The sequence below is a fragment of the Pantoea sp. Cy-640 genome (assembly GCF_011752635.1).
Classification (GTDB): domain Bacteria; phylum Pseudomonadota; class Gammaproteobacteria; order Enterobacterales; family Enterobacteriaceae; genus Pantoea; species Pantoea dispersa.
Genome location: NZ_VWXB01000009.1, coordinates 115,343 through 168,477, shown reverse-complemented (window position 1 = coordinate 168,477; position 53,135 = coordinate 115,343). Strand labels below are relative to the sequence as shown.

At 57.1% G+C, this 53,135-nt stretch carries 67 protein-coding genes and 2 pseudogenes (1 of these 69 cut by a window edge); 57 read left to right on the top strand and 12 right to left on the bottom strand.

Annotated elements, in window-relative coordinates; all coding sequences use genetic code 11:
* Positions 1-85 precede the first annotated feature (85 nt).
* Positions 86-325, top strand: coding sequence for a hypothetical protein (locus F3J36_RS19975; RefSeq protein WP_166720388.1), 240 nt, complete (start codon positions 86-88; stop codon positions 323-325).
* Between the two features lie 296 nt (positions 326-621).
* On the opposite strand, the gene F3J36_RS19970 is transcribed toward F3J36_RS19975, so the two are convergent.
* From F3J36_RS19970 to umuD, 3 genes are all read right to left on the bottom strand, one after another.
* Positions 622-969, bottom strand: a complete 348-nt coding sequence (locus tag F3J36_RS19970; protein WP_166720387.1) for an SH3 domain-containing protein — start codon at positions 967-969, stop codon at positions 622-624.
* 135 nt (positions 970-1,104) lie between these two features.
* Positions 1,105-2,379 carry a translesion error-prone DNA polymerase V subunit UmuC gene (umuC, locus tag F3J36_RS19965; RefSeq protein WP_166720445.1) on the bottom strand — a complete coding sequence of 425 codons (1,275 nt, stop codon included), beginning with the start codon at positions 2,377-2,379 and terminating at the stop codon, positions 1,105-1,107.
* An 8-nt stretch (positions 2,380-2,387) separates the two neighbouring features.
* Positions 2,388-2,837: a translesion error-prone DNA polymerase V autoproteolytic subunit gene (gene umuD, locus F3J36_RS19960; protein WP_021507970.1), complete on the bottom strand. Its 450-nt coding sequence runs from the start codon at positions 2,835-2,837 to the stop codon at positions 2,388-2,390.
* A gap of 540 nt (positions 2,838-3,377) precedes the next feature.
* On the opposite strand from umuD, the gene F3J36_RS19955 reads away from it, so the two are divergent.
* Positions 3,378-3,650 carry an XRE family transcriptional regulator gene (locus tag F3J36_RS19955; protein ID WP_166720386.1) on the top strand — a complete coding sequence of 91 codons (273 nt, stop codon included), beginning with the start codon at positions 3,378-3,380 and terminating at the stop codon, positions 3,648-3,650.
* Between the two features lie 104 nt (positions 3,651-3,754).
* Here the strand turns inward: F3J36_RS19955 and F3J36_RS19950 are convergent, their stop codons facing one another.
* Complete coding sequence (locus F3J36_RS19950) at positions 3,755-4,429, bottom strand: SOS response-associated peptidase family protein (protein ID WP_166720385.1); 675 nt, start codon at positions 4,427-4,429, stop codon at positions 3,755-3,757.
* 54 nt (positions 4,430-4,483) lie between these two features.
* Between F3J36_RS19950 and F3J36_RS19945 the strand changes: the two are divergent.
* A pseudogene (locus tag F3J36_RS19945) lies at positions 4,484-4,624 on the top strand (DNA polymerase III subunit theta); the annotation flags it as partial.
* Positions 4,625-4,758: 134 nt separating this feature from the next.
* Here the strand turns inward: F3J36_RS19945 and F3J36_RS19940 are convergent.
* On the bottom strand, positions 4,759-5,556 hold the full coding sequence (locus F3J36_RS19940; RefSeq protein WP_166720384.1) for a malate dehydrogenase: 798 nt from the start codon (positions 5,554-5,556) through the stop codon (positions 4,759-4,761).
* 89 nt (positions 5,557-5,645) lie between these two features.
* Entirely contained in the window at positions 5,646-6,182 is a 537-nt protein-coding gene (locus tag F3J36_RS19935) for a peptidase M14 (protein ID WP_166720383.1), read from the bottom strand.
* A gap of 627 nt (positions 6,183-6,809) precedes the next feature.
* Between F3J36_RS19935 and F3J36_RS19930 the strand changes: the two genes are divergently transcribed.
* Positions 6,810-7,079: a hypothetical protein gene (locus F3J36_RS19930; protein ID WP_166720382.1), complete on the top strand. Its 270-nt coding sequence runs from the start codon at positions 6,810-6,812 to the stop codon at positions 7,077-7,079.
* A gap of 14 nt (positions 7,080-7,093) precedes the next feature.
* Entirely contained in the window at positions 7,094-7,432 is a 339-nt protein-coding gene (locus F3J36_RS19925; RefSeq protein ID WP_166720381.1) for a type II toxin-antitoxin system RelE/ParE family toxin, read from the top strand.
* A 108-nt stretch (positions 7,433-7,540) separates the two neighbouring features.
* Here F3J36_RS19925 and F3J36_RS19920 read toward each other — a convergent pair whose 3' ends face one another.
* Positions 7,541-8,188, bottom strand: a complete 648-nt coding sequence (locus F3J36_RS19920) for a hypothetical protein (RefSeq protein WP_166720380.1) — start codon at positions 8,186-8,188, stop codon at positions 7,541-7,543.
* Positions 8,185-8,670, bottom strand: coding sequence for a hypothetical protein (locus F3J36_RS19915; RefSeq protein ID WP_166720379.1), 486 nt, complete (start codon positions 8,668-8,670; stop codon positions 8,185-8,187). The genes F3J36_RS19920 and F3J36_RS19915 overlap by 4 nt, the downstream gene beginning before the upstream one ends.
* 155 nt (positions 8,671-8,825) lie before the next feature.
* Here F3J36_RS19915 and F3J36_RS19910 point away from each other — a divergent pair, with 155 nt between their 5' ends.
* From F3J36_RS19910 to F3J36_RS19885, 6 genes are all read left to right on the top strand, one after another.
* The gene (locus F3J36_RS19910) at positions 8,826-9,071 is read left to right on the top strand and encodes a hypothetical protein (protein WP_166720378.1); all 246 of its coding nucleotides are present in this window, start codon (positions 8,826-8,828) and stop codon (positions 9,069-9,071) included.
* Between the two features lie 145 nt (positions 9,072-9,216).
* Complete coding sequence (locus tag F3J36_RS19905; protein ID WP_166720377.1) at positions 9,217-9,465, top strand: hypothetical protein; 249 nt, start codon at positions 9,217-9,219, stop codon at positions 9,463-9,465.
* Entirely contained in the window at positions 9,462-9,797 is a 336-nt protein-coding gene (locus F3J36_RS19900; protein ID WP_166720376.1) for a hypothetical protein, read from the top strand. Before F3J36_RS19905 ends, F3J36_RS19900 begins: the two co-directional genes overlap by 4 nt.
* Before the next feature lie 267 nt (positions 9,798-10,064).
* Positions 10,065-11,612 (top strand): methyl-accepting chemotaxis protein, encoded by a 1,548-nt coding sequence (locus tag F3J36_RS19895; protein ID WP_166720375.1) that lies wholly within the window; start codon positions 10,065-10,067, stop codon positions 11,610-11,612.
* 131 nt (positions 11,613-11,743) lie between these two features.
* Positions 11,744-12,022 (top strand): hypothetical protein, encoded by a 279-nt coding sequence (locus tag F3J36_RS19890; RefSeq protein ID WP_166720268.1) that lies wholly within the window; start codon positions 11,744-11,746, stop codon positions 12,020-12,022.
* Between the two features lie 236 nt (positions 12,023-12,258).
* Entirely contained in the window at positions 12,259-12,492 is a 234-nt protein-coding gene (locus F3J36_RS19885; RefSeq protein WP_166720374.1) for a hypothetical protein, read from the top strand.
* A gap of 426 nt (positions 12,493-12,918) precedes the next feature.
* On the opposite strand, the gene F3J36_RS19880 is transcribed toward F3J36_RS19885, so the two are convergent.
* On the bottom strand, positions 12,919-13,893 hold the full coding sequence (locus tag F3J36_RS19880; protein ID WP_166720373.1) for an IS110 family transposase: 975 nt from the start codon (positions 13,891-13,893) through the stop codon (positions 12,919-12,921).
* A gap of 342 nt (positions 13,894-14,235) precedes the next feature.
* On the opposite strand from F3J36_RS19880, the pseudogene F3J36_RS19875 reads away from it, so the two are divergent.
* The 8 genes and pseudogenes from F3J36_RS19875 to F3J36_RS19840 all read left to right on the top strand — a co-directional run bounded on the left by F3J36_RS19875 (position 14,236) and on the right by F3J36_RS19840 (position 19,106).
* Positions 14,236-14,880 (top strand): annotated as a pseudogene (locus F3J36_RS19875) (DNA methyltransferase).
* Between the two features lie 20 nt (positions 14,881-14,900).
* Positions 14,901-15,122, top strand: coding sequence for a hypothetical protein (locus tag F3J36_RS19870; protein ID WP_021507962.1), 222 nt, complete (start codon positions 14,901-14,903; stop codon positions 15,120-15,122).
* Between the two features lie 450 nt (positions 15,123-15,572).
* On the top strand, positions 15,573-16,010 hold the full coding sequence (locus F3J36_RS19865) for an antirestriction protein (RefSeq protein ID WP_127835222.1): 438 nt from the start codon (positions 15,573-15,575) through the stop codon (positions 16,008-16,010).
* 244 nt (positions 16,011-16,254) lie between these two features.
* Complete coding sequence (locus F3J36_RS19860) at positions 16,255-16,455, top strand: hypothetical protein (RefSeq protein WP_127835221.1); 201 nt, start codon at positions 16,255-16,257, stop codon at positions 16,453-16,455.
* An 897-nt stretch (positions 16,456-17,352) separates the two neighbouring features.
* A complete protein-coding gene (locus tag F3J36_RS19855; RefSeq protein WP_059012508.1) occupies positions 17,353-17,715 on the top strand; it encodes a hypothetical protein in 363 nt (120 codons plus the stop codon).
* Positions 17,716-17,798: 83 nt separating this feature from the next.
* Positions 17,799-17,948 (top strand): succinate dehydrogenase flavoprotein subunit, encoded by a 150-nt coding sequence (locus F3J36_RS19850; RefSeq protein ID WP_088518130.1) that lies wholly within the window; start codon positions 17,799-17,801, stop codon positions 17,946-17,948.
* Positions 17,945-18,514: a hypothetical protein gene (locus tag F3J36_RS19845; RefSeq protein ID WP_166720372.1), complete on the top strand. Its 570-nt coding sequence runs from the start codon at positions 17,945-17,947 to the stop codon at positions 18,512-18,514. Before F3J36_RS19850 ends, F3J36_RS19845 begins: the two co-directional genes overlap by 4 nt.
* A gap of 199 nt (positions 18,515-18,713) precedes the next feature.
* Positions 18,714-19,106 (top strand): hypothetical protein, encoded by a 393-nt coding sequence (locus F3J36_RS19840; protein WP_166720371.1) that lies wholly within the window; start codon positions 18,714-18,716, stop codon positions 19,104-19,106.
* A gap of 251 nt (positions 19,107-19,357) precedes the next feature.
* On the opposite strand, the gene ltrA is transcribed toward F3J36_RS19840, so the two are convergent.
* Positions 19,358-21,025 (bottom strand): group II intron reverse transcriptase/maturase, encoded by a 1,668-nt coding sequence (gene ltrA, locus F3J36_RS19835; RefSeq protein ID WP_166720370.1) that lies wholly within the window; start codon positions 21,023-21,025, stop codon positions 19,358-19,360.
* A gap of 1,057 nt (positions 21,026-22,082) precedes the next feature.
* Between ltrA and F3J36_RS19830 the strand changes: the two genes are divergently transcribed.
* On the top strand, positions 22,083-22,397 hold the full coding sequence (locus F3J36_RS19830; RefSeq protein WP_166720369.1) for a hypothetical protein: 315 nt from the start codon (positions 22,083-22,085) through the stop codon (positions 22,395-22,397).
* Positions 22,398-22,453: 56 nt separating this feature from the next.
* A complete protein-coding gene (locus F3J36_RS19825; RefSeq protein ID WP_059012503.1) occupies positions 22,454-23,275 on the top strand; it encodes a DUF932 domain-containing protein in 822 nt (273 codons plus the stop codon).
* A 23-nt stretch (positions 23,276-23,298) separates the two neighbouring features.
* Here the strand turns inward: F3J36_RS19825 and F3J36_RS19820 are convergent, their stop codons facing one another.
* A complete protein-coding gene (locus tag F3J36_RS19820; protein ID WP_150059784.1) occupies positions 23,299-23,832 on the bottom strand; it encodes a lytic transglycosylase domain-containing protein in 534 nt (177 codons plus the stop codon).
* 615 nt (positions 23,833-24,447) lie between these two features.
* Here F3J36_RS19820 and F3J36_RS19815 point away from each other — a divergent pair.
* The gene (locus F3J36_RS19815) at positions 24,448-24,858 is read left to right on the top strand and encodes a relaxosome protein TraM (protein WP_059012500.1); all 411 of its coding nucleotides are present in this window, start codon (positions 24,448-24,450) and stop codon (positions 24,856-24,858) included.
* A gap of 565 nt (positions 24,859-25,423) precedes the next feature.
* Here the strand turns inward: F3J36_RS19815 and F3J36_RS19810 are convergent.
* Complete coding sequence (locus F3J36_RS19810; protein ID WP_166720368.1) at positions 25,424-26,029, bottom strand: hypothetical protein; 606 nt, start codon at positions 26,027-26,029, stop codon at positions 25,424-25,426.
* Positions 26,030-26,239: 210 nt separating this feature from the next.
* On the opposite strand from F3J36_RS19810, the gene F3J36_RS19805 reads away from it, so the two are divergent.
* From F3J36_RS19805 to traD, 35 genes are all read left to right on the top strand, one after another.
* Positions 26,240-26,644, top strand: coding sequence for a conjugal transfer protein TraA (locus tag F3J36_RS19805; RefSeq protein ID WP_141496853.1), 405 nt, complete (start codon positions 26,240-26,242; stop codon positions 26,642-26,644).
* 6 nt (positions 26,645-26,650) lie between these two features.
* Positions 26,651-26,953: a type IV conjugative transfer system protein TraL gene (gene traL / locus F3J36_RS19800; RefSeq protein WP_127835212.1), complete on the top strand. Its 303-nt coding sequence runs from the start codon at positions 26,651-26,653 to the stop codon at positions 26,951-26,953.
* Between the two features lie 44 nt (positions 26,954-26,997).
* Entirely contained in the window at positions 26,998-27,597 is a 600-nt protein-coding gene (locus F3J36_RS19795) for a TraE/TraK family type IV conjugative transfer system protein (protein ID WP_141496854.1), read from the top strand.
* A gap of 4 nt (positions 27,598-27,601) precedes the next feature.
* On the top strand, positions 27,602-28,336 hold the full coding sequence (traK, locus tag F3J36_RS19790) for an F-type conjugal transfer protein TraK (protein WP_166720367.1): 735 nt from the start codon (positions 27,602-27,604) through the stop codon (positions 28,334-28,336).
* Positions 28,333-29,712, top strand: coding sequence for an F-type conjugal transfer pilus assembly protein TraB (gene traB / locus F3J36_RS19785; protein ID WP_166720366.1), 1,380 nt, complete (start codon positions 28,333-28,335; stop codon positions 29,710-29,712). The genes traK and traB overlap by 4 nt, the downstream gene beginning before the upstream one ends.
* Positions 29,713-29,724: 12 nt before the next feature.
* Positions 29,725-30,237: a transcription/translation regulatory transformer protein RfaH gene (gene rfaH, locus F3J36_RS19780; RefSeq protein ID WP_166720365.1), complete on the top strand. Its 513-nt coding sequence runs from the start codon at positions 29,725-29,727 to the stop codon at positions 30,235-30,237.
* Entirely contained in the window at positions 30,234-30,728 is a 495-nt protein-coding gene (locus F3J36_RS19775; RefSeq protein WP_166720364.1) for a hypothetical protein, read from the top strand. The genes rfaH and F3J36_RS19775 overlap by 4 nt, the downstream gene beginning before the upstream one ends.
* Positions 30,721-30,900: a hypothetical protein gene (locus F3J36_RS19770; protein ID WP_166720363.1), complete on the top strand. Its 180-nt coding sequence runs from the start codon at positions 30,721-30,723 to the stop codon at positions 30,898-30,900. The genes F3J36_RS19775 and F3J36_RS19770 overlap by 8 nt, the downstream gene beginning before the upstream one ends.
* 114 nt (positions 30,901-31,014) lie before the next feature.
* A complete protein-coding gene (locus F3J36_RS19765; protein WP_166720362.1) occupies positions 31,015-31,386 on the top strand; it encodes a hypothetical protein in 372 nt (123 codons plus the stop codon).
* A 106-nt stretch (positions 31,387-31,492) separates the two neighbouring features.
* On the top strand, positions 31,493-32,029 hold the full coding sequence (traV, locus tag F3J36_RS19760) for a type IV conjugative transfer system lipoprotein TraV (protein ID WP_166720361.1): 537 nt from the start codon (positions 31,493-31,495) through the stop codon (positions 32,027-32,029).
* Positions 32,029-32,259, top strand: a complete 231-nt coding sequence (locus F3J36_RS19755; protein WP_166720360.1) for a hypothetical protein — start codon at positions 32,029-32,031, stop codon at positions 32,257-32,259. Before traV ends, F3J36_RS19755 begins: the two co-directional genes overlap by 1 nt.
* Positions 32,249-34,894 carry a type IV secretion system protein TraC gene (gene traC, locus F3J36_RS19750; protein WP_127835203.1) on the top strand — a complete coding sequence of 882 codons (2,646 nt, stop codon included), beginning with the start codon at positions 32,249-32,251 and terminating at the stop codon, positions 34,892-34,894. Before F3J36_RS19755 ends, traC begins: the two co-directional genes overlap by 11 nt.
* Positions 34,895-34,909: 15 nt before the next feature.
* Positions 34,910-35,356: a type-F conjugative transfer system protein TrbI gene (gene trbI, locus F3J36_RS19745; RefSeq protein WP_166720359.1), complete on the top strand. Its 447-nt coding sequence runs from the start codon at positions 34,910-34,912 to the stop codon at positions 35,354-35,356.
* Positions 35,353-35,976: a type-F conjugative transfer system protein TraW gene (traW, locus tag F3J36_RS19740; protein WP_127835201.1), complete on the top strand. Its 624-nt coding sequence runs from the start codon at positions 35,353-35,355 to the stop codon at positions 35,974-35,976. The genes trbI and traW overlap by 4 nt, the downstream gene beginning before the upstream one ends.
* A complete protein-coding gene (locus F3J36_RS19735; protein WP_127835200.1) occupies positions 35,973-36,257 on the top strand; it encodes a hypothetical protein in 285 nt (94 codons plus the stop codon). Before traW ends, F3J36_RS19735 begins: the two co-directional genes overlap by 4 nt.
* 49 nt (positions 36,258-36,306) lie before the next feature.
* Positions 36,307-36,945, top strand: a complete 639-nt coding sequence (locus tag F3J36_RS19730) for a hypothetical protein (protein ID WP_166720358.1) — start codon at positions 36,307-36,309, stop codon at positions 36,943-36,945.
* Positions 36,946-36,955: 10 nt separating this feature from the next.
* A complete protein-coding gene (locus F3J36_RS19725) occupies positions 36,956-37,639 on the top strand; it encodes a hypothetical protein (RefSeq protein ID WP_127835198.1) in 684 nt (227 codons plus the stop codon).
* Positions 37,640-37,679: 40 nt separating this feature from the next.
* On the top strand, positions 37,680-37,967 hold the full coding sequence (locus F3J36_RS19720; RefSeq protein ID WP_166720357.1) for a hypothetical protein: 288 nt from the start codon (positions 37,680-37,682) through the stop codon (positions 37,965-37,967).
* 146 nt (positions 37,968-38,113) lie between these two features.
* Positions 38,114-38,455 (top strand): hypothetical protein, encoded by a 342-nt coding sequence (locus F3J36_RS19715; RefSeq protein WP_166720356.1) that lies wholly within the window; start codon positions 38,114-38,116, stop codon positions 38,453-38,455.
* Positions 38,452-39,444 (top strand): conjugal transfer pilus assembly protein TraU, encoded by a 993-nt coding sequence (traU, locus tag F3J36_RS19710; RefSeq protein ID WP_088518085.1) that lies wholly within the window; start codon positions 38,452-38,454, stop codon positions 39,442-39,444. The genes F3J36_RS19715 and traU overlap by 4 nt, the downstream gene beginning before the upstream one ends.
* Positions 39,445-39,454: 10 nt before the next feature.
* A complete protein-coding gene (gene trbC, locus F3J36_RS19705) occupies positions 39,455-40,081 on the top strand; it encodes a type-F conjugative transfer system pilin assembly protein TrbC (RefSeq protein ID WP_127835195.1) in 627 nt (208 codons plus the stop codon).
* The gene (traN, locus tag F3J36_RS19700; RefSeq protein WP_166720355.1) at positions 40,078-41,946 is read left to right on the top strand and encodes a type-F conjugative transfer system mating-pair stabilization protein TraN; all 1,869 of its coding nucleotides are present in this window, start codon (positions 40,078-40,080) and stop codon (positions 41,944-41,946) included. The genes trbC and traN overlap by 4 nt, the downstream gene beginning before the upstream one ends.
* Positions 41,943-42,740, top strand: coding sequence for a type-F conjugative transfer system pilin assembly protein TraF (gene traF / locus F3J36_RS19695; RefSeq protein WP_127835194.1), 798 nt, complete (start codon positions 41,943-41,945; stop codon positions 42,738-42,740). Before traN ends, traF begins: the two co-directional genes overlap by 4 nt.
* A 7-nt stretch (positions 42,741-42,747) precedes the next feature.
* Complete coding sequence (locus F3J36_RS19690) at positions 42,748-43,167, top strand: hypothetical protein (RefSeq protein WP_247653214.1); 420 nt, start codon at positions 42,748-42,750, stop codon at positions 43,165-43,167.
* Positions 43,168-43,216: 49 nt separating this feature from the next.
* Complete coding sequence (locus F3J36_RS19685; RefSeq protein ID WP_166720354.1) at positions 43,217-43,429, top strand: hypothetical protein; 213 nt, start codon at positions 43,217-43,219, stop codon at positions 43,427-43,429.
* Positions 43,419-44,042, top strand: a complete 624-nt coding sequence (trbB, locus tag F3J36_RS19680) for an F-type conjugal transfer protein TrbB (RefSeq protein WP_166720353.1) — start codon at positions 43,419-43,421, stop codon at positions 44,040-44,042. Before F3J36_RS19685 ends, trbB begins: the two co-directional genes overlap by 11 nt.
* A 32-nt stretch (positions 44,043-44,074) precedes the next feature.
* The gene (locus F3J36_RS19675; protein WP_104189783.1) at positions 44,075-44,374 is read left to right on the top strand and encodes a hypothetical protein; all 300 of its coding nucleotides are present in this window, start codon (positions 44,075-44,077) and stop codon (positions 44,372-44,374) included.
* An 11-nt stretch (positions 44,375-44,385) separates the two neighbouring features.
* Complete coding sequence (locus F3J36_RS19670; RefSeq protein WP_166720352.1) at positions 44,386-44,901, top strand: ATP-binding protein; 516 nt, start codon at positions 44,386-44,388, stop codon at positions 44,899-44,901.
* Positions 44,902-44,966: 65 nt separating this feature from the next.
* Entirely contained in the window at positions 44,967-46,334 is a 1,368-nt protein-coding gene (traH, locus tag F3J36_RS19665) for a conjugal transfer pilus assembly protein TraH (protein ID WP_166720351.1), read from the top strand.
* A 62-nt stretch (positions 46,335-46,396) separates the two neighbouring features.
* Complete coding sequence (traG, locus tag F3J36_RS19660; RefSeq protein WP_166720350.1) at positions 46,397-49,438, top strand: conjugal transfer mating-pair stabilization protein TraG; 3,042 nt, start codon at positions 46,397-46,399, stop codon at positions 49,436-49,438.
* A 21-nt stretch (positions 49,439-49,459) separates the two neighbouring features.
* Positions 49,460-50,029 carry a hypothetical protein gene (locus F3J36_RS19655; RefSeq protein WP_166720349.1) on the top strand — a complete coding sequence of 190 codons (570 nt, stop codon included), beginning with the start codon at positions 49,460-49,462 and terminating at the stop codon, positions 50,027-50,029.
* Between the two features lie 127 nt (positions 50,030-50,156).
* Complete coding sequence (gene traT / locus F3J36_RS19650) at positions 50,157-50,888, top strand: complement resistance protein TraT (RefSeq protein WP_127835187.1); 732 nt, start codon at positions 50,157-50,159, stop codon at positions 50,886-50,888.
* 30 nt (positions 50,889-50,918) lie between these two features.
* The gene (locus F3J36_RS19645; protein ID WP_166720348.1) at positions 50,919-51,218 is read left to right on the top strand and encodes a hypothetical protein; all 300 of its coding nucleotides are present in this window, start codon (positions 50,919-50,921) and stop codon (positions 51,216-51,218) included.
* 348 nt (positions 51,219-51,566) lie between these two features.
* Positions 51,567-51,926 (top strand): hypothetical protein, encoded by a 360-nt coding sequence (locus F3J36_RS19640; protein WP_166720347.1) that lies wholly within the window; start codon positions 51,567-51,569, stop codon positions 51,924-51,926.
* Positions 51,927-52,026: 100 nt separating this feature from the next.
* Positions 52,027-53,135, top strand: partial view of a type IV conjugative transfer system coupling protein TraD gene (traD, locus tag F3J36_RS19635; RefSeq protein ID WP_166720346.1) — the 5' end (the start) only. Its footprint extends 1,426 nt past the window's final position; only the first 1,109 of its 2,535 coding nucleotides appear in the window; it begins with the start codon at positions 52,027-52,029; its stop codon lies beyond the right edge, outside the window.

Sequence of the window (53,135 nt, the reverse complement as noted above, 5' to 3'; positions counted from 1 at the left end):
CACCGTATTGATTTCGTATTAATATTAAAATGGATTTATTTTAATTTCTTATTGATATTCTTTTACTGTTTATTCAGAGGGCGGGATGAAAAAAATTAAACGTCTATTTGCAGGTTTTATCGGGCTTACAAAACTCAGTGGTCCCGAGCGTAAAAGCGCCGCTGAATGGGGCTTTCTCCTGAGTGCCCTGTTCATCGTGCCGCTCTTTTTCTTGCCGCAGGCCAGCGAGCTGATCAAAATTGGCCTTCAGCTGCTGTGGGGGGCCTGCGTTTCGCGCGCGGCATTTATGGCCAACGACAGCTGGAAGCAAAACAAATCTCGCTGAGCGATTGCAGCGTGATGGAGAGTCAATAATGTTAATGCATGAACTGTTTAAGCAGGTCCGTGGGCAGGGAAGGGTAATGACTACAATCACCCAGTCTGCAGATATGTTTAAAGGCAACGTTCGCCGGCGGCGTCCCGCGTTTGATGAGTGGGTCCGGAAGCTGCATCCTGGCGACAGACTGCCCCGGGGGCGTTACTTCAGGGACAAAAAACCGGGGCTTCCTTTCTTACTCATGGATGAATTCTGGCTTTATAAGGGCCTTCCCTGATCATGGTGGGTTATTCAGAACGCCATGTTTAACCCGCCATACTTACGTATTCCTCTGGCAACCAGCCAGATTCACCAGAGTTATTCAGCGCCCAGTACCAGCCATTAAGAGACTTCATGACAGTAATCATCTCACCGGCCCTGACTGATAATTCATGCGCTGTGTAGTCTTCGAGGCAAACGACTTCATTAGGGCCCCGGGGAGTAAGTATTTGTTGTGGGGCCCATCCGGCTTTACCGGAGGCAGCCTTTATCCATACCCATCCAGGATAGTCAAGATCACAATGGCTGATAACGGCAGTGCTCGCTTTCTTTATGACGATGGGGTCAGGATAAGTAGAGATGTAATCTCTGATGACAACAGCGACGTTATTCATGTGAGCTCCTCCTGATGTTCGTGCATAGCAAAAATCCCACAACAGCCACCACAACAGGGGAAGACCCCTTTATAACCAGTAAGGTAAGCAGCTCACTGACCGATACCCTGAAACGTCCGGAACATCCGTGGTATCTCAGACCACCCGTGCAAGGGGAATATCGCTCCAGCGCGTTGTCCACGCAGGGGATAACATCTCCCGTTTCATTTTCCATTCTGTATTCACGCCCTGACCCGCAAACCACAGGCTGCCGAGCCCGGACTGGTTGATGCCGTCAAGTACTTTCATCAGCTCCGCGCTGTTGGCCCGCGGCTTATCCTCATCGAACAGGTTCAGCTGACTGACGCCGTCTGGCGTGAAGTCATCGAGCATGATGCCGGCCTTCATGTAGCGTCGCCCTTCAAGCCAGATGCGGTCGAGCGATCGCATGGCCACCTCAATCACGTCGCGCGTATCCTGCGTGGGTAGGGTGAGATTCTCGCCGGCGCTGTTGCCGTAGAAGACTTCTCCCTGCGCGTGCGGCGAGGTCCGGATAAAAACGCTGATGCGCCGGCAGAACTGGCGCTCTTTTCTCAGCTTCTCCGCCGCACGGGTGGCGTACTGACACAGCGCTTCCTGCATGGCCACTTTTGTCGTGATGCGCTCACCAAAAGAGCGGCTGCAGACGATCTGCTGTTTCGCCGGCGCAAACTCCTCGAGGGGAATGCACGATTCCCCGTTTAGCTCGCGCACGGTGCGTTCGAGCACCACGCTGAAGTTTTTACGGATGAGGGCAGGGTGCGCACGCGCCAGCTGCAGGGCGTTTTCAATGCCCATCAGGTTGAGTTTTTTGCCGATGCGCCGGCCAACGCCCCATATCTCCTCAACGGGCTGGTTTTCCAGCAGCGTTGCGGTGCGCTTCGGATTGCCCGGCGTCAGTGCAAGCACCCCGCGGAACTGCGGCCATTCCTTGCTGGCCCACTGCGCCGATTTTGCCAGGGTTTTTGTCGGCCCCATGCCCACGCCGACGGTCAGGCCGGTCGTGGCCAGCACGTGGGCGCGCAGGCGCTGGCCGAAGTGCTCAAAGTCCTCGCAGCCATCAATGCCGGTTAAATCGAGGAACATCTCGTCAATGGAGTACTGCTCGACCTTCGGCGTCATTTCCTCCAGAGCCATCATGATCCTGTTCGACAACGAGTGGTACAGGGCGTAATTTGAGCTAAATACATGAATATTATCAGGATATCCCTCATTTTTGATCTGAAACCACGGGGCGCCCATTTTTATGCCGAGTTTTTTGGCACCGGCGCTGCGCGCGATCACGCAGCCGTCGTTATTACTCAGCACGACTACCGGCCTGCCGCGCAGGTCAGGGCGGAACAGCGCCTCACAGCTGGCGTAAAAGGAGTTGACGTCGGCCAGACCAAACATGGGCATGATCACCTCCGGCGGGCACGGGTGCTGTTAAAGAACCAGGTCACGACGCCGAGCAGCTGCAGCTCCTCCGGGTAGATCACCGGGTAGGCCGGGTTCATGGGCAGCAGCGCGAGCCTGGGCTGCAGCTGCAGGCGCTTGACCGTAAACTCGCCGTTGACCTCGGCAATCACGATATCGCCGTGAGCGGCCTCCTCGGCCCGGTCAACCACCATGACGTCGCCGTCGCAGAGGCCCAGGTCACGCATGCTGTTGCCGCTGGCGCGCACGAAGAAGGTTGAGGCGCGCCGGCGGATGCACAATTCATTCAGATCGAGCTCTTTCTCGACGTAATCCTGTGCAGGGGAGGGGAAGCCGGCGGCGCACGGATCGGCATAAAGCGGTACCCTGACCCTCGGCGTAAAAATGGGTGGCCAGAGCAGCGTCAGGCCGGCGGTATAGCTACCCGGGTTCATGATCTGCTGCCCCGGCCATGCTGCAGTGCGACTGCGAAAGAGCTGAGTAAATCGCGCATAAAATTCCTCCTGTTATATTACTGTTTATGCATACAGTATTATTGAGGCGGAATTATCTGGCAAGAGGGAGCGAAACGGGTTGGCGCCGAAGCGAAGCCATCTGGCTGACCCGCCGGGAAATTTTTATGAAGGTCGGCTGGCTGACACGGAGTGACGCCACTATGCTCAGGTCAGGGCCGGCAGACGTGGAGAGGCGTTTCCGGTATACCGTTACAGCCCGGCGCTCTATGGCCGGGCTGGTTTTGTGAAATGCAGAATAAGCGTAACGTGCGTAAGCAGTCCATGCCGGCATCGGTGAAATGACGCTTCCTCGGCACGACTGTTCGTTCCTCGCGCTGCTGCGGTACGCCTCAGCCGTGACTGCGGCGAGCGTGGCGGGCTGGCAGTTAACGGCAGGTATTTTTTTTCCGGACCCGTTGTGCAGACCTGACGCACCGTTCTAATCTGGACGAAACTCCTCATCAGCCTCCGGGGCAATCCATGGATGGCCACACCTCTCCCGCACGTTTTCTCGCTTATCTTCTGACGGAGCACGATATCTCCGTGACGCAGCTGTGTGACCGCTGCGGGCTGGACAGCGATATCGTCCGGGCTTTTCTGGCGGGGCGCCTGCCGGTGACGCAGACGCTGGCGGAGCAGCTGGGCACCGTGTTCCACTCCCCCGGCTTCTGGCTCACCCGTCAGGTACTCTGGATGCGGGCTGAATCAGGTGCTGACGCGCCCGCCGGTGGCGACGGGACACCACCGTGCTAAATTAACCGGTGCCGGTACGGGATTATCTTATCCGCCTTCACCAGGGGGTAAATAAACTGCAGCCCGTACCGGCGCCTTTCATAAGCAGATGTCCGGACACTCTGTCAGCCATCGCCGGTGTTCCGGATAATGTCAGGCCCCTGGTTGTGAACGTTGCCGACCTTTGCCGCGACCGGATCCCATGTGAAGACGGATTCAGGCAGCGCGCCGTCACGCACAATTTCTGCCGCGCGCGCCGGCGAAGTGTCATGACTCAGCCACTCCCGGACCGCGTCGGCCTTCAGCACAAGAGGACGGCGATCGTGTATATCGACCATCCCCTGATGGCTGGCTGCGGTGACGATGACGAAACCCTCCTGCCCGTGCTCCCGGTCAAAAGGCGGCTTCCCGATGGCCGCAAAAAAAAGCGGCTCTCTGTTTCGGTGATAAATGAAACAGGGCTGTTTTCCGGCACCGCTTTTTTTCCACTCAAACCAGCCCGATGCCGGCACAATGGCCCGCCCGTGTTCCCACAGGGGCTTAAACATACGCCCTGTCGCAGCCGTTTCGCTGCGGGCATTGATGAGCGGCGGTTTATCCCACCACTCCGGACCGTAGCCCCAGTAAACAGGATCAAACTTCAGCTCGCCGTCACGCTCACTGAGCAACAGAACCTTAGTCCCCGGCGCCACGTTGTACCGGCCAATGGGTTCAGCATCCCGGGTCAGTTCTTCCGGGCTAATACCCAGAGCGTCAAAGTAGTCATCTCTGCTGCTGTACTGCGCAAATCGTCCACACATAAGCCCCTCCTGCTATTCAGCATAGGCGGTATACTTTTGTCAGGAGGGATTATCATGTCACATAACCTTGCCGCCCGGCCCCGGGAAGAGCGCGATCGGATCAACGTGGATTTAGCCGCAGCCGGTGTCGCGTACAAAGAACGCCTGAATCTGCCGGTGAACCCGGCAGAGGTAGAGCGTCAGCAGTCAGAAGCGTAGCGCGAGTATTACAGGGAGCGACTGGCTTTCTCTGATGATATTAACGTCCGTTTCTGGCACTGAGCGGACATTGGGGTCCGTCAGATCTCACTGGACACGATCGCTACTCTGTTCAAGAACGTCCGTTAGTTTTAGAACTGGGCTATCACCACTCTGGTATTACCTTCTGAGTCTCCCCTCTCCAGATCGGCGATCACGCCTTTCGGGTTATTCACCCAGCAATCAGGGTCATAAACGAAACAGACCAGCGTCGCACAGTCCGGGTGGGCGCGGTAACGGGCCATATCGATAATTAGTTCCTCTCCAATTTTCCCTGCCCCTAGAGACTTACGCGTTTTCTTGACCTCAATTACTATCTTCTCTTTCTTAAGCAAAAAATCCTGTCTGGACGACGAACCCGCATAACTCGGCGAAGCCTCTTCCGGTCTTACATCATCGAAATGAAGAGTGAGAAGCGCATGCACCAGATCCTGAACGTCATACTCGTCGTTCACCTCAATGGTATCGCTGTCGTTATGTCGCTTTTTGAGCTGGCGACAGAACGCTGGAAACCTTTCAAGCACGTTAATTATCAGATCTAAACTGTCGGTTTCTTTAATTAATAGACCTGAATGTAATGGAAGAGCGTAAGCCAGATCAGCTTTAGCGGCGTCGAAGGCCGGTTTTAATTGCTTGGTTAAAACTTCATGATTTGTCGAGTAAAACCCCTTCTGGGCCTTAACAAAATCATTATAAAAATCTGAGTCTTTTCCGTAGCTGTCTTCAAGTAACTTTTTAACCCGGCCAACCCATGTCTTGTACTTTGCTGTATCTACATACGGTTTGTTCACGTTGAGCATTGGGTTGAATTGAATAGATTTGGTTGATAAAACGTCCTGATAGTCTTCTTCAAGTGCGTCAAACCGTTCTGCTAATGTCTTTTGAATCATAATGCCGCCCATGTTCCTCTAAAGCCGGATAAGTCAGTTGATGTTTAGATTCTAACATGTTGTTCATAAGCATTATTCACTTCGGACGTTCAGATGTTTCTGTCTACGTTTGTGCTCTGCCTACGCCAGATCGACCACCACGCATGGGGTTTACCCTGAAGTGCTGCTTTATCCTGAAGCAATTCAACACTCACTACCCCCTGAAGCAGTGAAACGGAGTCTCTCGCGGCATCACGACAGGAATCGATCACTTCTATTTCATTGGGTTTTCTGAGAAGGATAAATTGCGATACCTTTGCCTGAGTGACAAACGCGTAGCCTCGCAATTCTGACGAAGAGGTGAGACTCACAATATTATGCAACCGCATATAATTGGTGTAGTCCTCGCCACCCGGATCACATGATCCATAAAGATATTTCTGCATTAGCATTTGCGATGAAGAAAGAAAATCGATATAGCGGTCTGTTTTTTTATCTATATCCCGCAGTCGTTGAGCTACTGCTTCTTTCCTTATTTCATGGCGGTGTGTTAATTTCAGCGTAACCCAGCCGCCAAAAATGGTGATTAACGCGCCCAGCCCGATTTTTACGGCACTGTCAGCCACATCTACCCACTCAACCGCCATTTTCTATCCTTCTATTTCAATGATGACTTTAGCTGTCAGTATAAATCCCCAGCGGATTGGACAGGCAGATTTTTCTGTCCAAAGCGGGCAGCTGCGCTACTGATAAACAGTCGGTAATGCTCGATATCTAAACGGCAGCTATGAGCGAAAAGCGGACTTTGGCTTAATGTTGGAATGACATTTTCTAACAGCAGCTCGTCATTATGCAGTATGTAAAAAAGCAAGAAGAAAAACTCCGCTGGCGCAAATTCTGATTCGGGGAAACCCGCCTCTGCCGGAGTTTTACCGAATGGCGCAGCGGGGCAACCGGCGCGGCCTGACCCGGCGCAGAGGGCCGGATCACTATATATGGTATGCGTCTCAGCTGAGACTGGCACAACATGTAGCGTTGTGCGCCGCAGCGGGGCGATTCGGCAGAATGCGGGTTTTACCGAATTTCTGTAAACAACCTGTAACCTCCTGCCCGTGGTGGATAAATGTGTACTCAATTCTACCACTAGTGATATACTCTAAACATGTGCTGCCCTCGCCGCACTAGCGAGAAACCCGCTTTGCAATTCAGCAAAGCCTTTAATGAGGAAATGAGATTGCTGTTCTCGTCAGTGAATCTCAAATGAGGAATAACCTATGACCCAAACCATGTCCCAGAAGCTCGCCAGAGACAGTCTCGGAAATGCACAAAATTTTGAAGGAGGTATGTACGTCACGAAAAACGGAGTAGCAGAACTTTTTATTCAGACCGCCGCCGAACGTGAGGCAGAGCTGAGAGAAATGAAAGAAGAAAGAAATATAAACGCCCTTTTCAAGCTGGCAATGATGGCTAAAAAGGAAATCGTCGATGGCAAAGGCATGTCTCCTGAAGAGGCTTTAAGGAGGTTGCGTGCCGCAAGAAAATAAAAGAGAGGTGTTAAGTGTCAAAACAGTATTCAATCGAAGTAGCGCCGATGGCGCAGCAGTGCCTGCAAGATATTGAGTCATACAAAGGCGGGACTATCGGGGCGCAACGTGCCGCTGAATTGGTCGATAACCTGCTGATGGATTCCGTAAAAAATATCATGGAAGATCCTGAAAGATACCGCTTCAATGCCCATCTTGCTGATCGGGGATTGATGTTACGTGAAAGGCTTGATGTGGAAAGCGAGTATCGGGTGCTTTATGATTTTGATGGGGAGCATATCGAAATACTGCTTTTCATCAGCATGAAACAGGATTTTGACAAAATACTCTACCGCTTTAACATACTGAAATGACACTTAATGCCCGGTTATTCCGGGCTTTTTTATGCGTGTTAGATACGATTCGGGGTTATGGGCGTTTTACCGAATACCCGGATAGGACGCAAATACGACATTGCCCTTTCATGGGGACTGCGGCTTGGTCTTCTGCAGGATGTCGTAAAGAGTGCGGTAATGCGAAACAGCTTCCAGAATTAGCCTGCGGTTTTCTTCCTCAGTGCGGTTATTGTCAGTCCGTATATTCTCGCTGCGCAGAGCCTCATTAGTAAGTTCGTCAGGTGTATAAGTGCGGTTGTAATCAACCTGAGTATAATTACTTGCGCAGCTGTAAACCTGTGCTTTCATGAATAATTCTGCGCAGCCTGCTATTTTTTCCGATAGCTCATTAGTCAGACCTGAGCTTTCAATATTTTCATATAAAAAGAGAAAGTCATCTATCCTCTCATCTTTAGGCGAAACACTGGCGAATCCTCCGCTGAATTTTTTACTGCTCTCAAGTAAGAATTTGAACATGGCGATGCGTGATGCCTGTAATTCAGCTATGGCCTTGTCAGCATCTCTACGGACTTCTTTAAGCTTGACAATGTTCCCGGCGATAGAAAACTCCTGAATCTCGGAAGAGAAAAAAATCAATAAACTGATAACAGCGCACAGGGTGAAAAAAGTTATCGCCTCACCCGCCGTCACCTTTGAGTAATAAAATAGAACGCCGTTAATCGTAGTAAATAGAAGAAAGAAAATAACAGGAAGGATAGATTTAGATATATTCATATAAAACAACACCTTATTGATTTTTTTTCCATTTCGGCCAGATATTCTCTCGCTAGGCACTGAAATTCACCTGTGCGGAGATCTATGCGCTCACGCAGTTTTTTTAAGAGTTCCCACTCCTGCTCGTTCTTTCTTATAACTATAAATTCATTTACTGCAATCAGGAGATTATATGCCCCTAGTACAATTAAGTTGGGAGAGGTGATTTGTATTCTGTTATATATATTTAGAAACTCAATGTAGTCCGAACCTTGAGCATCACAGCTTACGTCTCTGTATTTTTGGGTCAGCATTATGGAATGCGTCAAAAACTGACTATAGTTTGCCTTGCTTTCTTCTGCTTTGGCCTGCTTCAGAGCGCGATTTTCTTTATCAACTTCGTGGCTGTGATTTTTTCTCAGAAAAAAATATGAAGCCACCGAAGTTATCAGGGCGGTAAGACCTATTTTTACAGCTGAATCTGCAACCTCAATCCATTCCATACTGCACCTTCAGATTGTAACGACCAGACTTTATTTGGCGCTTTTGTATAAGAGCCGCTGCGAACGATGGATCATAAGCTTTGAGTAAGACTTCAGTATAACCCGATAGTACGCCTGATTGAACGGTTCGGTCTTATAGGCGTTTTACCGAGTCCATGTTAGTAGCAAAAGAAAATCGCCTTGTAATGGTCTTAAAGCAAGTTAAAGTAGCCAATGTCCGCTATTGGCACAAAGCAGCCCTTGATGAAGATACCTCGCCGCTTCTCTTTACCAGATATGGCAGCTTATCTCACAACTTGTACAGCATGAATTGCCTGTGTACCTCCCTCCTGACCGTCGGGCTGCGCCGTGACTTCACCTTAGCCGGGCCGCTTCGTCCGCAAGGCAGCTTCGCCTCATGACTCACCCGTTCCCCGCCGTTCGCGGAACATTCAGTCCGCTCCGGCGGCGCGTGCGGCTTCGTCCCTCGACCCTGCGTACTCCGCAGTGACCCGGCTGCCGTGACGTCACGGCGCTGATGCCGTGCAACCTGTAACCGGAGTAACCATGAATCACCCTCTCACCACTGGCCAGCTGGCCGAACAGCTGCAGTGTTTTGCACCAGACACACCCTGCGTAGTGCACCTGTGGGTAGCCGATGATTTCGAAGACGTGGCACCGGAGCTGACGTCCGATGAGGTGCTGACCACGATCGCGCTGGCCGATGCCACGCTCGATGCGGATATCAGTCTCAGCTGGTACTTCCTGCGCCACTGCGCTGACACGGTTCTGGCAAAACGGGAGGAAAAAGAGTGAACACCTGGCTGGCTTCCTTTCAAGCAGAGTGGCAGGGCATATGCTCAGAGGAGCATATGCTCATCCTGTCACCGGATGAGCAGCTGGCAGAGGCGGGCTGCATGCTCATGGGCCGTACGTGGTGGAAGGGCGAACCCCGTGAGAGTGAAGGCTGTTACTGGCGCTTTGACGGCAATGACGTCTGGCTGAAGTCTCTCTTGCAACTTGATGCGCAGCAGGCAGCGACACTTTCCGGCCTCCATTTTCTGAATGAGTGGGAAGTGACCGGTACGCTTCTGGCACCCGTGGTGAGCGACCGGTGCGGTTGCCACTGGCCTGATTTCCGGGGCTGAAAACGACGACTCAGGCGGCCGCCCGGCGGGCGGCGCTTTTCACGGGAAAGATAATGATGACGTCGCTTCGCTCCACGCTTATGCCGTCTCCCGTCCTGCGGCCGGTAAACGGCGGGCGTAAAGTGCCGTGCCCTCACGGTAGCCGGGCGGCCTCGCAAACAAGCAACTGTGCTGAGAGAGGTAGTAACAGTTCGTAACTCATCAAAGCTGTTAGTATCTGGCTACAGGCCGATAAAGGAGTTGTTCTCCCGCCCACCAGGAAAAAAAATGAAAATATCGGTTCGTCTTTTCTCAGGCTACGGCCTTTTAGTTATCTGCTTTTTAATCTGCACCGGCCTGTCTCTGCACGCGCTCAGTGAGTCCCGGCAAGGCATGGAAGATACGGTAAATTACAAAATGAGGCGCCTTACGCTTGTCCTGAACATGCGTGCTGCTGTTAATAACATGGCAGTTTCAGTCAGAGACATCGTCCTGCTCAAAGACACTGAGCAGGAGAAAAAAGAATGGCAAAAGGTCAGTGATTTACATGAAAAGTATCTTAAGGAACGCGATCAGCTTGTTACCAGCATGATGCATAACGCTTCCCCTCAAGGAAAATCAGCGTTAGACCGTATCCTGTCCTCAGACAGTACCGCTCTTAACACGCTGACAGTTGCAGGAAAAATGGGGATGGACAACAACCAGTCAGAAAAAGCCGCTGACTATCTGCTGAACACGGCGCGCCCGGCTCAGCAGGTGCTGTCAGATGCCCTGGACGGGCTGACCGATGTCCAGAATAAGCTGAGCCGGGACACGGTAGCTGTTAACAGCGCATCTGTACGTGAGGCTTCCGTGTTGCTTCTTTCACTCACGACTCTTTCAGTCCTGTTCTCTTTTCTGACCATTTTTATGATAGTCAGGGCGCTGATGCGCCAGTTAGGCGGGGAACCAAAAGATGCTGAAATACTCGCAGCAGCAATCGCTTCTGGCGACCTGACGAGTCAGGTCATTCTGCGGCGCAATGATAAAACAAGCCTGCTGGCTTCACTGAATGGTATGCAGACAAACCTGCGGGGGCTTATCTCTCAGATAAAGGATTCCGCCGGCTCCGTGGCGCTGGCTGCGGATGAAATTTCGCAGGGGAATACTGAGCTCTCTTCGCGTACCGAGCAGCAGGCGGCCGCGCTGCAGGAAACGGCCGCCAGCATGGAGCAGCTTACCGCTACAGTGAAAAGCAATACTGCGGGCGCACAGCAGACAGCTGGTTCAGCCCGTGAAGCAGCGCAGGTTGCCCGTTCAGGCGGCACAGATGTGCAGCGCATGTCAGAAACAATGAGTGCCATATCAGTTAGCGCCGCGAAGGTGCGGGATATTACATCTGTAATTGAAAGCATCGCCTTCCAGACAAATATTCTGGCCTTAAACGCCGCAGTGGAGGCCGCACGGGCAGGTGAAGAAGGGCGGGGATTTGCCGTTGTGGCGGGTGAGGTCAGGACGCTTGCACAGCGTAGTGCGGATGCCGCGCATGACATCAAACAACTGATGGCGGAGGCAGTAAGTGTCGTTGATAGCGGCGTAGTCGCAGCAGCAGATGCAGGGCACAGCATAATGAAAATTGTCAGTATGGTGGGCGAGCTGGCAGAGTCCATGGATAATATTTCACTGGCTTCATCCGAGCAGATGCAGGGTATCTCCCAGGTCAGCATTGCCGTCAGTCAGATGGACGGGGTGACCCAGAATAACGCTGCGCTGGTTGAGGAATCCTCGTCTGCCTCACAGTCACTGTCTGCGCAGGCACACGCTTTACGCGGAATGGTCGAGGCCTTCAGGGTATAAGGCCTGTGAGAAGAGGGCGGCTGTATTGAACCGGGATTCACTGCTGCCGTCCTCACGTGAGCACACGCCGCTGAGTGGCGAACAGGCTGTACGTCAGGTGCAAAAACAATCACTTAGAGATCCGGAAACGCATGCATGAAAAGTACCGGCGCATTACAGGAATCAAAGCGCAAACGGATGAGTTACTTACGCAACTGAGTGAGGGCGAGTATCGTTCTCTGGACGTGTGGGCCAACAACCTGACGCATCTGAAGCTGGCTTATGGTACGTTCAGCCCCTTCATGAGTGACCCCGTCTTCCTGGCCTGGCTGAAACAGCATGACGCCGTGATGGTATCGGAGATAGCCATGACCGGTAGAGCACTGATGGCGCTGCAGAACTTTTTCAGGGTAGCATCAAAAAATCCCTGAAAGGTGTGCTCAATAGCAGTGTGTGTTGTCAGCGACTCATTCCAGAATGCGGTCAGAAAAATATCATTGGCTTACAGGTTATATGCATATCACTCCATGCTGAAACTATTTCAGTGGTAAATCTTGTTATCAGGTCAGGGTTATTATAGATACAGCACATATCACTGTAATCGCTTACACATAGAACCGGCTCGCATCAGAATTGTCTTATGTTTTCTTAACGATTACTGGAATAGATGATGAAAGTGAGTCGCAGAACTGCCTGGATTTCTATGTTAATTTTTTGTGTTCTGGTATGGGGGAGCATTATCGCTGCGTTCGTTTATGGGGCACAACCTGATAAAAGAAAACCATCACAGCCCACAGATAAAAGCAGTGAAAGCATTCGTGATAAAGTAAAATCTCTTGATTTGAATGATAAGCAGAGAAAGTTTCTGGATTCACTGATTGAAAGTAACAAGAAAGATTAACTGAATAGGTAGCCTGTCTTGTAAAGCCCCTGATAACTGAGCCTGCGGCGTGGCGATTCACAACTCCCTTTCTGAGGGAGAGAACATCACCCGATCAGTGGTATCGGTTACAAACTTTTTGTCTCATCAACGTACATAAACGTTGAAGTGTTCATTATTCGACGGTGAAACCCGATTTCACAGCAGGCCGATGAATTTTTTTCAATGGTCGCTTCAGAAGACTGATGTTACCTGAGCTGACATCTGGTTTATTAGTTCTTTTACCGACATGACTGGACCCATGATGGGGCTAAAGCAGCATTACGCAGTTGAGGTTTCGGATACAACCATGACCGGCAGGGCCCTGATGACCCCGCAAAAATTTTTCAGAGCGGCATTAATAAAGCTCTGATGACATCTATCTCAGAACTGAATTGTTTTTTTAACTCACTGAATTGTCGGGGGTGGCATGAAATGATCCTCCCAGTACATACCGCTTTTGACCATGGCGTTCAGGATGGTCAGCAGCTTACGCATGCAGGCAACCAGCGCCACTTTTTTTGCCTTACCCGCTTCGACCAACCTGACATAAAAGGCCCTGATAGCCGGGTTAAACTGAATGGCGGTTATTACCGCCATGTAAAGCGTGCACCGCACGCCGGCCCTTCCGCCAAAAATCGTTCGTCTTCCCCGCATTTTTCCTGAGTCCCTGTTAACGGGGGCGACACCGACAAGGGCGCTGATTTCCCTGCGGGTCAGGGTGCCCAGCTCCGGCAGTTCGGCCAGCAGGGTGGCAGCGGTGATTTCCGCTACGCCCTTCACGCTGGTCAGCTGGCAGGCCTGCTCCCGGAAATGTTGCCTAACCTGACGATTCATCATGCGGGTCACAAGGGCAAGCTCTGCCTCGAGGGCCTGCATGACCCGGCTGATGCTATCACGGCTATCAGGGTGGGAGGGATAAAGCCGGTTACGTTCCGCTACGAGCATCTGATTCAGCTGACGGCGTCTTACGACCAGTGCCGTAAGGGCCTTTCTGGCCGCGTCCGGCATCAGCCGGATATAACGGTTGCGGTCAGGGTGGTTGTCAATTACGCGCGCAAGCTGTGCCAGCAAGGCGGCATCCAGCCGGTCCGTTTTCGCCAGATGACCCATGGCTCGTGCAAAATCGCGTGCCTGTCGCGGGTTGATGATGACGACTTCAAAGCCTTCTGAATGCAGATACGCCGCAACCTGCGCCTCCAGACCACCGGTGGCCTCCATCAGGATCAACGAAATATTAAGTCCGCTGATCTTGTCAGTAATTATCTTGAAACCTTCAGTGTCATTACTGACTGTGAAAGGAATTATCTCGTCTGTAGCAGCCACGTCCAGCGTGGCCTTTGCCACATCAATACCAATGTACTGCAAATCCGGCTGACTCATGGTGCCCCTCCTTACGATACGAATTTGGTTCAGACAACTGTCCGGGCTAATGATGAGTGGCTCAGTCCGTGCGCACTCGCTTGTTTACGGGCTCATACGCCCCGGAAGCTTCACCTGCTGCACGAACCTCGCCAGACCAGCATAGTCAGTTTAGATATTTCCCGGCATATAAGGGAGCTGTCGCCGGAGTGCTCACCCGTTCCCCGCCGTGCGCGGGACATTCAGTCCGCTCCGGCGGCGCGTGCGGCTTGCGCGTCCGCCCCTGTTTGCTCAGCTGGTCGCCCGGCTTTGTGGAGGTCACGGCACCAGAGGGGTGCCCCCTTCATCCACAGGAGCACAGCAATGTCACGATTCATGCACGGCGACAGCGTACAGGTTATTGGCGGCTTTCCGGACAAAAGCATTGATTTCATTCTCACCGATCCGCCGTACCTGGTCGGCTTTAAAGACCGGTCCGGGCGCACCATTGCGAATGACGTAAACGGCGACTGGGTGCTGCCGGCGAGCCGGGAAATGTACCGGGTGCTGAAAGATAACAGCCTGGCGGTCAGTTTCTACGGCTGGAACCGCGTGGACACGTTCATGCAGGCCTGGAAGGAAGCGGGTTTTCGCGTTGTCGGTCACCTGGTTTTCACCAAGCCCTACGCCTCAAAGTCGGCCTTTGTCGGCTATCAGCATTAAAGTGCCTACCTGCTGGCGAAGGGGCGCCCGCCGCTGCCGGCAAAACCGCTGCCGGACGTGATGGCATGGGAATACACCGGCAACCGCCACCACCCGACCGAGAAGCCGCTCAGCATCCTGCGGCCGCTGATTGAAACCTTTACGCAGCCGGGCGCCATTGTGCTGGATCCGTTTGCCGGCAGCGGTTCGACCTGTGTGGCCGCCCAGGAGTGCGGGCGTCGCTAGATCGGTATCGAGCTGCTGGAGCATTACCACGCCGCCGGCCTGCGCCGCCTTTACGCCCGGCGCAGCGCGCGCGCCGCCTGATCATTACGGAGAAGAAAAATATGAATACGCAAACCCCTGAAAACGCGCTGGCCGACGACGTGGCAGACCTGGAAGAATCGCTTTATGAGTTTCATCTGCGGCTGCGCGACATGACAGCGCGCCACCTCTGGCACGGCGCCAGCCTGGAGCAGCGCATGACCGGCTTACTCATTGAGGGAATCGACAACGACCTGGTGGAACTCTACCGGCGCGCGGCGCAGATCCGGAAACACTATCGCTAATATGGCTAAAAAATAACCATTTTTCAAAAGCCCTGCCGGCGCGTGGCGGGGCTTCGTTTATCCACAGGGTTCCGGCGCTGATATGCACGCCGGCTGTGGACAGGACTGAGAGGAAAAGGATGTTGCTGCGCGCCGCTTTCATGCCGCCTGCGGCGGGGGAGGAAAAACGTGCGGTCTGCGGCCGGTGCCGTGACTTCACTTTAGCCCGGCCGCTGCGTGTTCAAGAGATCGCTTCGCTCGCCGTCCTCGCCCGTTCGCACTCGCTCCGGCGGGCTCACTCCCGTCGCGCCTCCGCTCATGCTTCGCGTCGCCGCCGTCCGTTATCCCGCCTCCCGCTCGCTTGCGCTGCGGCCTGCGGCGTCGCTCCTGAACACTCCGCTTTTCGCCGGGCTGTCATTCAGTCACGGCACAGGCCGGAACGGTTATCCACTCTGACTGCGGAGGTTTCTGATGAACACAGCACTGCACGCGCCCCAGCCGGCGCAAATCCTGGACGGTTACGTGAAAATGCGCTTTCTGCCGATGCTTTTTGCCGGCGATTTCATGCGCGCCGAACTCAACATATACCAGTATGCCGATCGCTTTCTCAGCGACTATGACGGCGGCGTATGGGAGTTCGCGCAGCTGCCCGGCGGCGGCGGCTTTATGAAGCCGGAAGGGGAAGCGCGCTGGCACTTTTCAAATCCGGGCAATTACAGCGAGCTGGACGTAAGCGCGGAGGCGGCGGGGATCATCGTCACCGCGCTGGTTCTCAATCACAGGAGCTGGATGTATGACCGACACGATGAAGAAGAACTCTGCGCACACTACTGCGAACGCCACCGGCAGCTGATGAAGTACGCCGGTGAACATCACGAAGCAGACGCGATTTTCCGCGCGCTGGACTGATTAACTACGCGGGCGGTGTTACCGCCGCCCCACCATGCAATGCGGGCTGACGATGGAGGGATTCAACATCCGGCAGCGGACCCGTCTGAGCGCGCGTAAACCCCATGGCCACCCCTGGCTGACGCCAGCGGTGGCCGCGCCGGTATCAGGACAGACAACACCGGTTAAGCAAATATTAAAACCAGCTTGAATTTATATATGTAATCAGTCAGGATGTGCGCCAAAATTAATTAAAGGATATCTGATGCAAACTAATAAATATGCCATGGATGAAAAGCGCCCGCCTTTCGCAGAATTTAATGGCGTCACTTTTTATATTGATGATTTTATGAAAATGTACGAGGAAGGCGCAAGAATCACACAAAAACTGCTGTCCGGTGAAAAGCTGACTACGTGGATGCAAGGGGACGAGATGATTTGCGAGGTGACACATCAGGACGCCTGAGATTATCGGGCGTGGTTTTATGTTGTTGATATTTATATCATTTAAGTGACCCCCCCCTGGGATCGCAAGTAAGTGTGATCTTCTGTCGTGAAAATTACAGAAAGCCTAAGCCTACTGAAATAATAAAACTCTGACTCCCAGAACTCAGAGTCTTTTAAGCTTTCCGCTAAAAACCATAAAGTCTTTTGTGCAGATTTCCAATATTCACGAGACCTTAAAGGTTTTATTTCTTCGCAGTAAGAGTCGTTATATTTAAGAGCTCTTAAGGTCATGGCTAATTAACAGCAAAAGCAAAAGCAGGGGCCACCTTCGGCTTCCCGGCAAGCCGGGTCGTCGAGCCCTATGTCGCTAAGCGGCAAAGCCGCCAAGCGCCACCGAACCCCTGCGGGTTTCGGCCGCGAGCGGTTTCGGGCTGATGTCCAGGGGCAACGGCTGCAGACGGCTGCGCCGTCGTGTTCACTGGCCACATAAAGCCGTGGCCGCTGAGGACCGGACCGGCAAAGCCGTCCGGGGTGTGTTCTTGCCGTTTTCGCGCGCGGCGGACCTGTTCCGGTCAGTCCAGGCGCGGAGGGCCGTTCGTAGCACCGCCGGTTCAGGCAGAAAGGGGTGAAGTGCACGCCGCCAAAAACTTTTTGCCTGGTGCCGCAAAAACTTTTCGTCGTCGCCCCTTTATGCCCTCTCTTCGTCGTTGCTCCTTTGCCCTTCGCCGCGACTGGATCGACCGAAACATGACAACCCACCTGAGCAGGAGAAATGCCATGAACACACACAACGTCAACGTCAAAACCGCCACGCCAGAATCTCCCAAAACATGGGGGAACGGCCATGTGATGCACGTGGCGAACGTGCACTGAAACCGGCAATGACACACCGGAAACTGACTAAAGGAGCGACACGATGAAAGAACCGTATACCGCCGCCACGCTGGCGGCCACGCAGTCAGAAATCCCGGGCCTGACGCCGGGCCTGGCAGAAAGTCTGGCGACCCTGACGGAGCTGGGAAAGCACCGCCTCAGCGCCCGCGAGGAGCACGAGCACCTGCGGCTCACGCTGCACGACATGGCGCAGCAGATTGCCGATACCGTGCAGGACAGCGCACTGCCGCTGTCCTCGTTTCGCGCGTGGATTGTGGCGAGCCATATCGTGCACGCGCAGTTCGGCAGCCGGGGCGAAGTGATCTGGGGGCGGGCGAGCGGCGCACTGGCGGCACGCCTGACGGATATCAGCCTCCGCATGGAGCCCGACGACACACAGACGTAAAAAAGGCAGGGTTGCCCCTGCCTTCTCAACGGTCACCAGACGCAACTGGCGACCTCATCAAAACCAACACTAGAGGTGTAGTTATGAATTTTGACCCGCAAATCGTCGCACAGGCGCAGGCGTTTGTAAAAGGCTTTAACAGCGGTCGCGGCGTGCGCGTCCCGAAAATGACGTTCAGCAGCTGGCCGCACTTCATGCGCGCCGTGCGTCAGCAGCTGGAGGTACAGTCATGAGCGTACAAAACACCCTGTCCCCGGACGCGGCGCAGCAAAAGGTGACGCAGGCCGACATCACGCGCGCGCTGGGCGAATTCTGCTTTATCCGCCTGGACAACGGCGACGAAGCCTTTTATTACAACGGATTCTGGCTCACCGGTGCGGATGGCGAAAGTAACGAACCGTCGGTGCTGGGGCTCGCACAGCGCACCGCCCGGGCGGGCAACAAGCATCTGCGCTGCGTCGAGCTGCCGGTGCCGGAGGACAAAGAGTGGTGCTGGGATGACGTAGCCACAGAACTGGCGCGCTGCGCCGTCACGCGCGAGCTGCGCGGCGAACTGATTGTGACCGGCAGCGAAACCCGATACGGGCGGGGTATCCACATCTGCAACGATCCGCTGCTGAGCGGCATCAACAGCAACCTGTGGTTCCCGCTCAACCCGGCGGAGGACTGGTTTACGGGCATCGAGCGCGTGCTGATGATGAACGGCGTGGCGGAGAACGTGGTGCGCATTGAATCGCTGCGCGACTGCGCGGCGTACCATGACTGGAAGGTGGTCTATAACCGGAAGGTCACAGACTAAACGAAAAAAGGCAGGGGACAAGCGCCCCTGCCTCCTTTCACCGCCCGCTACGGCAGTGCCGGGCAGTTTTACAGCTGACTTTGAGGAAACTTCCATTGTTCCCGATGTAAACTATAGCACCGGCCATCTTTAAGTGGCAAAACACCTGCAAAACATTTTAATTTCAATGCTGCCTGACCGCACGGCGCATGAGGAGACAATGATGAGTTTTTTAATGCTGGGTTCCCTGCTGAGCCTGGGTTATGCGCTGACCTTCCGGTTCGTGGTGCCGGGCGATATAAGCCTTACATACTGGTGCGGCTACGCGATGTGCTTCGTGCTGGCGCGCCTGCTGGCTTCAAAGCATCCACAGCCCGCAGGTGACTGGGTAGTGATCAAACTCCTTGCACTGACCGTTCCGGTGGGCGGCGTGTTTCTGTGCGTGTGGGGCGCAATGAACCTGCTGGCAGACCCGGCGGCGGGCGGACCGGCAGGCGCTGACATGCTGTACTCTGCATCCCACGGGCTGCTGCTGCCGCTTTTGGCCATAATAATGGGGGCGGCCATCGTGGCGGTTTCGCTGTACCGCATCAGGACGCGCGCGCAGGGATAAACCCCACGGCTAAGCCGGTAAAAACCCTGTGCTGACGCACCGGCTTTCTTCCGTCGCGTGCGCTTACTCATGTGAGACAGACGTCGGGTTGTCCTGCTCTCTTTGCTCCTGCTGCTGTGCTTCTGCCATTTCCCTCCTGAAATAATACACACCCACACGTCACGGGCCATGTCGGGTAGCAGCAGCGCATTACTGCGCCGCCGCCCCCTAAGAACGGTACGTGCAAGTTTCCCCGCATACCGCTCAAGCCTTTATAGATGCCTGCTATGGGCACCGGTTTCCCTGCTGTGTAACTGACGGTGGCAGTTGGGATGTAGCAGCTCAAGATTAGACATATCGTCGCTCCCGCCCATCACCTTCCTGATCCGGTGGTGTATATTCCAGCCTGTCTGGTTGGTGATGAGTTGTCTGCAACGAGGGCAGCACTTACCCTGACGTTTCCACAGTGCCGCCACGGTTTTCATCTTCTTCAGCTTTCCGGTCCAGATCAGGTCCAGACGCCGCTCAAAGTAGATTTCCATGCCGGGCGAGTAAGGTGTCGCGTCGCCCCTGATCTTGATATGGCGTTTGATGGGGGTATCCATCGCGCGGGTGAGTTGCAGTATTTTACCCTCCGGGGTCGCTGCGCTGAACAGCCAGCGTTTGTCCCCGAAGGTGAAATACTTATCTGCGATCCAGCGCCGGCCTTTACGTGTATGCCGTCGTTTACACCATCGCCATATTGCCCGCCAGATTTGGGTATCGACGTAATTAAAGATATCTTTGGCCACGACATGCTGATGATAAGTCACCCATCCACGGATCACCGGATTGAGCAGGTTTATCAGTTTCCATGCCGGAAGTGTCGGATTGTCTTTAATTATTCTTCTGACTTTGCTCAGGAAGTTTTTCAGATTCTTTTTAGCAGGCTTGATGAGCATCTTGCCGCCGTATTTTCTGACGTTCTGCCCCAGAAAGTCGAAGCCTTCTTCTATATGCGTTATCGCTGTTTTTTCCTCAGACAGCACGAGCCCCCGCTTTTGCATGAACGCTGCTATCAGGGGTTTAACCTCATTCTCCAGCAGCTCGCGGGAGATCCCTGAGCAGATGAAGTCGTCGGCATAGCGCACATAGTTCACCTGATGTTTTGCCCCGTAATGCTTACTCTTCCTGAATGTGCGCATCAGTTCTCCCTCCAGCCCGTCGAGTGCCATATTGGCGAGGAGGGGAGAGATAATGCCTCCCTGCGGAGTGCCGCTTCTGGTGTCAAAGAAGACGCCTTTTTCCATATATCCGGCTTTCAGCCATTTCCTGAGGATCCGCTTGTCCATTGGTATATTGGACAGCAGCCAGTCATGGCTGATGTTGTCAAAACACCCTTTGATATCGCCTTCCAGTACCCATTTGGGGGATACTTTCTGGCTCATCCGGTGAAATATAGACTCGATGGCATCATGAGTACTGCGCATGGGCCTGAAACCATAGCTGTTATTGTCAGCCGTGGTTTCTGCCACCGGCTCCAGTGCCAGTAACCACAGCGCCTGCATGGCTCTGTCCCTTATTGTCGGGATCCCCAGCGGGCGCTTTTTACCATTCGATTTTGGGATATATATGCGCCTGAGCGGCTGTGGTCTGTAGCCCAGCGGGCTCAGACTGACCATCCCTTTCCATTTTTCATCCGGGGTGCTCCATGTTTTGCCATCCACGCCGGGCGTCCTTTTCCCGCTGTTTTCAGTGACACGTCTGACAGCAACGGCTTTGCCGGAGAATGAACGCGTGAGAATGCGCTGCAGTTCCCTGACACGCCGCCATTGTTGCTGTCGGGTTGCCTCTGCAATCCGTAGCTGTAGCTTTCGCACCCGGGCATGGCTGGCTCGCCAGTCAATGGCGTGCCAGCCTGCCGGGCGGGGTATCGTGGACACACTGTCGTGTGTATTCATCTCGCTGATATCCTGTTGAAAGTTTTACAGTATCTCATGCAGTTAAAGACCAGACGGAAGTCTGCCCGCTTTCGCGTCGAAGCATGCACCGCTCCATATCCTGATGATTACCATCAGGCATTTGCTTTTTCCGTCCTCCTCTGCCCGCACCGCCAACAGTGTTCCTCACGGTTCACCTGCCATCAGGCAGCGATACGGGTTTACCAGGTTCCGCTTAACATACAAAAAGTCAGGGCGGGCTCTGTCTATTCACCGGAGATCTCAATGTCCATGTGCTCTGGGGGGCCCTTGGAGCAACCCGATCTCATACCTTTTGGTTCAGGCCTTTCAGCATCTTTGGCCTGTTGCCGATAACGGTGTTTATCAACAGTTCACATGTGTTAACCCTTCTGACCAGCCTTGCAATCCAGCCGCATGATGCTTGCAGCAAGGGAGGCTCCCTCACGGGATCCTCCCCGGGCTGACGCCCGATCTCGTTGTCCCGGAAGCTTCAGACCTCGCCGTTGCCAGCAACGCCTGTTCCGGTAGGCTACAGCTAATGGAATAGCTGGTTTTATCAATGTAAAACAATATGTTAGACGACTTCCTGTCGCACGGCCCCCTTCGGCTCCCCGGCAAGCCGGGTCGTCGAGCCCTACTCCGCTAACCGGCAGAGCCGGCAAGCTCCGCCGGACCGCGAGGGACCGCGTTCCGGGCCTGCGGCTAGGGTCTGATGGCTGAGGTCAACTCCTGCAGCGGGCTCGCGCCCGCGCGTTCACTGGCCACGAAAAGCCGTGGCCGCTGAGGCCCGGACCGGCAAAGCCGTCCGGGGTGCATTCCTGCTCATCCCGCCCCGTCTGCGCATGTTACGGCCAGTCCGTTGCGGAGGGCTGGTCGTAGCACCGCCGGTTCAGGCAGAAAGGGGTGAAGTGCACGCCGCCAAAAACTTTTTGCCTGGTGCCGCAAAAACTTTTCGTCGTCGCCCCTTTATGCCCTCTCTTCGTCGTTGCTCCTTTGCCCTTCGCCGCAACGAACTCACCGAAACATGGTTTCAGCAACCGACAACAGGAGAACCAGCATGAACACACAGAACGTCAAAACCGCCGCTGCCGAATCTACCGAAACATGGGTGAAGGGACAGGAAAGCATCGACCTGAGCCCGGCTCAGTTTGCGGACCTGTACCGCTGGATCCGTGCGAACGGGGAGTTTACCGGCGTGGCAGGCGTACACAGTGCCGTACTGGCCGGATTGGTGCTGATTGAGGAGCCCACCCCGGAGCCGGAAGCCCTGAAGATTTATGTCCACAAAGGCTGGCCCGCAGCCGTCCAGGAATACGACACCGGATTTGTGGTCGTCCGGGAGTATTACGCCGCCGCTGCGGCCGGGAACTGATCCCGGTCAGAAAACAGATTTATTTCACCCTCTTTCTCAATATAAGGAATCTGATTATGGTCCGTTTTGCTACCCGCTACGCTGCCCCGACCTCCGTACGTAAAAATCACCCGCTGAGCAATGATGAATTAATGCGCGTCGTGCCGAGCGCATTTTCCGAAGAAAAACATGACTCGCGCTCAGACCGTTATACCTATATTCCGACCGTTACACTGCTGGATAAACTGCGCGAGGAAGGCTTTCAGCCTTATTTTGCGAGCCAGTCCCGCGTGCGCGACCCGGAGCGCCGCGACTTTACCAAACACATGATCCGCCTGCGCCGGGGAAATAATAACGGCGGCGGGGAAGTGCCGGAAATTGTATTACTGAACAGCCACGACGGCTCCAGCAGTTATAAAATGATCCCCGGTATTTTCCGGCAGGTGTGCAGCAACGGCCTGGTATGCTGGAAATCATTCGGTGAAATCAGCGTGCCGCATAAAGGCGATATCGTGTCGCAGGTTATTGAGGGCGCTTATGAAGTACTGGGCGTATTCGACAAGGTCGAAAATAACATCGACATCATGAAAGGGATTCAGGTTAACAATGAAGAACGCCGCCTGCTGGGTCAGCTGGCGCTGGAATATAAGTATGATGGAAAAGAGCCGCCGGTAACAGCTGAGCGGATTATTCAGCCGCGCGCCTGGTATGACAAAGGCACCGACTTATGGACCGCGTTTAATATCGTGCAGGAAAACCTGATCAAGGGCGGCGTCACCGGCAGAACGGCGAAGGGAAAAAGAACCACCACGCGCCCGGTAACGGGTATTGATGGCGATATTAAGCTGAATCAGGCGCTGTGGAAAATGGCGGAAGAGTTTGCAAAACTCAAATCATAACGGTTAACCCCCGGCTGCCGGGGTTATTGTGATGCGGTGCTGACGTCCGCGCTGAGAAAGGTTTCCGGCGCGGGCGTTTTTTTATTCTGTTGTGACATGGCGGCGTAAACTTCATCGCGGGCGATCAGCACGCGGTAAATACTTTTTATGATGGCCGCATATTCACGTCGCTGTTTTATCAGCTTCGGACTGGGGCCGGTGTTATACATCCCGACGCTGTCCCAGTTCCTGCCGTACTGCCTGAAGTTGCGCGCCTCGATCCACGCGCCGGTGTAAATGCAGATGCACGGATCCTTAAGCAACCTTTCCCGCGTAATATCAAATCGTTTCAGCTGATTAAAGTGAGAGCTGTTAATCTGCATATTACAGACGTCGTGCGTTCCGCCGCTGCTTTTCGTGTTCAGGGCGTTATTACGCATGCGCGACTCCTGTATTGAATGTGCCATCAGCAGGCGCGGATCAATGCCGAAATCCTGACCGGCTTTGGTAAAACACATTTCCGGCGCGGCCTGCACGCTGAATACAGCGGCAAGCCCGAAAGCTGCAAACCATTTCATTCTTATTGTCTCACGTACATGCGCATAACGCGTCAGGCGGGTTCGTGTGAAAAATACGCGCTCAGATCGTCTGATGCAAGATAATTCGTTACAGACGCGCACTGTGCGCTGACGGGCAGGTGATGAACATCGTCAGGGATATAAAGAATTCAGGAGGATAGCGTTATTTAACAAGCCGCTTTTGAGATATATAATTTTATCACACCCCACGCAAGATTTTAACTTGCTGTTTTTGTGTTTTAATTCATTGTGTTATGTGGGTTGGGTGATTATTTGCAAGGTGTATGTTCCTGTTTTGTCGTAGGAAACGACGACACAATGGTGTCGCAAGCTACGATAGTGTATCGTCGGTTCCTACTACCTGTTGTCGTAGGTTCCTGCGATACAGTATCGTAGGAATGTAGATGTGATTTTTAATCAGTGTATTGTATGTCGTACAGTGTCACACTCTACGACATGATGGTGTCGGTAACGACTACCTGTATAATTCAGAATTCCAGAGCCAAGTGCACACTCAGTGCTGGTATCGTCTGATAGTGCAGTTAAACCGGCCACAGCACGAAACGCTAAAGAAAATATAACGGTGGTTAATTAAGCCACTCAGGAGAAAAGATAATGGGCAGAATGGGCATTTACGTCAAAGATAAAATTGAGAAGGAAATCAGGGATATTTATCTTCTGGACATTCAGAACGGGGCCAGCCCGGCCGAAGTCAGCCTGTCATCAACGTGCAATGAATTATTACGGCTTGGTCTGATTATGCATAAAGCCAAAAACAAAGAGGACACCTTCAATCAGAAAGAATTTAACCGCGAACTCATCAGAAAAGTCAGCGGCAGTAAAGAAGGCATTATGATATTACTGACCATGATGACAGAACTGTATGTTAACGCAACAGGAGGAGGCGGAACCGAGCGCATAGACACGCTGCTGAGCCAGTACCTGGCCGAAATTGACAGTTCTGAAAGCGATGCCGATAACCGGCATTTTGTCCGGCATGAAGAGAGCGGTCATGCTGACGCCTGACATCGTTATGAGTAACAGTTTTAAAACTTATTAATAAACGGTAAGGGGCAGGGAGAAGTATTAATTAGTTTAAGTTTCCCCTCAGAATGGCTGCTGAGCGTAGCGGGGGGAGAAAAAACAAATGTATCCTTATCCCCCTGCGCGCTCACCGGGCATCCCGTTTTAATCCGGGTGGCACTCAGCACCCGGTATGGCATGCAGAGAGCGCCTGAAGCATGGATGAAATTACCTGCCACGGAATAAGATTGTGTGTTTCAGATGTAGTCAGGATGTGAACTCCATTTATTAATGATGCAGGGGATAGCATCATTCAGTTACCTTCATTCAGACGAAGATAAATGCCCGGCATGTGTTTACCATCAGTGAGAATTCAGCAGTTTCATAAATGCGCTGATAAATAATAGCGCTGAATTCCTTTTAACTGGCCACAACCACTGGCCGGGTGCCGTCTGTTTTAACGAAGCGGCTGGCGGCACCCTTCCGGTTAGTAAGAAGTGAAATTAATTAAACGATTTTAAAATTAAAAATATTTCATTTAATGCTGTTATGGCTCGCCGGTTTTCCCTTACGACCCGGTCTCTTTTCCCGCTATCGGATTCTCCGCCACCACGACTTTTTCCAGAATGAACTCGTCAAATAAAATAGCCAGTTCGCGCAGCCGTCTTACCTCCTCATTCTCCGGCAGCTGCTGCTCCGTTAAGTAATTGAGCGAATCCAGCAGGCGCACCTGTATTTCCATGTTCACGCTGCGGCGGTTAAACCGCGCGCTGATTTCCATGTCCCGGCGCAGATTCTCCGGAAAGCTGCTGCTGAAGGCCTTGCTTTTTCCCGGGGTGAACGTTTTTTTATCTGTATTTTTCTCTCCATCATTCCTGCATTTTTCCCGGATAATATCCAGACGGGACTGAATAAACTCATCGAACATCCTGGCCAGCGCAACCAGCCGCTGTCCCTCGTCGGTTTTAATCACGTGACGCCGCGGAGAAAACTGCATCGACGTAATTAACCGGCTGATGATTTCGTCGTTGGTGGTATACCGACGGACGCGTGCCGCCACGCGTAATTCCATCAGCAGGTTCTCCGGTAACCACAGTTTCCTGTACTGCATTTCCCCGCGGGCATATTTCCGTGGTCGACCGCGACCGTCGGCCATCTTTTCTTTTACTTTCATGCGTTATCACCTCCCTACGAGGCTCACCCTGGACAGGCAGCAAGCGTACGCCACGCCCTTTCAGGAATAATCCTAAAAAGGAGCGTGAGAGACTTTAAAAGTGTGACGTGCGTCACAGATTTTTTTTTTTTGAGAAAATGTACACTTACGGCGCGTTACGTCTGTTTACGCACACTGACATTTCTTTAACTCAAATCGAGGGTTTTATACATGAAAGTTGTCACTTCACACCCTGCACCGGTGCAGGGGTCTGCGGAAGCCTGCGCGACGCTAAGCGGGGCGGCGCCAGAGGGACTTATCGGCATCACCCGCCGCGCCTTTAGCCAGATGTATGCATATGGTTATCGCCACCGTGCGAACGTACTGCTGCTGGCGCTGGTCGTGCTGGCCCTCGCGCTGCCGCACCTTGTGCGCGCAGAGGACCTGCTGTCCGGTCAGAAGCAGGACGCCAAGGATACGTTTGGTCACGGCAGCACCGTTGAGTGGGGGCTGTACATGGCCGAAGTCGTCATTTCCATTATCACCTTCATCAAAACCCGTAACCCGGCGCTGTTCGTGGGCGGCCTGGCTTTTCTTGTTGTTGTTACCCGCACGCTCTTCTCACTGGCCGGCTAATCCCGTATGGACAGGGAATCGCTTCAGTACCAGTTCCCGGAAACCCTCAATGAGCAGAAACGCCTTATCGGACTCCCCACAGAGGAGGCCGTGCTCATCCTTGCGTGCGCCGGCATCGGCCTGCTCTGCGACATGTTCATCATCATGCTCATTGTGGCCGCCGCGCTCTGGCTGCTGGTCCGCCACCTGAAGAAGGGGCAGGGCACCTGGTGGCTCATGAACCTTCTTTACTGGTACCTGCCCACCGCGCTGCTCCGGCTGCAGTTCCGCCGCGTGCCTGACTCGGGTAACCGGCACTGGATGCAGTAACCCGCGCGCCGCCTTCGGGTGGCGCTTATTAAAAGGATAACGCTATGAAGTATCAGGTCCGGGAAGGGCGCAACCGGGTAATCATTCTGGCCCTGTGCGCGCTTTCGCTGCTCGTGTTTATTCTCGCTGCCAGCACCGTCGTCACCGGCGCGCTGGCGTGGCACTTTGCGAAAACGCAGAGGACCATCACTACCCCGATGATGTTTGACCGCCCGTTCACCTCCGGTTCCGCCTCCGGAGACGCGGCCTTAAACGGCATGCTGGTGCGCTCTTTCATTAACCTGCGCCTGTCCGTCACGCCGGAAACCGTGGACAGCCAGCACGCCGCCCTGCTGCGCTTCGTTCCCGCTGAATACCGTGACGACCTGAAAAAGCAGCTCGCCGCCGAAGCTGAGTACATCAAAAAGAACGGCGTCTCCTCCGTGTTCCGCATCGATGACGAAATGACCGACACCACCACCGGCGACGTCATTGCGCAGGGCACGCTGAGCGCCAGCACCACCAACGGCAACCTGAAGATATCACTTCCGGATTCGCATAAAGCCTACCGGCTCAGCGTGCACTACGTGGACGGCCTTATCCGCCTGACGGCCTTCCCCGAGGTGCCCTGGACCCAACCTGAACGCCGCCCGCAACAGGACTGACCCCATGAAAATGACCCTTTCCGCCATCGCCGTGGCCGGCGCGCTGGCGCTGCTGCCCGCCGCACAGGCCGCGGTGCCCGGCCCGGCCGGAACCATGTTTGAGAACAACGCGCACCTGAAGGCGCAGATGAGCAATACCAGCCCCAACAAAATCATCATCGACGGCGAGCTCATCACCGCCGTGACTGGTCCGGATAACGCCTACACGAAGGCCACCACCGCCGACGGCGCGCTGCTGATTACGCCGCTGACCGGGCAGGACTTCACCCTGTTCCTGGAAACCGCCGGGGGCGTCGGCGTCTCGATTGACGTCTCACCGAAACCCGGCAACGGCCGCACGCTGCACCTGATTCCGGCGGACGTGCCGCTGAAGCCCAACCCGGACGCGAAGGTGTGGGAGGAAAGCCAGCCCTTCCAGAAAACGCTGGTGAGCGTTGCCCGCAGCATCGTGAACGGCGACGTGCCGGAGAACTACACCGAGGTGAAAGTCTCGCGCGGCCCGGCGTATAACCCGCCCTCGGGCGTGCAGCTGACGCCGGAGCGCCAGCTGGCCGGCTCGCACCTGCGCGTGATGCGCTACCGCATGAAAAACACCGGCTACGTGACGCGGGCGCTCAGCGAAAAGCAGTTCTGGCAGAAGGGCGTGCGCGCGGTGATGCTTTCAACCCGCACGCTTTATGCAAACGGCGAGGGCTTCGTGTGGGTGATTTTCTCCACTGACGCGGAGGGCGGCTCATGAGCAACATCAATACCGCCACGCGCCGCCGACAGTGGGTGATTGCCGGCGTCTCCGCCGCGGTCATGCTGGCGGTGGGCGGCGGCATCTGGGCGTACTCGCACCATCAGGCGGAGCTGAACAAGCCCGCACCGAAGGCCGCGCCGAACCTGACCGGCGGCCTGATAAACACCTCCTTTACCGATGGTGTGGCCACTGCGGCGCTGCAGCAGCAGCAGAACAAGACTGCGGGGCTTGAGCGCGACCTCGGCACGCTGACCAGCACGCTTAAAAGCCAGAACGACGAGCTCAAAAAGCAGCTCAGCACAATGGCCGACGCCATCACGCAGCTGCAGACGCAGCAGGCGCAGGGGAGTAAGGCGCCTGCCGCCTCGCAGCCAGCCAGCACTTCACCGGCGAATGGCCCCGTCCCGGCCGGACAGTCCGGTCCGGCGCAGTGGAGCATCAGCAATCCCGACGGCGGACCGGCTGCCGGGCAGGGCAGTCAGTTCTATCCCGCGCAGGGGCAGGGGTTCTACCCTGGCGCCGGCACGGTGCGCCCGGGCGGTCTGAGCCGCGACACCTTCACTTACGCCGCGCTCACCGACAAAAAGACGAAGCTGCCCTGGATCCCCTCCGGCTCCTTCTCTGAGGCGGTGATGATTGAGGGCGCTGACGCCAACGCCAGTGTGACCGGCCAGCAGAATACCTCGCCGGTGGTCATTACCCTGCTTGGTGACGTCTCCATGCCCAACGGCAAGACCTGGAGCATGGACCAGTGCCGCGTCACCGGAGAGATGTACGGCGATATCTCCAGCGAGCGCGGCGAGGTGCGCACCCATAACATCAGCTGCATCCTGAAGAACGGCAAGCATATCGACATGCCGTTCGACGGTCACGTGTCCTTCCAGGGCAAGGTAGGCATCCGCGGTAAGCCGGTGATGCGTAACGGCGCCATCATCGCCAACGCCGGCGCGGCCGGCCTGCTGTCGGGCTTCGGCGAGGGCATCAAGTCTGCCGCCACGCCGACGGTAGGACTCGGTGCAAGTGCCTCTGTCGGTGCCGGTGACATTCTTAAACAGGGCTTCGGCGGCGGCGCCAGCAAGGCGGCGGACACGCTGAGCCAGTACTGGATTAAGCGCGCCGAGCAGTACCACCCGGTGATTGATATCGGTGCCGGCAACGCCGTAACCGTGGTGTTCCAGAAGGGCTTCAGGCTGGAAACCATCGAAGACGCTGATGCCGAAAAGGCACAGAAAGAGGCACCGCAGCCGGTGGTGCAGCAGACCGCAGCGAACCAGCCGGTCAGCACCGGCGGCAGCAACAGCGCCCCGGTGTTAAACCCCGATGAAGTTCTGCGTCAGGCCAGCCAGCTGCGCCTCGGCGACACCATTAACTGACAGGAGTGAGCGATGGAAAACTGGTACGTGGCACAGACAAAGTGGGCGCAGGAGAAGTACGCCTGTCAACAGCTGCAGGGTCAGGGCGTCACCTGCCTGCTGCCGGTGTTTTCCCGCGTCCGGCTGCGCAACGGCAGGGTGCGCGGCGTGACGCCGCAGCCGCTCTTTCCGGGCTACCTGTTTGTGCGCTTCGATCCGGAGGTGGTGCACACCACCGCCATCAAGGGCACGCGGGGGATTTCCACGCTCATCAGCTTTGGCGGCCTGCCGGCGGTGGTGCCCGACCGCGTCATCGCGCAGCTGGAGACCGGCTGGGAGGGCGTGCCGCTTACCACGGACGCGCCGGTGAACGGTGACCGCGTGATGATTGAGGACGGGGCATTCGAGGGGCTGGAGGCGGTGTGGTGTGAACCGGATGGTACAAAGCGCGCCATTCTGCTCCTGACCCTGATGAACCGCCAGGTGCGCGTGCCGGTGGAAAGCCATATGCGCTTTCACATCACCGCGCGCGGGGAGGCGGCATGATCAGGACACGCTTATCCGATGAAAAACGCCGGCGCCGTCAGCTGGGAGAGATACGGGTCATGGTGGCCAGCTGGAAGCACGGCCAATCGCCTTATGCCGACACGCTGGTTGTCTGCATACTGGCATTGGCGGTACTGGCCGTGCTCTGGGGCGATTACTCTTATCATGGGCGGGTCTGGGCCGGCTGGCTGATGGTGCTGCCCGCCGTTGTTGTGGCTGCCGCCGTTGTCATGCGGCTGCGGGAGCCGCTTAACTGGCAGGACCTGATTGCCCGAAGGCTGGCGGTCTATCCCTATCGGGACGTCACGGCCTGGCGTGAACTGCAGCAGGTGGTGGTTGAGGCAGGATTTATTTCGGTCCCCATGCTTGCCTGCTGGCTTGATAAAGAGATGCAGACCTTCACGACGCCCGCCCGGCGGCGGACTTTTGCTTTCACTGAGCGTGAACGGGATGAGCTCGGGGAATCTGACTGCAGGAGCCATCATGAATAAACGCACCCGCCGGGAGCAGCGTATCCGGCTCTGCGCGCTGCAACTCCGCTACCGTAAAGCGTGGAAGACGCAGGCCAGCAGCTGCAGGCTCGCGGCGCTGCTCACCGAAATCGAGGTGATTCAGCACCGTCTGGCCGCAGACAGTACTCACACGGAGGCCGTATGCAGCTGAGCTTCCAGCGGCTGGCCATCGCGAGTGCCGCCAGCGCCTGTCTGGCCAGTGCGGCGCTGCTGCTCCACCTTTCCGGCTTGGTTCTTTAACCTTATCGCTTAATCTGAGGTGCCTATGGTTCCTGATAAAAAAGTCACCCCGCCGGAAGCGCTGCTCATCCGCGTGACGCATCCCGCCGGCAATATGGTGTTCCGGCTTGAAAGACTTAATACCCGACCGGTTCCGGATGCGGCAATTCGCCCGCTGGCAGAGAATTCCGGGCACGTACCCGCACTCGCTGACGTCACGATTGAGCGGCTGGCGGCGTACATTGCTGACGTCATCCGCCAGGTTTCACCGGGCACACCGCGCGCAGATGTCTGGGCACGCATAAAAGCACCGGTAAAAAACGTACCCGCTGCCAGCAGCCATCGCGTTATGAGCGAGGATGCGCTTAAGGACCTGCAGATGGTGCAAACCTTTATGAAAAAGAAGCATACAGACTGAATCGCGAATTTTTGTGCCTTCACCAGGGCAACCCGCACCATTCGTTTAACCCACACCACTCACTTTTAATACCGCTGCGGCCAGGCCGCCACTGAGGATACCCCCCATGCAAAAACTTTTTGCGTGCGCACTGCTGTGCGCGGCGCTGACCGGCTGCGCCGGCATGAACTCTGACTTTGACTGTAACAAAACCGCCACGGACCAGTGCCTGTCGATGTCTGACGCCAGCAAACTGGCATCAAAAGGCAAAAGCCTCGACGATCTGACCGCGCAGAAGGAGGCCGGCCCAAAGCCTGCCGCTGAGGCGCTGGCGACGCCCGGCAATGTGAAGCCCGCCGTTAATCCTTACCGCCCCGTGAGCGTGGCGACGCTGACTCCCCGTCCTGTCTCCGGGCAGGCGCTGAGCGCAGACAGTCTCCGTGCATCCACGGTGCCGGTTCGCGCAGCAACACCGGTGGTGCCGGGTGATTACAGCGGGCCGGGACAGGTAGACGCCCGCCGCATTCCTGATGCGACGCAGCGCCTGTGGATCGCGCCGTGGGTCGACGAGCAGGACAGCTTCCATCAGCCCGCCGTGGTGGAGTTCGTTAAGCAGAAATCACGCTGGGACGAAGATTTCCGGGTTATCAGCGAGGGGGAGTAATGAAAAAACGCTTTTCTTTCCGTTTCGCGCATGAGCAGCGGGTGCCCGCATCGTCTGCGGCCGCGCTGCATCACCGGGTCTGGCCCGGTATCAGTCTGCTGCAGGCCGATGTTTCATCGGGGCATATTTTCATCTGCGCCGACACCGGCGCGGGTAAAAGCTTCCTGCTACAGGACGTGATGAACACCATGCTACGCGCACCTTACACAGGAGGTCAGCATGCTCAGTAACGTTATCGATCACCTCGCCGGCATTCTCAGCAGCAGCCGGGACGAGGGCGGCGCAAAGCTTGCCCGCCAGAAGCTGCGGGAAAGCTTCAGCTATCCTTCACTGACCAGCCTGCTGCCGTGGCGCGAGTTCGACGAGAAATCTGAACTCTTCATTAATACCCGCTCGGTAGGCTTTATGCTGGAGGTGGCACCGCTCGCCGGCGCAAACCAGCAGGTAGTGCAGGCGCTGGACGATCTGCTGCGCAAAAAGCTCCCGCGCAGGACGCCGGTCACGGTGCTGATGGTGGCCAGCAAGTGCGTGGGCGACATGCTGGAGAACGGGCTGAGCCGCGACATGTGGAAGGGCGACATGGCACCGCGACTGAACGCCATTACCAAAGCCTTCTGGGAGCGGTCGGCGCTGAAGGGGCTGGCCAACGAGCGCGAATATCCACTCTACCTGCGCAACTATCGCGTGTTCCTGGTGTATGCGCACCCCGGAACCGGCGGTATTAAGTCAATGGATGCGGTGGCGCAGGTGCGCGAAACGCTGCGTGTCTCGATGCTGGCCGCGCACATGGACACGCGCCGCGTGGGGCCGTCGGAGTTTCTGTCCGTCATCCGCGAGCAGCTGAACTACCGCCCCGGTCAGGTCAGTACGGCCAGCGAGCACTGGAACCCGGAGCAGGAGCTGCACCGTCAGTGCGTGGACACCAGTACAGAAATGGAGGTGCACCCGGATTATCTGCGGCTGACCACCTCCACAAAAGCCGGTGACAGAGCCGTAGAGGAGGGCGCTGCGTCCACGGTGGCCAGCACGCGCATCGTGAACATGCAGCTGACTAAGGTGCCGAAGCAGTTTGCGCTCTGGCAGGCGTCCGACAACCTGCAGAACATGCGCTTCCCTGATCTCGGCATCCCCTGTCCGTTTATCCTGAGCTGGACTGTTTGCGTGGAAGAACAGGTCAGCAGCCAGAACGAGGCGTTCCGTAAGGAGCAGGACATGGGCAAGAAGGCCAACTCCTCCTACGGCAAGCTGTTCCCCAACACGCAGCGCACCTACGAGGAGTGGCGCGACCTGCGCATGGGGCTTGCCAGCAACGAAATTGCCATGTGCAGCTTCAACCTTAACCTCACGCTGTTCACGCCCGACAGTGACAGCGGGCAGCAGCGCTGTGAGCTCTCGGCCATCAACGTGTTCCGCAAAAATGACCTGGAGATGTCCGCACCCCGCTATCAGCAGTTGCGCAACTGGCTGACCTCGCTGCCGTTCCTGATGCAGGAGGGGCTGTGGGACGACATGAAGCACATGAACGCCACGCTGCGCTGCAAAAGCTTTAACGCCGTGAACCTGATGCCGGTAGTTGCCGAGCGCCAGATGGCGGCGTCCGGCAGCCCGCTGCCGACCTACCGCAACGCGCTGGCCTTTTTTGACATGTTCAGCGAGAGCAACGGTGCCACCAACTTTAACATTGCGGTGACCGGCACCACCGGCGCGGGCAAGAGCTTTTTTATTCAGGAGATTCTGCGACAGGTGCTGAATGCTGGCGGCTTCGGCTGGGTTATCGATATGGGGGGCAGCTATAAAAACTTCTGCCGGCAGGCGGGCGGTTCGTATCTGGACGGCGCGACGCTGCGCTTTAACCCGTTTGCCAACGTGCGGGACATTAAAGAGTCGGCGGAGGGCATTCAGGGGTTACTTACCGTGCTGGCCAGCCCCAACGAGCCGCTGGATAAGGTCAGCGAAACCATCCTGCTTAAAGGCGTGGTGGCGGCATATGAGGCGAAACAGAACCGGGCGCGCATCGATGATGTGGTGCACTACATGACGTCTGCAGAAGTCAGGGAGGCGTACGGCGAACAGCCCACCATTATGAACCGCATCAACGAGCTGGTGCTGCTGCTGGACCGCTGGTGCACGTGGGGGGCGAACGGCGATTACTTTAACTCGGATAACCCGACGCTCGACGGCGATACCCGCTTTGCGGTGCTGGAGCTGCTGAGCCTGGAAAACCAGCCGCACCTGCTGTCCGCCATCCTGTACTCGCTGATCCTGGCGATTCAGGAAAAGATGTACCACTCGCCGCGCAGCCTCAAGAAGGTGGCCATCATTGACGAGGCCTGGCGACTGTTCAGCGGCTCCAACCCGCATGCGGCACGCTTTATCGAAACCGGCTACCGCACGGTGCGCCGTCACCGCGGCGCGTTCATCACCATCACGCAGGGCATCAAAGACTTCACGGGCACCAAAGACCAGGCGGCACCGCCCGCCGCCGCCGCCGCGTGGGACTGCTCCGGTACCAAAGTCACGCTGCTGCAGGACGCCAAAGCGTTCAAAACCTACCTCAACGCCAACCCGGATCAGTTCAGCGAGGTGGAAACGCAGGTTATCCGCGGCTTCCAGCCGGCGCGCGATACCGGCTTCAGCTCGGTCATGATCTCCACGGGCGAGAACAGCTCGTTCCACCGCGTCTTTGTTGACCCGGTCACGCGCGCCATGTTCAGTACCCGCGGGGAGGACTACCAGTACATGACAGAGGCGCAGAAGGCCGGCGCAACCAGCGAGGAAGCCGCGTACCTGCTGGCCTGCGAGCCGCACATGTATCAGGCCGAGATGCAGGAACTGGAGCGCTGGGCCGGCCTGACCCCCGTATAAAAAGAGGAATCAACGATGCAGGAAGATATCCATGCCTTATCCGCTGAAGAGGGCGAAACGCCGGACGCGCAGCCATTGCGTGAGGGCGTAACCGTGAAGCACGTTTCCGGCCTGCTGCACCGTCGTAGCGTCCGGCTGGCCGCGTTTGCCGCGCTGGTCATCACGCTCAGCGCCGGCGTCAGCGCGCTGGTTGCGCAGGCCGTACAGCCCGACTACGTGGTGTTTGACATGAAGGGCACCATCGACACCTTCCGCCAGCAGACCGCGCAGTCTGCGCTGGATAAGGAGAGACTGGCGGCGCTCACGAAGCGCTTCGGCTCTGCGCTGGACGCGAGCCTGTCGGACTGGCAGGCCGCGCACGGCGGCGTCATCCTGGTGAAGGGCGCGGTGGTGGCCGGCGTCACCGACATTACGCCGGCGATTCAGGCCGATATCGCTCGCCAGATGCAGGCGACGCCATGAAGCGGCTCACCACAGCGGTTGCTCTGCTCGCCACAGCGGTTATCTGGTCCGCGCAGGCGAAAGAGCTCGGCACCATCGGCCACCTGTTTCCCATTGCCGAGCCCGACCTGCTGGCCTTTATCGGCCAGCGCCTGCAGGGCATGAAAGACAGCGGTGAGCTGGACCGGCTGCAGCGCGAGGCCGAGGCGCGGGTGAAGGCCCACGCCGTCAGGCCCGCGCCGGTGGCCGGCCTGACGCCGGCGAAAACGGACAGGGCATTCCTGTATGACCCGACCTTCACGGTGCGGGAAACCATCCGGGACATGCGCGGCAACGTCATCGCCCGGGCGGGAGACAGGGTCAACCCGCTTGATAAGGTCGCCTTCAGCGAGACGCTGTATTTCATTGATGGCGACAACCCGCAGCAGATGGCGTGGCTGAAGCCGCAGCTCGCCGGGCAGCAGAATTATAAGGTCATTCTGGTCAACGGTAACGTGCACGACAGCAGCATCGCGCTGGACGAGCCGGTGTACTTCGACCAGTACGGCACGTTAACAACAAAATTCGGCTTTGAGCACACGCCGGTGCGCATCACGCGCGCGGACAGGATGCTGAAGGTGGAGGAGGTGGCGCTGAAATGAGTCACAACGCACGGGGGCAGACGGCCCCGAAGAAGTTAAAGCGTCATGTCGCACAGGTGCGCCTCGATGACGACGACAAATCCGGGCTGCGCCGCATGACCGCCGAGTTCCCGCTGTACTCGGAGTCGATGATACTGCGCGCGGCGCTGCAGACGCTGCTGGCGTGCAGCGGAGAGGTCCGGTCGGCCATCGTACTGGCCTCACTCACCGACAAACACGTGGGGGAGGTCATGCGTCAGTACGGTATGACGATGCTGACGGGGGTGCATCATGCAGAATGAATTGCTGCCGCGACTGGTTAATGACTGGAAATCTTCAGAGGTCTCCGCCATGCAGCAGAATGCAGCGCCAGCCGTGCAGCCGGTCTGGAGCGCGCCCGCGCCTGAGCCCGCGTGTCGCGCGGAAATTTCCCTTTCGCCGGCGAGTATTCGTGCACTCGGTGACCTGACGGATCATCTGCCCGCGGTCGGTTTATTCCTTATGCTGCTGGTGCTGTCCGTTGTGATGGTTCGTCTGGGCAGGGTTTTCCCTGCAAAGCAGGCGGGTCGGACTGATGCATTCAGCGTTCGCCACGGAACGTCAGTTCCCGTGCCGGCGCCGTTCGGCAGTCCGGCGATGGCTGCACGTGCACTTGCGCATGAGGAAACCGCGTACTGGCAGCAGCTGCTCGCCGCTTTCGCAGCCGCTATTGAGGCGGAAGGTTACACCTTCAGCACAGATGCACGGGCAAAAGTGGCGTTACCGCACGCCGTGCGGGCCCGTGCGGGCGGGGCAATTGTGAAAGCGCGCTCGCAGCATATTACGCCGCTGCGGAGTAAAGCGGCGCTGGAAGATTTGCAGCTGCAGGCGGCGGAGGACGGTTACGCGGGCAGCTGGGCGGACTGGTGCCAGCGGGGCGCAGAGGCGGCCGGCTGGTATGTCATCAGGCGTGAGGTGGACCAGCTACCTGACGATGCGGTAACGAAGTGAGGAGCGGAATATGACGCAAACCGAAATAGGTGTTTTGTCCCTGATAGGTGTGCTGGCAGGGGGAGGGTTAATTAACCTTGTTAACTTTCTTCTTGAAAGTTCGCGTGGTCGTAAAGAGGTTCCACCTGAAGAACAGCCCCTGCGCCGGAATGACCTGGAAAACGTCGAACAGGATTATCACGCGATGCTGCAGCGCCTCGGCGTGACCGACAGATGGTTTCGTCATGCGTGGCCGCTGACGCAGATAAGCCTGATGTGGTCCGGCCCGCCCGGCTCTCTCACAAGCGGCATTCCGGCAGCGTTGCGCGCAGCTGCTGGTGAGCTTTCAAAGAACGGCGCCGGGAATTTCAGCTGTGACTGCCTCACTGAGGCGGGGGTTTCGCCAGGCCTGATGTGGCACATCGCTTCAAGAGTCACCGAAACGGAACCGTCAATTTTTATCGACGGACACAGCAGCAAAACCCGCCCGGGGGCGTGGCGGCGCGGATTTAAATACGTCCGGATGCCAGATAGTCTGGAACGCGTGGCCATCCTGCTGCAGGGCATCCGACATACCTCCGCAGAGACGCTTTCACTTTATCTGCTGGATGTCGCAGACAGGCTGGAGCGGGGAGACGCTGACGGGGTTAAGCATGATGACGACAGCGGCTGGGCCTTCCGCACGTTTGCGGCGGTAACGGGTGAAGCAGCGTAGAATACCGCCCAGACGCTGGCATAACGGTTAAGGATGAGAAATGCAGGATACACACTGGCACCGGGAACTGAACTTTACGCTGACGGACGGCATGCTGCTGGGCGTGCTGGGGCTCGTGGTGGTGACGCTGTGGTGGCGGGCGATCGCTGATTACCGTGGTCTGCGCCGCAAAGAGCGCCGTAACGCGGCCATGCAGAACGGTGACGCCGTGTTCTGGCACGCCTGGTGGCGCAGAGATCGCGTTAACGTTGTGCTGGAATTTATCATGGCCGCGATGGTGACGCTCGCGTCAGGCTGCCTGCTGATTGTTCTGCTCCCGTATTACTGAAAACCGGTAACCCTTTCCTCCCCGCGTTGCGCAGGCTGTTCGTTCCTCGCATACGCTGCGGTACGCCTCAGCCTGCACCCCGCAGGCAGGCCTGATTAACGTCTGACCCCGGCAGCCCGGCTGCCGCAACCACGGAATTTCCTCTTATGACACACCCCGCTGAAATATCGGCTCAGCCGGTCGTGCGCGATCGCTGGGGCGGCTGGACGCATCCTGCTTTTTTCCTGCCGGCAGGCGGCAGTGAGTATCCGCAGCCTGATGAATTTGATGCCTGGCTTGATGAACATAATCTGCAGTCGGCGACGACCTGGATGGAAAACGACGTGCCTGAATGGATGATGGATGTTTTCCGGAAAACCGGTAACTGCAGTCAGTGGCAGCCTTCCGGACCCCCTGGCGGGGGCTGGTTTACCGGCAGCATCCACGATACGGATGAAGGCCCGGTGTGCGTCTGGCTGCGGCGAAAGGCGGAGGCACAGGACGCATGAAGCGCTTTCTCCTCATACTGTGCCTGCTGACAGCGGGCATTATGGCAAAGCCGGTGATGGCGGCAACCAGCAACGCCGGCGACGGCCGCTGGGTGAATCCGATCAGCGACGTCTGCTGGAAGTGCCTGTTTCCCATGACGCTCGGCAGCATTCAGCTGGCATCCGGCGCGCACCCTGATACACCCAATCCCGCCTCGCCCATCCAGCTTTGCCCATACGGCATTTTTTACCGGCTGGGGCTGGCCATCGGCTTCTGGGAGCCGCTGGCCATGACGGACGTCACGCGTGAGCCCGGCGTCATGGTGAACATGGGTGGTTTTAAAATTGATTTGGGGCGAACCGGCACCGGGCGTGGCGGACAGAGTGATTCGCCCTCGCCCGGGAGCTTCTATCACGTGCACTGGTACAAGTATCCGCTGATTTTCTGGCTGAACATTATTACCAGTGAAGGCTGCATGCAGACCGGTGATATGGACATTGCCTACCTGTCTGAAGTGGACCCGCTCTGGAACGACAGCACGCTTGCCATGATCCTGAATCCGGAAGTGGCGCTCTTCAGTAACCTGCTGGCGCAGGGCGCCTGCGCGGCTGACTCAATAGCTTCTACCGCGGGCATGCCGCTGGACCCGCTGTTCTGGTGCGCCGGTGCACAGGGCTCGATGTATCCGTTCACGGGCTATACCAGCAACGAGTTTTCTCCGCTGGAGGCTTCGCTGCTGGTCAGCGAACGCATGGCGTTCAAGCTGCATCGCGAGGGCCTGGTCATGGAGACGGTCGGGGCGGACGTGGCGGTGTGCTACGAATATCCATCCCCGATCATCCCCAAGTCCCGATGGCGGTATCAGATGGTGAACATGTACCCCGAACCTTCGGACTGCCACCCGTTCGGCACGACCACGCAACTGTGGGGCAGCACGCACAACACGCCCGCATCAAAGAAAAACTTCGGCTACCTGATGTGGCGAAAGCGCAACTGCGTATACCTGTAAAGGAATGACCATGAAAACCTTACTCATTACGGCGCTGACCTTCAGCGCCATTCTGCTTTGCGCGGACGCGGGCGCAGCTGATCAGCCAGCGATTGCCGGCGACGATATGGCGTATATGAAACAGCAGCAGCGCGATCTCGCGCTGTTTAAAAGTCAGCTGCAGGGCATGAACATCACCCTGCCTGACGTGCAACAGGGGCGGGTTGCGCAAATGCAGAATGAGATAGCCGCCGGACAGGCGGATCAGAACAGCGCTACCCGTCAGACCCCGCGCGCGGTGTATTTCGTGAGCCTGGGCATTCCGGAAGAGGGACTGCTGCCGATGCTCTCTGATGCCCGCCGTTTCGGCATTCCCGCAACCCTGCGCGGGCTGCTGAACAACGACTTTCGCCAGACCGCAGAGAAGATGTTTGAACTGTCGAAGAAGGACAAGCAGGCGGGCGTGCAGATTGACCCTACCCTGTTTCAGCAGTACGGCATTAAAGCGGTGCCTGCACTGGTTGTGACCTGCGGTGGCAAATTTGACGTGCTGTACGGCAGCCTGCCGGTGCAGCAGGCTCTGGAGGAGGTCAGGCAGCGCGGTGACTGTTCAGCCACGGCGGCGCAGCTGCTACAGAGTGCGGAGGGCGCGCGATGAAGCGACTGCTACTCATCCTGCTGCTGTTCTCAGTCGCCGGGGCCCGTGCTGACGACGTCAGCGATGCTTATAACGCCGGTGCGGGGTATGCCGGCTCGAACAAAGGTCAGGGAACATCGGCAGCAAAAGGCACAGACCCGGCGTCCGTTATCCCGGGCTACACGTCAAGCCCATCGCAAAGCGGCTACTATGGCGGGGTGCAGGGCGGAGATGGCGGCATCAGCGACAAGGGCCAGACCGAACTCAGCCAGAACGAGGCCGGGCAGGCAATATCCGACTCGTCCACGAAGAACCCGGCGGTGACCATCGACCCGAACGCCGACTTTATCCAGAACGGCAAAAACGCCGAGGCGAACAGCGGCTCCATCGTGGACGGCACGAACCAGCAGTGCACCACCAAAGTGGTGTCAAAGTCGGTGTTTGAGAACTACAGCTGCGACCGGGACGTGGCACAGGTGCAGACGTGTGCACGGACCGGAAGCATTCAGGTCACAGGATCAAAGGAGTATTACAACACTGAACTGGTGCTTGATTCCCACAATTCAACAGCAGTAATCCTGGATGATTACTGGGTACGTTTTGACTTTACCGTGCCGGATGACGGAGTAGTCAGCACTGGTACATGGGATTTCCGCTATCCCAGAAGTCCAAATTATCACGGTTCGGATGGCAATCGTCTTTGGTACACGATGAAAGCCTTCGACCTCACGGTTGATCATATCCAGCTAAATAATGGCGGGCAGGCCGCGATCACACCGCAGCGCGTAACAAAAGGCCAGACAGTCTCATTATACATTCACTACCACACGGACGGTCACTACAGTGAAGGGCGTGACGGAATCATTAAGAACGCCCGGGATGGCACGTTTGTCATGAAAATGACCTTTCCCTTAACTGCCGAACGTGACACGACCAGCTCACAGGTTGTCTGGAGTGAGTCCTGCGGCTTCGATAAATCAAAGGCTACCGGCACGGCAGGTACGGTGTGTACCGACCCGGGCGGGAGCCGGACGGTAAATCAGAACGGCAAAGACTATACGCAGAGCGCCTCCTGCTGGCAGTACTCGGACGCATATATCGTGCCGGTCAGCTCAACCGGCAACTGCAGCACGCTGATGGCCAACAAAAACTGCACGGTCTCAGCCCGCAGCTGTACTCAGAAAGAAGGCGGCACCTGCCTGCACGAGCAGGACACTTACCAGTGCCAGACCACCTACAGCTCAGAAGGGCTGCTGTGCGGCGGTCAGTACTTCTGCCGTACCGGTGACTGCAGCGGAACCGACGGCGCCGGCGACAGCGGCTTTGATACCGCGGTGGCGAAGCTTGCCGGCCTGGCCTCGGCCGGCGATGACGTCAAAGTCGATCAGGTAAACGTGAAGGCGTTCACCGGTCAGGCGCTCTACTGTCGCAAGGCAATGGCGGGCTTTTCCAACTGCTGCGTCGATACCGGCTGGGGCAACAGCGCCGGGCTTGCCAACTGCAACAGCGATGAGATGGCCATCGGCAAGGCGAAAGCCAAAAAGGTCACGGTGCTGGTCGGTGAAGCCTGCAACCGGTCGGTGCTCGGCGTATGCGTGCAGAAGAAGCAGGCCTACTGCGTATTCGGCGGCAAGCTTGCCCGTATCATTCAGGAGCAGGGGCGCCGCGACCAGCTGCACGTGAGCTTCGGCAGCGGTGACTCCCCCAACTGCCGCGGCATCACGGTGCCCGAGCTGCAGGCCATCAACTTCGACCTGATTAACTTCCAGGACTTCTACAGCGACCTCATGGCCAACCAGAAAATTCCTGACTCCGCCACGATGGTGAAGCAGGCGAAAGATCGCATCGCCGCGCAGGTGCAGGCGCAGACCGGAGGAAAAAAATGAAGCAGATAGTGCTTGCCTGCCTGCTGATGGCGGGCGCCTGTCAGGCTCTCGCGGACGATGCACCGTCAGCTGATGCGGTCGTGACGCCCGCAGAGCCGTTCACCGGCTGGCACTGGTACAACGAGCCGAAGAAAAAACCCGATCCCCCTGCGCCGAAGCCTCAGCCCGCGCCGCAGGTGCCGGACTTCAGCCGGCTGTCACCCAGCGAGCAGGCTGACGTGCTGAAAGGCTACACGAAGGAGGCGCTGAACAACGCCATCCTGCATCCGTCGGCGGAGAATACGGCTACCTTCCTGCGCTGGCAGAAGTTCTGGACCGACCGGGCCTCGATGTTCAGCCAGTCGTTCGCGGTGGCGCAGCTTGACCATCCGGATCTCGATTACAACCTGGAACACCCGCACTACAACAGCACCGCGCCGCTGCAGCAGGCACGCGATCAAGCCGAGCAGACGCAGGCTATCAGCGAACTCGCCGGGCAGTATGGCCTGTTCTACTTCTACCGGGGAGGGGACCCGATAGACGCGCAGATGGCGGGCGTGGTGGCGGACTTTGCCCGCCTGCGTCACGTCTCGCTGATACCGGTGAGCGTGGACGGCACGGTGTCGCCGCAGGTGCCTGACAGCCGTCAGGACGCGGGACAAAGCGCGCGCATGGGCATTACCCACTTCCCGGCGCTGTTCCTGGTCGACCCGAAGTCAAAAAGCTTCCGCCCGCTCGCCTACGGTTTCATGACGCAGGATGACCTGGCGAAGCGCTTCCTTAACGTGGCCACCGGCTTTAAACCTAACTTCTGAGGAGTTCATGATGCTGACGCTATCACCCGTCTGGCACGGGCGGCTGCGCGCTGCCCGTGGCCTGACGAACCTGCTGATGCAGACGCTGGTTATCCACCCGGCGCTACTGTTCTTCCTGCTGTTTCTGCTGTCCGCACATCAGCACGCCGGCGGCGCCGGGCAGATGCTGCTTGATGAGGCCGAAAAGCTGGTTCGCGACGCGCCGGCGGGGCAGGTGTGGGGCTGTGTATCACAGGCGAGGCCTCTGACGACGTTCCCGCCCGCTCCACTGTCAGTGCTTCGTGAAGAAGCCCCTGTTCCGGATGCGTTAAAACCTGACCCCACGCCCGTGATGTGTGACAAGGCGGCGGTCAGCCGCGAGGCGTGGGCTGCTGAGGCCGGCAGCACGCTGCTGTTGCTCTACATGCAGTGGTGCTTTCCGTCATAGCTAATCTGGCCGTGTGGCACCTGCGCCGCCGCGCTAAAGGAGAACATGAATGAAACAACTACCGCTTATCGTCACGCTGTTTATGGCGGGCATTATCTTCAACTGCCTGCGCCAGCTGCTGACGTACTCCGAGAGCCTGACGTACGACGTGCTGATCGTCGTATCGGTGGCGTGTTTTGTCCTTATGGGACTGGGGATTCTCCTCGGGATCATCGCGCACCGCCGCGCGCGCAGCGGACCGGGAGGCCATCATGAGGCTTAAAATTCTGCTGGCGGCAGCGTTGCTGCTGCCGGTGCTGGGACAGGCTTCGGTGGCCGACGAAATCGCCGCGCTGGAGCAGGCAAAGGCGCAGCAGGGGGCTCAGCTGCCAGACTTCGGGCTGCCGGGTAACCTGCCTGCCCGAACAGCGCCGGCGAAGCCACCGAATCTGATGCCCCTGACCGACGGCCGGCGCGTAAATCTCAACGACTACGCGGTGGTGGTGTTCATGCAGCGCGGCTGCCAGTACAGCGCGAAGTTTGATCCAAAACTGAAGGCGTGGGCGGATGAAACCGGCATAAAAGTGTATCCGTATACGCTTGACGGCTACGGCGACACGTCCTTCCCGGTGGCGCTCATTCCGCGTAAAGCCGGGCCGAACGAGCCCATCGCCGGCGAGATCCTGACGTTCTTCGGCAACGGTCTGCCCATCGCGACGCCGACCACCTTTATGGTCAACGTGAATACCAACATGGCTTATCCGCTTTATCAGGGCGACACCGACATAGGTACGGTAAGCCAGCGCCTCGCGCAGATGATCGAGGCCGACATTGACCACCTGCCGCCCGACACGCTGGGCCCGGTACCGAGCAGCGCCTCGCTGACCCCGCAGTAACGCACGCGGCCCCATCGCATACGGAAAAAAGCATGACGGAACAACCTTTTACGCTCTCGCGAACCGAGACGGCGCTGCTACTCGTCTGCGCCTCAATGCTGGCGGCTGCCGGGATTTACGCCTGGCTTGCCTGCGACCTTGCCCGCCTGCCCGCCAGTGTCGCTTACGGCACCGATGCGCTGCTGCTGAGCGGGCTGCAGCTCTACCCGCTGCTGTTTCTGTTTGCCCTTGCCGGCGGCTTTGGCTGCGGCGCGCTGGTCAGCATCACGCTGCGCCGGCACGGATTCATGACTGACCGCGGCCCTTACCGCCCCGGCACGCACCTTCACTGAGACTGACTGAAATGAAAAAAAACCTGCATACCCTTTTCAGGGCCCTTACGCCGGAAAAAATGCTGCAGCTGAACGTGGAAGAACATGCCAGGGTGCTGACTAAACTCTGGCGCACGCGTGGTGGGCACGTTTACGTGCAGGGTACGACCGGAACCGGCAAGTCAGCCGTTGCCCATAATCTGGCCACAAAGCTTAAAGCGGACTGGTTCTGTTACGAGCTGCTGTCGCCGGAAGAGTTTAAAGCAGAACGGGATGACATCATCGCGCGGCTGGTCGCCAGCAGGAAAAAGGTCCTCATCCTCGATGGCTTTTTTCCGCAGCATGCAGGCCGCGCGTTCAGCGCGCTGCTCACCGAACTACGGGATAAGGGCGTCAGCCTGTTTATCTTCTCGCAGGAATCCCTTGTCCCGGCCAATCCGGCACGGCGTGGAGAGCTGTCTGTCGACCCGGGAGCCTTCACGACGATCGCTGCGTTTCGTTACGCCAGCCAGGCCCGCCATTCCATGACGTTGCATCAGGCTGAATAACTGCAGCCTGTTTATCTCATTCAGTGCGGGCAGTTCATTCTTTTCCCGCTACGGAGTTCTGACACATGAAATTCAGGCAGTTCTTTCTGGCCGCCGCCACGGCGATGGTCATCAGCAGCCCGGCGCTGGCCGACGTGCAGGGCGACCTCAACGGCTACTTTGGCAGCCTCGGCTTTGACGGCAACGTCTCAAAAGCGCAGGCGTGGCAGGGGCAGGCCGCGGGCTACTTCACCGGCGGTTCGGTTTATCTGCGTAACCCCGTCAAACAGGTGCAACTCATCTCGATGCAGGTGCCCTCGCTGAATGCGGGCTGCGGCGGCATCGATGCCTACCTCGGGGCGTTTTCCTTTATCAACGGCGCCGAGCTGCAGCGGTTCGTGAAGCAGATTATGAGTAACGCCGCCGGCTACGCCTTTGACCTCGCGCTGCAGACGATGGTGCCGGAGCTCAAGCAGGCCAAAGACTTCCTGCAGAAGCTGGCCTCGGATGTGAACTCCATGAACATGAGCTCCTGTCAGGCAGCGCAGGGCATCATCGGCGGCCTCTGGCCGGTGTCGCAGGTGTCCAATCAGAAAATCTGCCAGGACATTGCCGGCGAGAGCAACATTTTCTCTGACTGGGCGGCGTCCCGTCAGGGCTGCACGGTGGGCGGGCAGGGTGACAGCGTCACCAGTCGCGCCTCGGATAAAGATAAAGACCAGGTGCTGAAAAACAAAAACCTCATCTGGGACGCGCTGGGCCGCAATCATCTGTTCGACGGCAACCGTCAGCTGAAGGAGCTGGTGATGAGCGTGGTGGGCTCCATCATTTTCAACAAGGACGGGCAGGTTACCATCCTGACCCCGCTGGTTGATAACCGCGACATCATCACCGTGCTGATGCGCGGCGGTACCGCGAAGATTTACGGCTGCGACGAGCAGGATCTCTGCCTCGGTCCGACCGTTACCAGCGTGACGGTCAGCAGCGACGTGGCGCTGGTCACCCAGGTGCGCAACCTGATGATTTCCATCGACAGCAAGCTCAGTGCTGATACCGGCCTGTCGGACAGGGAAAAGGGCTTCATTAACACCACATCGGTGCCGGTGCTCAAGTATCTGTCCAACTCCCGCAGCATGGGCATGAGCCCGACCTACCTGATTCAGGTCGCGGACTTCATCGCGCAGGACATGATGATCCAGTATCTGCAGGAGCTGGTGAAGCAGGCGAGCCAGTCGCTGGCGGGTAAAAACTTCCCGGAGCAGGCCGCCGGCGAGCTACGTAACAACGTGATGACCGCAACCTCACTGCTGGCGCAGATGAAGCTGCAGTCGACCGCCGACCAGAATGCGCTGGACGGCATCGATCGCAACATGCAGTACCTGCAGCAGCAGGTATCGACCATTATCTCAACGTCCTATCAGGGCAACTATCAGTGGGGGACCGGCAATGACTGATTTTACGGTGCCGGACAAGATCGCAGCGTTCTGGCAGGGCAATTCTCAGCGGGGTATCCGTCATGACTGAAGTCTGGACCATTTACGGCGGTGACATGTGGCGGCAGGTGTTTAACGGCGTTGTCACCGTCATCGGCAGCGACACGTACGACACGCTGAAGCGCATCGTCGGGTTGTTTGGCGTGCTGGGCGTAATGTTCAGCTTTGTTAAATCGCGCAACCCGACGGTATTTCTCCATTGGCTGGCCGTCTTCTTCGTGATCACTTCAGTGCTGCTCGTACCGAAGCGCAGCGTGCAGATTGTCGACGTCACGGACCCGGCGGCGGTGTACGAGGTGGACAACGTGCCGGCGGGGCTCGCCTTCATCGCCGGGCTGACCACGTCCACGGAGTTCGGGCTGGCGCGCCTCTATGAGTACAGCTTCTCGCGTCCGGACTCGCTGACCTACACGAAGTCGGGCATGCTGTTCGGCTCGCAGATCGTGGCGCAGACCACGGACTTCCGCTCGCAGAACCCGCAGCTGTCGCAGATGCTGACCGACTACGTGGAGAACTGCGTGGTAGGCGACATCCTGCTGAACAACAAGTACACCGTGTCGCAACTGCTCAACAGCACCGATCCGCTGACGCTGATCACCGATAACCCGAGCCCGCTGCGCGGCCTGTATCAGGATACCGGCGGCGGACGCCAGTTTATCACCTGCCAGCAGGCGGCGGCGGTCATCAAAAACCTTATCGGTGCGGACGTGCGCATCGGCGGCACGACGTGGCACGCGCTGGCCACGCGTATATTCGGCACCCGCGTGAGCGGGGATACGCTGCTCGGCAACGCGATGGACGAGAGTTACAACTTCTTTTACGCGGGCGGCCTCAGCGCCTCGCAGATCATGCGCAACAACATTACCAACGCGGCCATCCGCGACGGCTGGAAGGGCTTTGCGGCACGATCGTCGGATACCGCCAACCTGCTGAACCTCGCCACCGAGTCGAGTCTGACCAAGCAGCGCATCAGCTGGGGTGCGGGCGGGGTTATTGCCGCGCGTACGCTGCCGATGTTCCAGTCGCTGATGATGCTGGTCCTGATTGCGCTGTTCCCGCTGGTGATCGCGCTGGCGCTGGTGAACCACGATATTTTCGGACTGAAAACGCTGAAGCTGTACGCGGGCGGGTTTATCTATTTCACGATGTGGCCGGTGATGTTCGCCATCCTCAACTCGCTGGCCAACTTCTACCTGCAGACCAAAACCGGGGCGACGGCGCTGGTGCTGGCCAATCAGGACCAGGTGGCGCTGCAGCATTCGGACGCGGCCAACATCGCGGGCTACCTGAGTATGTCCATTCCGGTGCTGGCGTTCTTCCTGACCAAAGGGGCGGCGTCAGTGGGCTCGCAGGTTGTGGGTAGCGTGATGAGTTCGGCTGCGTTTGCAACCGGCGGGCAGGCGTCCACCACAGCGGACGGCAACTGGTCGTTTAACAACATGTCGATGGATAACGTCAGCGCCAACAAGTTTGACACCAACATGCTCCGCCGTTCGGGGTCGCAGAGCATCCAGACCGGCAACAATGCGATGATGACGCAGACGGCGGACGGCCACACGGTGGTGGATACCAGCCAGGCGATATCCAACCTGCCGGTGAGCATGCGGCTGAGCTCGCTGGCCAGCAGCGGGTTCACCGAACAGGCGCGGCAGGCGGAGCAGCAGGCGCAAAGTTCGCTGGATGGCTACAACCACAGCGTGACCAGCGGCTTCCAGCAGATGAACCAGCTGACGCAGCAGAGCGGCAACAGCGACACCGTCACGCAGGGCAGCGACAACAGCGTGGCCACCAGTGTGAGCCGCGGGGTCAGCAAAATGCAGTCGGCGGTGGAAAGCTATGCGAAGTCGCACAACGTTTCCGAGCAGCAGGCGTATAACCAGCTGGTGGATATCACCAATCAGGGTAGCGCCGGTGCGGGTGTCAGGGGGTATGTGAAATTTGATTCCGGCGACCAGCTGGCCGGGAAACTCGGTAAGTGGGCTACAGGCCTCAGCGCCGGCGGTGAGGCGAACCTGAACACGGACTGGCGTCACACCTCCGGAAGCTCACACGGCACGCAGGACAGCCACGCGGAGGGTCGTGATAACCGTCATGACCAGAGCAGTCAGGAGGCACGCGACTTCCGTCAGGGTATGGATATGGTGACGTCGACCCGCCTGAGCGAGTCGGGCAGCCACACGGACAACCAGTCGAACTCGCTGGCACAGCAGTTTGCGGCGACGCTCAACGACGCAAAAAGTCAGTACCATCAGTATACGGAGAGCAGCACGCGCAGCCAGGAGTTCAGCCGCATGGCCACGCTGTCCCAGACGCAGAGCGCGAGCCTGGACGCCAACTACAACCAGGAGTTTGTGGACTGGACTACGGCGAAGTATGGCAGCGATGCACAGAACATCCTGACCAACGTCCGGAGCGCGCAGGGTGCGGCAACCGAGTTTATGCACGAGCGGCTTGAGCCGGAAATCATGCGTAACTACGGCGCCCGGACTGAGCAGGTGAATGGCCAGCCGCTGCAGCCGGCTCAGTCACTGGACATTCCGGGGGGAGCGCGGAGTAATGATGTTGAGAGGGGAGGCATGTCGGAAGCTGTCAGCGGCGGTGCTGTCCGCACGGCGTCTCATCCCAGCCAGCATTCGTCTGCGGAGAGACACGGCAGCGGCGTCACAGAGGAAAGCGTGCAGGCACGTGAACGTAACCTGACCGCGCCGGCAGGTGCTCCGTCGAAGGCCATGAGCGAAGATTTTCGCAGTGGCTCACAACGCGTGGGTGAGAAGGCGTCGGGTGCCGGCATTGAAAGTAATGTGGCCAACAAGGTTGCAGCACAAAGATCTGGCCTGATGGAAACAATCAGGGAAAATGACGGTAAAATCGCTGAAAATAAAACCACTGTTCAGACGTCCAGTGATATACTCAGGAATGAGCATCAGGGGGCGGTCAGAAGTCAGCAGATAGGCCGCACTGAAGAAGATATCAGGCAGACAAAACCTGTTTTCGATAATGCTGAAACCACCGGATTTGAAGGAAAACTGCAAAAGCTTAGAGCGGCCCAGAAAAAGGCATCTTAGTTTAATTAAAGGACGGCATGCATGGGAAATTTGACGGTAGAAAAGTTAGAAGCAGACGTGAACTTTCTAATTAATAGCTTAGATTCAAGTAAGCGTCTTATCCCTTCACTATCTGAGCTGCTAAAGAAAACATCATCAATTCCTTTGATTGCAGTCGCTTTAAGTTTTTTTAGTACAGTGGTTTTTTACTTCAGTTCAGCATGGAATGAAAAAACAGTCGCAGGATATATGCATTTTTTTGGTACGGAAGGGTGGGTTGTTGTTGTTCCAACAGCAATTATTGGTTTGTTCTTTATACTCTTAACTTATAGCAAGGTTACGATGTATCTCACTTTGCCTGAAGATGTAAGAACTGAATCAATTATATTGCAGCACCTATGTAAGGTTACGAGTAGGACAGCCTTTATCTTCATATTTTTAATGTTCTGCTCAGTTGTGCTGGCCGCGCTTTCCCCATGGTTCACTTTTGCAATACCTGCCCTGTTATTGATTATGATGTTTGCTATGGGAATCATAATTGGCTCTGAGATTAACCGATTAGGTTCCGGAATGGCTTTAGAAAAAATCAGCAGTCTGATTAAAAAGATTTAAGTTCCTGCGGCTCCCGCCGATAACCCTTCCGGCACTCTGACGGAAGGGTTTCTCTCTAAATCCCTATATAAAACAGCGTGCCCCGGGGCGCGCCTGTCCCGTTTTTCCATTTAACAAGGATACGTCTATGAAATACCGTAACGCCTTCGTGGCGGCGATTGCCGCTGCCTCCCTGATGCTTTCCGGCTGTGGTGCCATGAGCACCGCCATCAAAAAACGCAACCTCGACGTCAAAACCCAGATGAGTCAGACCGTCTGGCTTGAGCCGTCCAGCCAGAAGACTGTTTACCTGCAGGTTCGCAACACCTCCGACAAGGACATGAGCGATCTGGAGCCATTGCTGGCGCAGGACCTGCGCGCGAAGGGCTATACCGTGACGTCAAATCCTGACGCTGCGTACTACTGGATTCAGGCCAACGTTCTGAAGGCCGAGAAGATGGATCTGCGTCAGGCACAGGGCTTCCTGTCCTCCGGCTACGAAGGGGGCGTGCTGGGTGCCGCGCTGGGCAGCGGGATCACCGCCTATAACAGCACCTCTGGCGGAGCTATCCTCGGTGTCGGTCTTGCTACCGGCCTGGCCGGTATGGCCGCAGATGCACTGGTAGAGGATGTTAATTTCACGATGGTGACCGATCTGCAGATTTCTGAACGCAGCAAAACTGCCGTAACCACGGACAACGTGGCGGCGCTGCGTCAGGGCACTTCCGGAATCAAACTGCAGACCAGCAGCGAAGAGGGCAACCGCATGAAATACCAGACCCGCGTGGTGTCAAACGCGAACAAGGTCAACCTGAAGTTTGAAGAGGCGAAGCCGGTGCTGGAAGCGCAGCTGGCGAAGTCCGTTGCCGGGATCATGTAATTCATTCAGCTGACAGATGCGGGAGGCGCCATGCGCAGAAAAATTGAACGACTGGCGTCTTCACTGCCCGGCTTCCTGAATCTGATGCTGACAGCCGCCATCATCACCCTGCTGCTCGTGAACGTAACGGACAGCTGGCTCCCCTGGCGTTTTGTGGCCTGGCTCAGGTTGCTGGATGCCGCGCCGGGTGGGGCGGGAACGGGAGCGTTCTGCCTGTTCATGCTGGCGGCGATGTTGCTTTACGTCATCTGCATAGGTGCGTGCGGGCTGGTCCTGGCCGCCGTGCTGCTGACGGCCATAAAACGCATCCTGAAGCTTGCAGGTCGCTGAATTACCTGGTATTACTTAATGACCGGTGAGAACCGGCGGCACGCGCCTTAAGGGGGAAATGAGAACACTCTCCTGACAACGGGGCGCCTGCCGACCTCCGTCTGCGCCCCCGGGCAGCGGACACCGGGGGCAGCATCACCACCACCACGGGTGCTGCCCCTCCTCCCTCACGGGACTCCTTTTACGCTTCCTCCCCGGTGCACGGGGTGGCGGGAGCGTGGCTCTGATTTCTCTGACGTTTTTTTATCTCGCTCCGCGTGCGGTTTGCTGCGCGCTGAGCGCGTCGGGAATTGCGCTGTAACGGTTGTACTTAACCCCCCTGTTCTTAACTCTCTGAAGGATATTCCCATGCTCACGTTCAGCGGTGCGGCACGCACCCTTATTGTCTGGTTTACCCTGTTTTTTGCCTGGAGCGCGGTCGTGCTGTGGCAGTTCGGGCCTGATATCGTCAGAACCCTCATGACCCACAGCCAGCTCTATACGTATGACCTTGCCACCCGCACGATGCAGGGCGATATGATGCCGCCGGGCATCATCACCGCACTGCTGGTCCTGCTGGTCCTGACAGCCGGCGGCGTGCTCTCGGCCCTCACGATTGTTTGCTGGAACCTGCTGTGCTTTATCTGCGGTCTTCCCCTGATGGCCGGCGTCTGGCTGCAGCGCCGTAAGTTTCCAGGCCGCCCTGCGGCAACAGGCATTCTGAAGTAATCTCCGGGGCCCGCGCGGCCCCTCAGCTACTTTCTCCCCCTGCAACAGCCTGCCCGGTTTCCCCGGGCGGGCTGCGCCTGCGCGCTTTCCGGAGTTTCCCATGAGTTTTACCCCTAAATACCTGACACAGGGTGGCCAGATGACGGCCTACCGCCTGCGCATGTTTGCGCAGGTCAGCAACTGGATATTTCACTGGATGCTGCTGCTGTTCGTGGCGGCCACCGCAGGTCTGTTCTGGCTGACAACGCCTGACGACGTACTGCGTAACGGCTTCTGGTACTGGGCGGCGTGGCCCACTCATTCGCTGCTGGGCCTGTCCCCTGGCGCGGCCGGCGCTACGTGGGACATCTTCTGGCACTGCGGCGAAGGCGCACAGCTCTGCACCATAAAGCTGACGCCGGCGCAGCTGCTGGATAACCCGTGGATGCAGGAGATGGGCCGCCAGTTTATGGCGAACCTGCGCTTTATCGCGACCGCGTGCGGCATCGCCGCCAGCCTGCTCTGGTGCCTGATTGCCTGGTACGTGGGGCGCATCGGCAGGAAGGAGAGCGAGGACGAATTTATCTCGGGTATGACGCTCACCGATAAGCCGAAGGAGGTAAACCGGCTGCTGAAAAAGGCTGGCGAGAAGTCCGATCTGCAGATTGGCGGTCTGAACATGCTGAAGAACGCCGAGGTCATGAACTTTCTGATCCACGGCACCATCGGCGTCGGCAAGTCCACGCTCATACGCTGGCTGCTGGACTATATCCGCCGGCGCGGCGATCGCGCGATCGTATACGACTCCGGCGGCACCTTCATCGAGACGCACTACGACGAGCGCCTGGACAAAATCCTGAACGCGCACGACAGCCGCTGTGAAAACTGGGTGCTGTGGCGCGAGGCGCGCGACGTGGTGGACTACGAGAACATGACGGCGGCGCTGATGCCGGTGGAAGGCGACTCCGACCCGTTCTGGGTGTCTTCGTCGCGCACCATCTTCAGCGACACGGCCATGCAGTTTGCTTCACGCCCCGATCGCAGTATCGAGACGTTCCTGAAGACCTGCCTCTCGATCGACCTGAAAAGCCTTCGCGAGTTTCTCAAAAACACGCCGTCGGCCAACCTGGTCGAGGAGAAAATCGAGAAGACCGCCATCTCCATCCGCTCGGTGCTGACCAACTACGCCAAGTCGCTGCGCTACCTGCAGGGGCTGGATAAGGAGGGCAA

Bases quoted from the DNA above. Each gene is read 5' to 3' on its own strand.
- traV (WP_166720361.1), top strand. From the start codon at position 31,493: ATGCAAAAACTTTTTGCGTGCGCACTGCTGTGCGCGGCGCTGACCGGC.
- trbC (WP_127835195.1), top strand. From the start codon at position 39,455: ATGAAAACCTTACTCATTACGGCGCTGACCTTCAGCGCCATTCTGCTT.
- F3J36_RS19935 (WP_166720383.1), bottom strand. From the start codon at position 6,182: ATGGCGGTTGAGTGGGTAGATGTGGCTGACAGTGCCGTAAAAATCGGG.
- traW (WP_127835201.1), top strand. From the start codon at position 35,353: ATGAAGCGGCTCACCACAGCGGTTGCTCTGCTCGCCACAGCGGTTATC.
- F3J36_RS19815 (WP_059012500.1), top strand. From the start codon at position 24,448: ATGGGCAGAATGGGCATTTACGTCAAAGATAAAATTGAGAAGGAAATC.
- F3J36_RS19840 (WP_166720371.1), top strand. From the start codon at position 18,714: ATGATGAGTTTTTTAATGCTGGGTTCCCTGCTGAGCCTGGGTTATGCG.
- F3J36_RS19670 (WP_166720352.1), top strand. From the start codon at position 44,386: ATGAAAAAAAACCTGCATACCCTTTTCAGGGCCCTTACGCCGGAAAAA.
- rfaH (WP_166720365.1), top strand. From the start codon at position 29,725: ATGGAAAACTGGTACGTGGCACAGACAAAGTGGGCGCAGGAGAAGTAC.
- traN (WP_166720355.1), top strand. From the start codon at position 40,078: ATGAAGCGACTGCTACTCATCCTGCTGCTGTTCTCAGTCGCCGGGGCC.
- F3J36_RS19675 (WP_104189783.1), top strand. From the start codon at position 44,075: ATGACGGAACAACCTTTTACGCTCTCGCGAACCGAGACGGCGCTGCTA.
- F3J36_RS19810 (WP_166720368.1), bottom strand. From the start codon at position 26,029: ATGAAAGTAAAAGAAAAGATGGCCGACGGTCGCGGTCGACCACGGAAA.
- traH (WP_166720351.1), top strand. From the start codon at position 44,967: ATGAAATTCAGGCAGTTCTTTCTGGCCGCCGCCACGGCGATGGTCATC.
- F3J36_RS19765 (WP_166720362.1), top strand. From the start codon at position 31,015: ATGGTTCCTGATAAAAAAGTCACCCCGCCGGAAGCGCTGCTCATCCGC.
- F3J36_RS19825 (WP_059012503.1), top strand. From the start codon at position 22,454: ATGGTCCGTTTTGCTACCCGCTACGCTGCCCCGACCTCCGTACGTAAA.
- F3J36_RS19655 (WP_166720349.1), top strand. From the start codon at position 49,460: ATGGGAAATTTGACGGTAGAAAAGTTAGAAGCAGACGTGAACTTTCTA.
- F3J36_RS19715 (WP_166720356.1), top strand. From the start codon at position 38,114: ATGACACACCCCGCTGAAATATCGGCTCAGCCGGTCGTGCGCGATCGC.
- F3J36_RS19920 (WP_166720380.1), bottom strand. From the start codon at position 8,188: ATGAATATATCTAAATCTATCCTTCCTGTTATTTTCTTTCTTCTATTT.
- F3J36_RS19895 (WP_166720375.1), top strand. From the start codon at position 10,065: ATGAAAATATCGGTTCGTCTTTTCTCAGGCTACGGCCTTTTAGTTATC.
- F3J36_RS19915 (WP_166720379.1), bottom strand. From the start codon at position 8,670: ATGGAATGGATTGAGGTTGCAGATTCAGCTGTAAAAATAGGTCTTACC.
- F3J36_RS19870 (WP_021507962.1), top strand. From the start codon at position 14,901: ATGAATACGCAAACCCCTGAAAACGCGCTGGCCGACGACGTGGCAGAC.
- F3J36_RS19855 (WP_059012508.1), top strand. From the start codon at position 17,353: ATGAAAGAACCGTATACCGCCGCCACGCTGGCGGCCACGCAGTCAGAA.
- traK (WP_166720367.1), top strand. From the start codon at position 27,602: ATGAAAATGACCCTTTCCGCCATCGCCGTGGCCGGCGCGCTGGCGCTG.
- F3J36_RS19725 (WP_127835198.1), top strand. From the start codon at position 36,956: ATGACGCAAACCGAAATAGGTGTTTTGTCCCTGATAGGTGTGCTGGCA.
- F3J36_RS19730 (WP_166720358.1), top strand. From the start codon at position 36,307: ATGCAGCAGAATGCAGCGCCAGCCGTGCAGCCGGTCTGGAGCGCGCCC.
- F3J36_RS19890 (WP_166720268.1), top strand. From the start codon at position 11,744: ATGCATGAAAAGTACCGGCGCATTACAGGAATCAAAGCGCAAACGGAT.
- F3J36_RS19830 (WP_166720369.1), top strand. From the start codon at position 22,083: ATGAACACACAGAACGTCAAAACCGCCGCTGCCGAATCTACCGAAACA.
- trbI (WP_166720359.1), top strand. From the start codon at position 34,910: ATGCAGGAAGATATCCATGCCTTATCCGCTGAAGAGGGCGAAACGCCG.
- F3J36_RS19905 (WP_166720377.1), top strand. From the start codon at position 9,217: ATGAATCACCCTCTCACCACTGGCCAGCTGGCCGAACAGCTGCAGTGT.
- F3J36_RS19720 (WP_166720357.1), top strand. From the start codon at position 37,680: ATGCAGGATACACACTGGCACCGGGAACTGAACTTTACGCTGACGGAC.
- trbB (WP_166720353.1), top strand. From the start codon at position 43,419: ATGAGGCTTAAAATTCTGCTGGCGGCAGCGTTGCTGCTGCCGGTGCTG.
- traC (WP_127835203.1), top strand. From the start codon at position 32,249: ATGCTCAGTAACGTTATCGATCACCTCGCCGGCATTCTCAGCAGCAGC.
- F3J36_RS19865 (WP_127835222.1), top strand. From the start codon at position 15,573: ATGAACACAGCACTGCACGCGCCCCAGCCGGCGCAAATCCTGGACGGT.
- F3J36_RS19970 (WP_166720387.1), bottom strand. From the start codon at position 969: ATGAATAACGTCGCTGTTGTCATCAGAGATTACATCTCTACTTATCCT.
- traU (WP_088518085.1), top strand. From the start codon at position 38,452: ATGAAGCGCTTTCTCCTCATACTGTGCCTGCTGACAGCGGGCATTATG.
- F3J36_RS19645 (WP_166720348.1), top strand. From the start codon at position 50,919: ATGCGCAGAAAAATTGAACGACTGGCGTCTTCACTGCCCGGCTTCCTG.
- F3J36_RS19860 (WP_127835221.1), top strand. From the start codon at position 16,255: ATGCAAACTAATAAATATGCCATGGATGAAAAGCGCCCGCCTTTCGCA.
- F3J36_RS19685 (WP_166720354.1), top strand. From the start codon at position 43,217: ATGAAACAACTACCGCTTATCGTCACGCTGTTTATGGCGGGCATTATC.
- F3J36_RS19940 (WP_166720384.1), bottom strand. From the start codon at position 5,556: ATGATTCAAAAGACATTAGCAGAACGGTTTGACGCACTTGAAGAAGAC.
- F3J36_RS19880 (WP_166720373.1), bottom strand. From the start codon at position 13,893: ATGAGTCAGCCGGATTTGCAGTACATTGGTATTGATGTGGCAAAGGCC.
- F3J36_RS19735 (WP_127835200.1), top strand. From the start codon at position 35,973: ATGAGTCACAACGCACGGGGGCAGACGGCCCCGAAGAAGTTAAAGCGT.
- F3J36_RS19640 (WP_166720347.1), top strand. From the start codon at position 51,567: ATGCTCACGTTCAGCGGTGCGGCACGCACCCTTATTGTCTGGTTTACC.
- traB (WP_166720366.1), top strand. From the start codon at position 28,333: ATGAGCAACATCAATACCGCCACGCGCCGCCGACAGTGGGTGATTGCC.
- F3J36_RS19755 (WP_166720360.1), top strand. From the start codon at position 32,029: ATGAAAAAACGCTTTTCTTTCCGTTTCGCGCATGAGCAGCGGGTGCCC.
- F3J36_RS19775 (WP_166720364.1), top strand. From the start codon at position 30,234: ATGATCAGGACACGCTTATCCGATGAAAAACGCCGGCGCCGTCAGCTG.
- traF (WP_127835194.1), top strand. From the start codon at position 41,943: ATGAAGCAGATAGTGCTTGCCTGCCTGCTGATGGCGGGCGCCTGTCAG.
- F3J36_RS19950 (WP_166720385.1), bottom strand. From the start codon at position 4,429: ATGTGTGGACGATTTGCGCAGTACAGCAGCAGAGATGACTACTTTGAC.
- F3J36_RS19850 (WP_088518130.1), top strand. From the start codon at position 17,799: ATGAATTTTGACCCGCAAATCGTCGCACAGGCGCAGGCGTTTGTAAAA.
- traT (WP_127835187.1), top strand. From the start codon at position 50,157: ATGAAATACCGTAACGCCTTCGTGGCGGCGATTGCCGCTGCCTCCCTG.
- umuC (WP_166720445.1), bottom strand. From the start codon at position 2,379: ATGTTTGGTCTGGCCGACGTCAACTCCTTTTACGCCAGCTGTGAGGCG.
- ltrA (WP_166720370.1), bottom strand. From the start codon at position 21,025: ATGAATACACACGACAGTGTGTCCACGATACCCCGCCCGGCAGGCTGG.
- traG (WP_166720350.1), top strand. From the start codon at position 46,397: ATGACTGAAGTCTGGACCATTTACGGCGGTGACATGTGGCGGCAGGTG.
- F3J36_RS19885 (WP_166720374.1), top strand. From the start codon at position 12,259: ATGATGAAAGTGAGTCGCAGAACTGCCTGGATTTCTATGTTAATTTTT.
- F3J36_RS19955 (WP_166720386.1), top strand. From the start codon at position 3,378: ATGGATGGCCACACCTCTCCCGCACGTTTTCTCGCTTATCTTCTGACG.
- F3J36_RS19805 (WP_141496853.1), top strand. From the start codon at position 26,240: ATGAAAGTTGTCACTTCACACCCTGCACCGGTGCAGGGGTCTGCGGAA.
- F3J36_RS19975 (WP_166720388.1), top strand. From the start codon at position 86: ATGAAAAAAATTAAACGTCTATTTGCAGGTTTTATCGGGCTTACAAAA.
- F3J36_RS19795 (WP_141496854.1), top strand. From the start codon at position 26,998: ATGAAGTATCAGGTCCGGGAAGGGCGCAACCGGGTAATCATTCTGGCC.
- F3J36_RS19930 (WP_166720382.1), top strand. From the start codon at position 6,810: ATGACCCAAACCATGTCCCAGAAGCTCGCCAGAGACAGTCTCGGAAAT.
- F3J36_RS19910 (WP_166720378.1), top strand. From the start codon at position 8,826: ATGTTAGTAGCAAAAGAAAATCGCCTTGTAATGGTCTTAAAGCAAGTT.
- traL (WP_127835212.1), top strand. From the start codon at position 26,651: ATGGACAGGGAATCGCTTCAGTACCAGTTCCCGGAAACCCTCAATGAG.
- F3J36_RS19770 (WP_166720363.1), top strand. From the start codon at position 30,721: ATGAATAAACGCACCCGCCGGGAGCAGCGTATCCGGCTCTGCGCGCTG.
- F3J36_RS19845 (WP_166720372.1), top strand. From the start codon at position 17,945: ATGAGCGTACAAAACACCCTGTCCCCGGACGCGGCGCAGCAAAAGGTG.
- umuD (WP_021507970.1), bottom strand. From the start codon at position 2,837: ATGAACCCGGGTAGCTATACCGCCGGCCTGACGCTGCTCTGGCCACCC.
- F3J36_RS19820 (WP_150059784.1), bottom strand. From the start codon at position 23,832: ATGAAATGGTTTGCAGCTTTCGGGCTTGCCGCTGTATTCAGCGTGCAG.
- F3J36_RS19690 (WP_247653214.1), top strand. From the start codon at position 42,748: ATGATGCTGACGCTATCACCCGTCTGGCACGGGCGGCTGCGCGCTGCC.